Source organism: Rhizomicrobium sp. (assembly GCA_037200045.1).
In the GTDB taxonomy this organism is placed as follows: domain Bacteria; phylum Pseudomonadota; class Alphaproteobacteria; order Micropepsales; family Micropepsaceae; genus Rhizomicrobium.
In genome coordinates, this window is record JBBCHM010000001.1 from 3,035,353 (window position 1) to 3,090,778 (window position 55,426).

The window sequence follows — 55,426 nt, forward strand, 5'->3', positions numbered from 1 at the left end:
GCGGCCGCCAGGAGACCCGCAACGTCCCGATCATCATGCTGACCGCGCGCGGCGAGGAGAGCGACCGCATCCGCGGCCTCGACACCGGCGCCGACGACTATCTGACCAAGCCGTTCTCGATGACCGAGCTTCTGGCCCGCCTGCGCGCCGTGATGCGCCGCATCCGCCCGTCGCTCGCGCCCGACACCGTCGCCATCGGCGACATCGAGATGGACCGCGCCGCCCACCGCGTGCGCCGCGCCGGCAAGGAAGTCCATCTGGGGCCGACCGAATACAAGCTGCTCGATCATCTGATCCAGCATCCCGGCCGCGTCTTTTCCCGCGAGCAATTGCTCGACGCGGTCTGGGGCTCGGACGTCTATGTCGAGGCGCGCACCGTCGACGTCCATGTCGGCCGCCTGCGCAAGGCGCTGAACATCGAGGGCGTGAAGGACCCGATCCGCACCGTCCGCTCCGCCGGCTACTCCCTCGACGACGCCATCGCCGCGAATTGACGCACCGCTTCAGATAACCTTCGCGATCGCCTGCTCGATGTCTTCCGGCTTGGTCGTGGGCGCGAAGCGGCCGACCACCTTGCCGGCGCGGTCGACCAGGAACTTGGTGAAATTCCACTTGATGCCGCGCGTCCCCAGGATGCCGGCTTTCTCGCCCTTGAGGAATTCGTAGAGCGGATGCGTCCTGGGCCCATTGACGTCGATCTTGGCGAACATCGGAAAGCTCACGCCGTAATTGATCTGGCAGAAGGCGCCGATCTCCGCCTCGCTGCCCGGCTCCTGCGCGCCGAACTGGTTGCAGGGAAAGCCGAGCACCACGAGCCCGTCGGCCTGGTGTTCGCGATAGAGCTTTTCCAGGCCCTCGTATTGCGGCGTGAATCCGCATTTGCTGGCGGTGTTGACGATCAGCATCGGCTTGCCGCGATAGTCGGCCAGCGACACATCCTTGCCCTGCAGCGTCTTCGCCGAGAACTCGTAAATCGTCGTCATGCGCGCGGATGCCCCCCAAAGCATTCGCCTGCATAACAAGAATTGCCAGCCCCGGCGAGCACTGCCCGACCCGGGGCGACAATTGGGCCTTGACCGGCCATCTGCCGGCGTCAGCCGACCATCCGGCCTCTGTCCCGCCGCTGCTGTTGCGGCTGGTAGGCCTTGCGGGCATGCGCCTCGCAATAGGGCGAGCCGCTCTTGGGATTGCGGCCGCAGAAGTGGAATTCGTCTGCCGACGGATCGCCGATCGGCCAGCGGCACATCCGGTCGTTGATCGTCAGCACGGTGGCGTGGCTGCCGTCGCTGAAGGTCAGCGGATCCTCCTCGACCACCGGGGCGGGCGGGGTGTGGCTGCGCAGCGAGACCTTGGGCGCCATCGGCAGGCGCGGCCGCTCGGTCCGCGACGGGCTGGCGCGGCCGGCCAGGCCCAGCCGGTGCACCTTTCCGATCACGGCATTGCGGGTGACGCCGCCCAGCGCGCGGGCGATCTGGCTCGCCGAGAGCCCCTCGGTCCAGAGATTCTTGAGCTGTTCGACCCGGTCGTCCGACCAGTTCATCAATTGGGTGTTCACGGGTTCCTCATGGCTTGAGCCACAAGATATCGTATCGTTCATGTGACAACGTACAAGCGGCACGGAGGTATCCCAACCCCTTGTCCACAAGAAGCCGCGGAAGTGTGCTGTTGGCAAACCCAAAGCTAGGACAGGTGGGGTGCGACATTCGCCGCAGGCGAAAGTCTTGATAAGGTTGCGAAATCACACATCGCAACTATTTGTGAGCGCCGCAGGCCGCCTACGAGCGTTGACACAAAGCGCGAACGGTCCCACTTGCTGCTGCCGACGTGAACCTAGCGGAGGGGTGCAGGGCCTTAACGGGCACTGGCGCAAGGTGGTCGAAATGGCAAGCGTACACGACGTAGCAAAGTACTTTCTAATGCTTGCCGCCAGCGGCGCGGAAGACGCTGGCGAGGCAATGACGCATCTCAAGCTGCAAAAGCTGCTGTACTACGCGCAGGGATTCAGTCTTGCCCTCAGTGGCGGTAAGCAGCCCATGTTCGGCGATACTATTGAGGCATGGAAACATGGTCCAATCGTGCCTGCCGTTTGGAAGGCCTACAAAGACTACGGTGGGGCGCCCCTTCCTCTCCCCGATGGCTTCGATCCGTCAAAGGGATTGAAGGATGGTGAGCAGGCATTGCTCAACGATGTTTGGAACGCCTATGGCCAATTCTCCGCGTGGAAACTCCGGAATATGACTCACGAGGAGTCTCCGTGGCGGAATGCATACGAGCCCGATGCCAACGAGACGATTTCGCAGCAAAGCATGCGAGAATATTTCGAGACGCAAATCGAGCCTTGACACCGTGGGAAAGCTTAAGCCGCCGAAAGCTCAAGGTGCTGGCAAGATATCTGCGCCGCCCCAAGGCGGGATTGATCAAAACACCGTCAAGGCTGTCTTCGGATTTCAGCATATCGCGCATGGATACACTCTAAATGGTTGTGCTGCGCCGGATGCAGCGGCGTTCATAGACGCCCTGCGGCTGCGCTCAAATTTGACATGGGCACAAATCATAAGCTCTCCACGACAGAAACTTGGTGCCGAAAAAATCTCTCCGTCACTGAGAGTAAAGGCTCCGGGGTCTGTGCCGCCAGAACTCCATGACGAAATGCTATGCTTTCGATTTGGCGGAGACTTGCAGCGGTTTATCGGATTTCGAAACGGGGCAACTTTTGAAGTGGTTTGGATCGACCATTCCGGAGACTGCTACAAACACTAGGCGTGCTTGTGGATTGGGTCTTTGTACATCAGCCGCTTGCCTTCGATCAGCTTGAGCGCCTTGGCCGTGCGGTCCGCATCCGAAACCTTGCGCTCATTCCAGCGGAACGAGAATTCATCGCAATAGCGGTGCAGGTGCTGCTTCGAAACGCTATGGAATGAGCCGGTGATACCGCGCTTCAGCAATGCGAAATAGCTTTCAACCTCGTTGGTCGAGACGCTGCCGCGCGCATATTCGAACTTCGAATGATTGACCGACTCATGGCCGCCTTCGAACCACTTGCCGACGCCCTTATAAGACGGCAGTTGATCGGTCTGGATCGAGGCGGACGGGTCAACGTTGTCGCGGATCGCGCCCTGAAGTGTGGCAGCAGTGATATTTGCAATCGGCCATGACCGAACGCGACCACCGCGCTCGACCAGCGCAACAACCGGCTGCTTATCCGTGCCGCGACCGGTTTTGCCTTCGCCGCGCTTGTGCTGATTGCGCGGGTTGCCGCCGACATACGTCTCATCGACCATCACGACGCCCTCAAGCAAACCCTTCAATGGATTTTGCGACATGGCGTAGCGAATGCGATGGCAGAGGTGCCACGCGGTGCGATACGAACCGAGGCCAAGCTGACGCTGCAACTGAAGCGCGCTAACGCCCTTCTTTGCGCTGCACAGTATGCTGAATGCCATCAACCAAGTGCGGATCGGCAGGTGCGAGCCTTCCATGACCGTGCCGACTGTCACGCTGAATTGTTGCGCGCAACCATCGTTGCACTTCCACACGCCTTTGCGGTGCTTCTTGCCCTGCAATTTCGTGTGACCGTCAACGCGACCGCAATGCGGGCAGACAACGCCCTTGGCCCAACGGATACGCTCAAGCGTTGCGCGGGCTTCGTCTTCGCTCAGCTTGGAAATTTCAGAGAGGATCATGGCGGTCACGTCTTGAATGTGTATGCAGTATGTAATACATTCCGCTCCGTTGTCAAGCGGAGTGCATACAAAATGGCAATCGTTGCTTCATTGGCTTTTCGAGCGGCGACCGATGAGTTGCTAGCCTGCATAACTCACGATCAACTTGCCGACGCGCTAGGTGTGTCGGTCTCGACGGTCCGGCAAGCCCGACTGGACGAGGGTGCCAAAGCCCGACGTAAGCCCCCGGAGGGGTGGCAAGGCGTCGTGGCTGATTTGGCGGAAATGCATGCGGACCGCCTTCTCAGGCTTTCCAAGGCGCTCAACAAGGCCGCTGCTAAGTCCTTGAAAGAGTCTGCTTTTCCTAAAAAGTGATCCGCTTCAAAGGTTTAGGTTGACTTTGACGTGCCCGTGGTGAGACTTGAACTCACAATCCCCTGCCAGGGAAGCGGTCCCCAAGACCGCCGCGTCTACCGATTTCGCCACACGGGCGGATCGTCAAAGAGAAGGCCCCTCCCACGCATCCTCACCTTGAGGCACGGGGAGGGGGTAAGCTGCGTCCTTGTACTTCGGACGACTAGCGCCGTCAGCGACCACCGCTGACGGCGTTTTCAGTCGGGGACTTCCACCCCCTTTGTCCACCAAGCGCGCTTCCCACGCCAACGGACAGAAACTAAATCACCTCGCTTCGACAGGATCGAAGTCAGATTGCGCTCGGCGTTCGGGCCACTGATATCAGCGCCAAATCGCGGCATGTGCCCGACAAGCTCGCCGGTTTGCAGAGGGTGCCCCATATTAATGACCGCCAGTCTTGCGGCCTCATGCTGTGCGACCCGTCCCTTGGGCTGTTTGCCCTTTCTGCTAAGGGGCAATGGGACATCCGAGACGAGTTGAAAGCCCTGTAGGACTTTCGCGTTTTTTGGGGGAGCGGTGTTGATCGCCAGAAGCTTGCGCTCCGTCTCTTTCCAGACAGCCAATTCCTGCAGGCGCGTATCCGCCGCCAATTCCGCTTCCAACTCGCGGATGTGGGACTGTACAGCATCGATTGACTTAACGGCGGTCATAATCAGAATCGCGTTTCGTTCCTTTGCATAATTAAGGAGGTTGCCAGTAAATGGCAATAGCAAAATGGCTAAGGGCAAGGTTGTCAGTAAACAGATAACGCGTCATCCAGATGATCAGCCGATTTCGCTGGCGGGGCTGGACTTTGAGACTGCATTGCACGCCGCCATGGCGACCGGCAAAGCGCCGCCCCCGAAGCCTAAGAAAGCCAAGCGGAAGGCCAAGAAATGAGCGTCGCCGCCACTGCGGTCATAGTCGGGCTGTTTCTTTGCGCGCTCGCCGCGAAATTCATCTCCGACGCGGCGCAAAACCAACGGCAAAAGCTGCTGTGGCTACGTGGGATGCAGGTCGCCTATCTGGCGCTTCTCATTGTTTTGGGGATCAAGATCGGACCGCTGGCATGGCCTTACATCGAGAAAATGCTATCAGCACAATAGCTTGTGTCAGGTTTGCCAAAGGCATAGTCCCCAGAAGCCGGCCCCCACGCATGGGGGCCATTCGCTTGCCCGATTCGGGGTTTGAGTAGATAAACCGGGCGGCGCGCGCGGATTTGCCGGCGCGCCAACCCATGGAGAGTCCAGTGTTTCCCTCGGTTTTGCCGACCTATAACCGGGCCGATGTCGCGTTCGTGCGGGGCGAAGGGCCTTACCTCTACGCCGAGGACGGCAAGCGCTACCTGGATTTCGGCGCCGGCATCGCGGTCAACGCCTTCGGCCACGCCCATCCGCGCCTGGTCGCGGCGCTGACGGTGCAGGCGGGCAAGCTCTGGCACACCTCCAACCTCTACCGCGTGCCCGGCCAGGAGGCCCTCTCGAAAAAGCTGGTCGAGAACACCTTCGCCGACACCGCCTTCTTCACGAACTCCGGCGCCGAGGCCTGCGAATGCGCCTTCAAGATGGCGCGGCGCTACCACTTCGTGAGCGGCCATCCCGAGCGCTTCCGCATTATTACGTTCACCGGCGCCTTCCACGGCCGCACCCTGGCCGGCATCGCCGCCGGCGGCCAGGAGAAATATCTCGAAGGCTTCGGCCCCAAGGTCGAAGGCTTCGACCAAGTGCCGCCGAACGACCTCAAGGCGCTCGAAGCCGCGATCACCGACGAGACCGCCGCCCTGATGATCGAGCCGATCCAGGGCGAGGGCGGGCTGCATCCCATGCCGCCGGAATTCCTGCGCGCCCTGCGCAAGATCTGCGACGACCGCGGCTTGCTGCTGATCTTCGACGAGATCCAGTGCGGCGTCGGCCGCACCGGCAAGTTCTTCGCCTATGAGTGGGTCGGCGTGCGCCCCGACATCATGTGCGTGGCGAAAGGCATCGGCGGCGGCTTCCCGCTCGGCGCGTGCCTGGCCACCGCCGAAGCGGCCAAGGGCATGACGGCGGGCACCCATGGCTCGACCTATGGCGGCAACCCGCTTGGCATGGCGGTCGGCAGCGAAGCCATCGACATGGTGCTGGAACCCGGCTTCCTCGAGCATGTGCAGAAGATCGGCGGCTTCCTGCGCCAGCAGCTCGCCGGCCTGATCGCCGAGCATCCCGGCGTGTTCGAGGAATTGCGCGGCCAGGGCCTGATGCTGGGCCTGAAGCTGCGCGTGCCCAACACCGAATTCGTGACCGCGGCGCGCGGCCACGGCCTCCTGATCGTCGGCGCCGGCGAGAACGTGGTGCGCCTCCTCCCGCCGCTGATCATCGACGAGGATCAGGTGCGCGAGGGCGTGGCGCTGCTGTCACGGACCGCGGCCGATTTCGAAGCCAAGGCCAAGCAGACGGTGGCGGCATGAACGCGCCCGCGGGCCGCGCCACGACCTTCAAGGCGCACACGGTGAAGCACTTCCTCGACCTCGCCGATTTCGACGCCGGCACGCTGAACGGCCTGATCGCCGCCGCGCGCGCCCGCAAGGCGGCGCGCGCCGGCCTGGCGCATGGCGTCGAGGATGCCGACCGCCCGCTGGCCGGCAAGATGCTGGCGCTGATCTTCGACAAGCCGTCGACGCGCACGCGCATCTCCTTCGACGTCGGCATGCAGCAGCTCGGCGGCAAGACGATCATGCTGACGGGTGCGGAGATGCAGCTCGGCCGGGGCGAGACCATGGCCGACACGGCGCGGGTTCTGTCGCGCTATGTCGACGCCATCATGATCCGCACGCTGGACCAGGACATGCTGCACGAGCTGGCGGACAACGCCTCGGTGCCGGTGATCAACGGGATGACCAAGCTGACCCATCCCTGCCAGGTGCTGGCCGACGTGATGACGTTCGAGGAGAAGAAGGGCGCGATCGCGGGCCGCGTCGTGGCCTGGACCGGCGACAGCAACAACGTGCAGGCAAGCTGGGTGCAGGCGGCGGCGAAATTCGGCTTCATGCTGCGCATCGCGACGCCGAAGGAACTGGCGCCGCGCGAGACGCTGCGCCAATGGGCCGAGGCGGCGGGCGCCAAGGTGCAATTCCTGGAAGACCCCGAAGCCGCGGTGGCGGGCGCCGATTGCGTGGTGGCCGACACCTGGGTGTCGATGGGCGACGAAGACACGACGCGCCAGCGGCACAATCTCCTGAAGCCCTACCAGGTGAACGAGCGCCTGATGGCGCGCGCGGCCAAGGACGCGATCTTCATGCATTGCCTGCCGGCGCATCGCGGCGAGGAAGTGACCGACGAAGTCCTGGACGGCCCCCACAGCGTGGTCTTCGACGAAGCGGAGAACCGCCTGCACGCGCAAAAGGCGGTGCTGGTTTGGGCGTTGGGCGAACAGCTCTAATCTTTGATCGGTTCACCAAAGCGGCATTTTGCTAAACGTCAATCGAATATGCGCTTGCATTCCGCTATCAGTTCTCGCGACTAAGTTTGCTAAGAATTTGAAGGCATCGCTTACGTTGTCGTAGGTGAGCCTTAGAGCCGATCCGGAAAGAACTGAATCATTTTGAGGGATTTGCGGCAAGTCGCCTGAGCATGATGCGGATCATGGCGAGGCGGATGAAGGCCGCGACGGTTGTGGCGTAGCGCTCGAAGTCGCGCGCCAGGCGTCGGTTGCGGCTGATCCAGGCCAGGGTGCGTTCGACGATCCAGCGTTTTGGCATGACCACGAAGCGGTGGGCATCGCTGCGCTTGACGATCTCGATGACCCAGGTTCCGGTGGCGGCGACGGCATCGGCGGTCTTTTTGGCGTTGTAACCGCCGTCGGCGAAGATACGTTCGATGAAGGGAAACGATCGCCGCGTCCGCTTGTCGAGGACCAGCGCTGCGCCGTCGCGATCCTGGATGTCGGCGCTGTGGACGGCGACGCTCAGCAACAGGCCGAGCGTATCGACGAGGATGTGCCTCTTGCGGCCCTTGACCTTCTTGCCCGCGTCGTAGCCTGAAGGATCGAGCAGAGCCCCCCTTTGAGCGCTCCCTTGGCGCTCTGGCTGTCGATGATGGCGGCGGTGGGGCTGGCCTCGCGGCCTTGGCTCTCGCGCACTGCCACATAGAGCGCGTGATGGATGCGCTCCAACGTCCCGTCCCAGTTCCACAGTTCGAGATAGTCGTGAACCGTGCTCTTGGGCGGAAAATCCTTCGGCAGCGCCTGCCATTGGCAGCCCGTCCAAAGCACATAGAAAATGGCGTTCAAGACTTCACGCACATCCGTCGTGCGCTTGCGCCCGCCGCGCTTGGCCGGGGGTATCAACGGCGCCGCAAGTGACCATTCCTCATCCGTCATGTCGCTGGAATAGCGAAGACCATTGCGTCTCGCCGACAGCCGGTGCTCCGGCTTCCACATCGGGTGCTCCTGTTGCGAATCAGCACCCACAACGGAATCACAACCGATTCACCCGACTCAACTTCTTTCCGGATCGGCTCTTACTCTTCCAGACGGCGACGTGTTCCACTGAAACGCGGGCATTGCAAAGCCATGAGCGAAGCTATGCCTGACTTTGAGGATTTCGTTCAAGCGGACTCGAACTGCAATGCTGTTCATTCTGCGTAATGGCCAAACCCAGTCGTTGATCGGTTCATATCCGGTATAGGCTCGAATGAGCTCGCGAGAATTCTCCCAGTTCGGGGTGTTGAATCTCTCCAACGCTGCCACAAGTCTAGCGTCGAGCAACGAATGAATTGCGAGAAAATGAGGCTGGTTGGCGTCGACAATCTCCGCCAAAAAATTCTGCGGCAGTTTCTTTACGTAGGTATCCCAAGCGGCAACGCAACCAGCCAGTGCCGCATGATGACATGTCTGTGAACTCTCGTATGAAAGCGCTCGCAATCTACTGTCTCGGCCAAATTCGCTTAGCGCTAAGGACCGTTTCGCCAATGCCGTAAATTGAATTGCTGCCGGAGATGGCATGTGAACCATCTACAGTCGGTCTACAAATTCCGAAAGCGCATCTCGATATCGATTCAGTGGGCCGGCGTTTATTTGAACGCGCTCACCTGCGATATCCTTGGGGCCGGCAGTTAGCTTATGAATCGGAGTGCCAGTCATTGAAGCTACGATGCACGCCGAGTGATAATCTGGGACTTCTACAAAGCACTTACTCGGCAACTGCTTCGGATCGGAGAATACGCTTCTGTGCCTTAGAGCCGATCCACGAAGTTTGGATTCATGTTGAGGGATTTGGCTTTGTGAGGCGCCGGAGCATGATGCGGACCATGGCGAGACGGATGAAGGCCGCGACGGTGTTTGCATAGCGTTCGAAGTCGCGGCAAAGGCGTCGATTGCGGCTGATCCAGGCGAAGGTTCTCTCGACCACCCATCGTTTGGGCAAGACAACGAAGCCCTTTGCGATGTCGGATCGTTTGACGATCTCGATCTTCCACGTGCCGGTTCTTGCGGCAGCGGCGCGAACGCGTGGCCCCCGATAACCGCCATCGGCGTAGATGCGCTCGATGAAGGGAAACAGCGCCCGCGTCCGTTTGTCGAGCACCAGCGCCGCGCCGTCGCGGTCCTGGATGCCGGCGGAATGAACGGCAACGCTCAGCAACAGACCGAGCGTGTCGACAAGGATGTGGCGCTTGCGGCCCGTAACCTTCTTGCCCGCATCGAAGCCCTGCGGATCGAGGCTTTTGCCCCTTTTTGAGCCGCCTTGGCGCTCTGGCTGTCGATGATGGCCGCGGTCGGGCTGGCCTCGCGGCCTTCCTTCTCGCGCACCGCCACATAGAGCGCATGGTGGATGCGCTCCAGCGTGCCGTCCCAATCCCACAGCATGAAATAGAAATGCGCCGTGCTCTTCGGCGGCAGGTCTTTGGGCAGCGCCTTCCACTGGCAACCGGTCGAGAGCACATAGAAGATCGCGTTCAGAACTTCACGAACATCGATCTCGCGCCGACGGCCGCCGCGCTTGGCGGGCGGAATCAGCGGCGCGATCAACGCCCACTCCGCATCCGTCAAATCGTTGGGATACCGCAATCCAACCAGCGCCGCCGCCCGGCGATGCTCCGGCTTCCACATCTGGTGCCTCCTTCCGAATCAGGCACCGTCACAGAATCACAACCGATTCCCTCGATTCAATAACTTCCTGGATTGGCTCTTAGATGTATTCCGTCCATCGTAGCGCTAATTGTCTTGCTGGCCGCAGCAAAGGCTTTGCTCGCCTTACCTTCATAAAGCGTCACTCTGTTGCTGACGAAAGTATGAAGTTTTGGAAGAGCTAATCCGTCTTCTTTCGCTCGGCGAGCGAAACTAATGCGCGCATAGGCGGCTGTATGGGCATCTCCGATCCCATACAGCAGAGCAACGACGTTCTCGATAGCGCGACGGGAGCTGTCATCTGCAGTAAATGGTACAACAACGTTTGTTGCCGCGACGACTGCCAGTTGGGTGTAAATTGCAAAGCTTGGGTTACAGTCGATTATGAACACTGCATCACGATCGCCACTTCGAAAACGAAGCGCGGCCACCAGTTCTGCAATCCAACGTTCAACTTGGCTCCAAGCATCTATCGGTATTGTGAGCTGTGAAGTTTGGCGAATTGGTTCTGCCAGAAGCTCCAACAAGTTGTCGCCACAAATCAGATAAAGGTTCTTCGGTACATCGCGATTGGTGGAATTGGGTCGAGTTACGTAAGGCTCTATGTCTTCAAGCATTCTAAAGGGAGAATTGAGGCGTGCTTCGAGATAGCCTGCTACTGTCGCCCTTGGCGAAGCTTCAATTTTTTGGCGGAGAAGTTTCGGTCGCTCTTCATAGTCTCCGAGTAGAGTCTCGGAGACGTTCGCCTGAGGGCATAGATCAATTACATAGACGTCGGCCTCAGGGTGACGATGCGCGTAATCCGTCGCCGCGACAAAACAAAGAAAGCTTTTGCCCACGCCGCCCTTGTTGTTCCAAAACGCGTATGAGGTCATTCTTTCCTCGATAATTATCTATAGGCACCCAAACTGCATGCAGTTCTACAGCGGGCAGTCTAAATATTGAAAGTACTATCTTGCGAGACTCAGGTGGTCCAAGCAGGTCCGACATGCCTATGCCGCATCCCGCAACCCAATCGTCAACTCTTTCCCCAACACCGCCGCCGCCCGCCCCATCGTCTGCAACGTCACCGACGTATTCTCCGCATCCAGCAGCCGGTCCACCGCCGCGCGGCTCGTCTTCATCCGCTTCGCCATCTGCGCTTTCGTGATGCGCTGCTTCTTCATCATTTCGGAAATGCGCCACGCCAGCACGCTCTTGATCGCCTTCAGCGTCGCCTGCTCCAGGATGCCCTCCTCTTCGAGGAAGGAATCGAGGGTTGAACCGCGATGCGGATTTCTCTTTTGCATCTTCTTTCTCCACCCCCTCGATGTCATGGCCCGCGAATGCGGGCCACCCAGGTGACGTCTGCACCTTCTCACAATTATGGGAGCCATAAACTTCCGAGCTTCTGGCCGCTTTCAACTGGGTGGCCCGCATTCGCGGGCCATGACAACCGTTTTTGTTTCCCCGTCGCGGATCAATTCAGCGTCTCGAACAGATCCTTCCATTCGACATTGCTCTCTTGGATCAAGTTGATCTTCCACTCGCGCTTATACTTCTTCAGCCGCGTCTCACGCGCGATGGCCAGCCCGATGTCGCCGAATATTTCGAAGTAGACCAACATTTTCACGCCGTGTTTCTTCGTGAACCCCTCGATCAAGCCCTCTCTATGATCCCCAACGCGCCGCACGAGATCGTTGGTGACGCCGATGTAGAGCGTGCCGTTGCGCTCACTCGCGAGGATGTAGACGTAATAGGTCTTCGACACGGTGCGGATGTCACCTGGGTGGCTCGCGGCCGCGGGCCATGACAGATGGGGAAGGCGTGCACATAGCTGCCCTTCCCAAAAATATAGTTCCGCTCACCCCTTGAACTCAAGGTTGCGCCACCCCAAGTCAAAATCTCATCGAAAAGGGAAGCCTCTCTATCCCGTCCGGCATTCGTGCTGGCCGGGCGCCGGGCCGGCGTGGGCCGTCGATCCTCGCGAGACATACAGGGCAAGGCGGCGCGCTCGTGCGCCGCCGCGCGGTGGACGAACCGACCTCGCTTCGCGGGCGACGCCGGCAAACCCGCCGCTCCAACCGAGGGGGTGACGCGAAGGTGCCGATTGTCGCCGCGCAAGCGGTGCCGGCCGGCCAGCCTGTCGAGCGACGCACCAAGGCGGGGCGTATCCGCGCTGTAGGGAACCAGGCGTTCCGCCGGCGGAAGCGGTCCCGCCTTTTTTTCATCGGCCCGCGGCACGGCCAGCACCGTTTGTATTCCGTCACCGCGATCCCATATAGAGGACCCATGTCCCGACAATCCTACACCCACGCGCCGCCCGCGGACTTCGTTCTGCCGTTCGACCTGCCCGATGTCGGCCTGCGCGGCCGCGTCGTGCGGCTCGAATCCACCGCCACCCGCGCGCTCGAGGCGCACAAGCTGCCCGAGCCCGCCGCGCGCGCCGTCGGCGAGACGCTGGCGCTGGCCGCGATCCTCGGCACGTCCCTGAAGCTCGACGGCCGTCTCACGGTGCAGACCAAGTCCGACGGCGCGATGGATCTCGTCACCGCCGATTATTTCGGCGCGACGGCGGACGCGCCCATCGGCCTGCGCGGCTTCGGCCGCGTCGATGCCGCGCGGTTCGCCGACCTCGCCGAGCCCATCGCGTTCGACGCGCTGGCCGGCGACGGCTCGATGGCGATCACCATCGAGCCCCGGCGCGGCGGCAAGTCCTATCAGGGCATCGTCGAGCTCAACCCGGCGGGCATCGCCGCCTCGGCCGAGACCTATTTCGCGCAGTCCGAGCAATTGCCGACCGTGCTGCGCCTCGCCGCGGCGCCGCTCTATGTGCCGGGCGCGGCCGCGCCCACCTGGCGCGCCGGCGGCATCATGCTGCAGGCGACGCCGGAGGGCCAAGGCGCCGACGACGATTGGGAACGCCTCGCCGCCTTCCTCGCCACCGTCGAGGACATCGAGCTGCTCGACACGCAATTGGGCGCCGAGCAATTGCTGTGGCGCCTGTTCCACGAGGACGAGACGCGGGTGCAGCCTTTCCTCGCCACCGAGTTCCGCTGCGGCTGCAAGCCGGACCGCATCGCGGCGGTGCTGAAGAGCTATGCGCCGAAGGAGCGCGCCGGCCTCGCCGATCCCGACGGCCTGATCCGCGCCCGCTGCGAGTTCTGCGGCACGGTGCACGCGATCGATCCGAAGGCGCTGGAGCAGGCGGAGTAGCTATCGTCAGGGCGCGTCCAGGAACTTCTCCACGATCGCCCGATAAACTCCCGGCATCTGCAGCGGCCCGAAATGGTTCGCGCCCGGCACGATGGTCTCCGCCGCGCCGGGGATCGCGCGGGCCAGCGCGTCGGTATGCTTGCGCAGGACGATGTCGTGTTCGCCGGCGACGATCAGCACCTTGGCGCGGATGCGGCCGAGCTGCTCCGTCGTGTAGTGCGGCTCTGTCGTGACCAGCGTCTCGATCTTCTTCATCAGCACGGCAAAGTGCGACGGGTCGGGCGCGATGGCCTCGTAGAACGGCTTTACCTCCTGCGCCTCTTGCGCGAGGAAGTCCGGGTTCATCTGCTTTGCGTCGAGGCCGTTCGCATCGTAATTCGCGCCGATCGCGACCAGGCGGCGCACGCGCCCTGGATGCGTCATCGCCATGTCGAGGCCGATGATGCCGCCGTCGCTCCAGCCGACCACGTCGGTTTGCTTGATATGCAGCGCATCCAGCAGCGCGATCATGTCCGCGCCCATCTGGGCATAGGTGATCGGCCCGGGCCCGTCGGTGGAGCGGCCCTGGCCGCGACTGTCCACCGCGATCACCGTGTGCGTGGCGCTAAGGCCGCTGATGAAATAATGCATCGTCTCCAGGAAGCCGCCGGCGCCGTGCAGCACCAGCACCGGCGGCCCGCTGCCATAGGTCTCGGTGTAGAGGACGATGCCGTCGACGGCGACGCGGCGGCTGCCGTGGAACTCGCCGCCGAGGCTGCGCCAGACATAGAAGCGCGGCATGCCGAAATTCGTCCGGTCGATCTGCACGAAGCCGAAGATCGCGCCCGCGACGGCGACGATCACGATCGAGACGATCAGCAAGGCTCGGCGCGGCATGGGCGAACTCCTTGGCGGCGAGACTATTCGATCGTCGCTTTGGCGATCACCTTGCGCAGGAAGTCCTCGCATTTGACGAGATCGGACAGCGCCACGAACTCGTCGGCCTTGTGCGCCTGCTCGATGGAGCCGGGGCCGCAGATCACGGCCGGGATGCCGGCGCGCTGGAAATGCCCGGCCTCGGTGCCATAGGCGACGGCATCGACGCTGTTCGCGCCGGTCAGCTCGCGCGCCAGCGCCACGGCGGGCGAGGCCTCGTCCATGACAAGACCCGGATAGCTCGCATGCAGCGTGGTTTCGAGTTTGGCCTCCGCCGCCCGCGCGCGATATTTGGGAAGGATCGTCGCCTCGGCGCGGGCGCGCACCGTGTCGACGACCTTGCCGGCGTCGCGGTCGGGCAGGGCGCGATACTCCCAGGTCACCAGCGCGTCGCGCGCCAGGATGTTCACCGCCGAGCCGCCCTCGATCATGTTCGCCTGCACCGTGGTGTGCGGCGGATCGAAACGCGGATCGGCGTCGGCGCGCAGCTCGTTCCACACGTCGTCCAGCATCTTGATGAATTCGCCGGCCATCATCACGGCGTTGGCGCCCTTCTCCGGCGCGCTCGAATGGCCTTCGCGGCCGCGGCAATGGGTGTGCAGCACGGCGCCGGATTTGTGCGCCCCCACCACGCGCATCAGCGTCGGTTCGCCGACGATGGCGAGCGCGGGGCGGATGCCGGCGGTCTTGAGGTCGTCCAGCAACCCCGACACGCCGACGCAGCCGACTTCCTCGTCATAGGACAGCGCGAAATGGATCGGGCGCGTCAGCCTGGCGGCCGCGATCTGCGGCAGAAGCGACAGCGCGACGGCGATGAAGCCCTTCATGTCGCAGGCGCCGCGGCCGTAAAGCTTGTCGCCCCTGATCTCGGCCTGGAACGGATCGGACGACCATTCCTGGCCGTCGACCGGCACGACATCGGTGTGGCCGGAAAAGACGTAACCGCCCGGCGCGTCCGGCCCGAAGCTCGCGAACAGGTTGGCCTTCGTGCCCGCGGCATCCAACGTGCGGCGGCAACGGCCTCCCGCTGTCTCCAGCATCTCCTGCACGAAATCGATCAGGGCGAGGTTCGAACCACGGCTCGTGGTATCGAAGCCGATGAGGCGGCGCGCCAGCGCGACGGAATCGAGCGACGTGGTCACGGGCCGTCAACTCATATGCGATTGCGGATTGCCGATCACGGCGAGGAACTCGCGCCGCGTGATCTCGTTGGTGCGGAAATCGCCCAGCATGGTGGAGGTCACCATGGAGACGCCGGTCTTGTGCACGCCGCGCGTCGTCATGCATTGGTGCGTCGCCTCGATCACCACCGCGACGCCCTTGGGTTCGAGCACTTTCTGGATGGTGTTGGCGATCTGCGCGTTCATCTTCTCCTGCACCTGCAGCCGCCGCGCATAGGCTTCCACCACGCGCGCCAGCTTGGAGATGCCGACGACTTTGCTGTTGGGCAGATAGCCGACATGCGCCCTGCCGATGATCGGCGCCAGATGATGCTCGCAATGCGACTCGAAGCGGATGTCGCGGAGCACGATCATGTTGTCGTAGCCTTCGACCTCCTCGAAGGTGCGGCGCATATATTCTTCGGGATCCTCCTTGTAGCCGGAGAACCAGTCTTCGAAGGCGCGCGCGACGCGGGCCGGCGTGTCCTTCAGCCCCTCGCGCGCCGGATCGTCGCCGGCCCAGCGCAGCAGCGTGGAGATGGCGTCCTCGGCCTCGGCGCGGCTGGGACGCTTGACGCCGCCGGCGGCGACGGCGCGAAGAGAAGTCTTGGAAGAAGCGGGCATCACGGGTCTTTCTAGGGAAGTGACGTAATTACGCCTGCCCGGCGTGTCCAGATCAACCCATGCTTTTGCAACGCCCGGATGCGGGCTAGTGAATCTGCCGCTGTTCGTGGGGGCTTTCGAGCAGAAAGGCCGGGATTTCGGCCTCGAACGCCTCGCCGCTGGAGGCGCGCATCTTGTACTTGCCGCTCATATAACCCGAAGCGGTGGGGAGCGGGCAACCGCTGGTGTACTGAAATTTCTGTCCGGGCGCGATCACGGGCTGGGCGCCGACCACGCCTTCGCCGGACACTTCCTTCACTTGGCCGCGCCCATCGGTGATGTGCCAGTAGCGCGAGAGAAGTTGCACCGCCTCCGCGCCCTTGTTCTCGATGGTCACAGTGTAGGACCACAGGAAGCGCTGCTCGTCAGGATCGGATTGATCGTCGAGGAAGGCCGGCTGAACGGCGACGCGGATGTTTCGAGTCGAGCTTTCATACATGTTGAAATTATCGGTAGCGGCCGGGGCGCGCGCAAGACCGTGGCGGGGGCGTCGTTAACGAGCGCTCAGGACTGTGGCGCAACCGACACGTCGGTCTTTACCGAGTTGACGATGAAGCATTCTTCGCGGCTTAGGTGGTGAATCTCCGCCAATTGCGCGGCGTTCACCGAAGTTCCCGGCGCGAAACCTATCCGCGGATGTAATGTGACGCGGGAAACCCACAGCTTTCCGTTGGCGCCTTTTTCCATCACGCCGACCGCATCGTCCTCATAGGAATCCACCGTCAGCCGCTTGCGTGCGCAGATCGCAAGGAAGCTGAGCATGTGGCAGGCGCTGAGCGCGGCGACAAAGGCCTCCTCCGGATCGACGCGATCCGCGTCGCCGCGAAACGCCGGCGCCGCGGAACCCGGCAGCACGACGGCGCCGGATTTGAAACTTATGTCGTGCGCCCGGTTGTAGTGCTCATAATTGAAGTCGGGCGATGCGCGAGTCCAGCGGACGGAGGCGCGGTGTTCGGACATGGTGCTGCTTTCGGATTTGCTGCCATGGCAAGGATACAGTCGTTGCGCAGCGCGGTCGACGGAGCCGCTATGCCTTGCGCAACCAGCTCAGCATGTGCGGATAGGGCTTGACGCCACGCTCCGCCGCCCACTTCGGCTCGCAGGCCATGCCGGTATAATCGAGCATCGGAACGGCGAACCCGCCCCGGGTCGTGAACGCATCGAGGATGGCTTCGCTGCCGCCCCGATAGCCGCCTTCGTGGAACACGATCGCCGGATCGATCCGCAGATGCCGGGCGGCCGCATAGGACCAGGCGATCGCCATCATCTCTTCGGCCGCATCGTTGCCGACGTCGTGATGGAACGCGGCGCGGCGGTCCGGCGCGGCGACGGCGAGATGGCCGGCCTCGTGCAGCAAATCGCCGGGCCAGGCCAGCCTTTCCTCGTCAACGACGAGGCAACCTTGTTCGATGTCGATTCCCGGCAGCGCGGTCTTGCCCGCGACGTCGCCGGCGCGGACCTTGAGCCCGATCTCGTTCAGGAACGTCACGATTTTCGCGGTCAGCGGATCGCGGAACGCAGGGCTCACGCCACCTTCAACGCTTGTTCGAGGTCCTCGCACAGATCGGCGGGATCTTCGAGGCCGACGGAGAGGCGCAGCAATCCGGAGGTGACGCCCAATTCGGCGCGCGCGGCCGGCGTCAGCTTCTGGTGCGTCGTCGTTTCGGGATGGGTGATGAGGCTCTTGGCGTCGCCGAGATTGTTCGAGATGTCGATGATCTTGAGCGCATTGCCGAGCTTGAACGCGGCCTTCTTGTCGCCCTCGACTTCGAACGCCACCACGCCGCCGCCGCTCTCCATCTGGGCGCGGGCGAGGTTGTGCTGCGGGTGATCGGGCCGGAAGGGATAGAGCACGCGTGTCACGTTCTTCTGCGTCGCCAAGAAATCGGCGACGGTTGCGGCGCCCTCGGAATGCGCTCGCATGCGAAGGTCGAGCGTCTCCAGGCTCTTCAGATGCACCCAGGCATTGAACGGGCTGATCGACGGGCCGGTGTTGCGGATGAAGGTCTGCAGATGATCCTTGAGGAAATCCTCCTTGCACAGGATCACGCCGCCGAGCGCTCGGCCCTGGCCGTCGATATATTTGGTCGAGGAGTGCACCACGATGTCGGCGCCGAATTCGAACGGCCGCTGCAGGCAGGGCGAGGCGAACGCGTTGTCGACCACGAGCCGCGCGCCGCCCTTGTGCGCGACGGCGGCCACGGCCTTCAGGTCCACGATGGAGAGCGTCGGGTTGGACGGCGTCTCCAGGAACAGCATCTTGGTCTCCGGCCGCATCGCCTGGACCCATTGATCGACGTCGCCGCCATCGACCAGCGTGCTCGCAATGCCGAAGCGCGGCAGGATTTCTTCGATGACGTGGCGACAGGAGCCGAACATCGCCTTGGCGGCGACCACATGGTCGCCGACGCGCAGGCCGGACAGGAACGTCGCCGTCACCGCCGCCATGCCGGTCGCCGTCGCGCGCGCCACCGGCGCGCCCTCCAGGGCGGCCATCCGCTGCTCGAACATCGTCACGGTGGGATTGCCGAAACGGCTGTATTGGTAGCCGTCGATCTCGCCCTTGAACCGGGCTTCCGCCTCTTCCGGCGACTCGTAGGCATAGCCCGAGGTCAGGAAAAGCGCCTCGGAGGTCTCCTGGAACTGGGTGCGCATCGTCCCGGCCCGCACGGCCAGCGTGCGGGCGCGCCACTTTCCGGGCTTTTTGTTCGTCGCCATGCGGTTTTGTTGCGCGCTTGGCATTACGGGTCAAGTTTCTTATGGTCGCGCCGCTTCGAGGACAGCCATGAGCGACATGAAGGCCATCAGTCACCACACCGCACTCATCTACGTGATGGTGATCGTTTCCGCCGCCGACGGTTCCATGAGCGAGAAGGAGCTCAAGATCATCGGCGAGCTGACCAAGGTCCTGCCCGCGTTCGGGGGCTTCGATCACAGCCGCCTGCTGAGCGTTTGCCAGGAATGCGCCCAGATCCTGCAGGAGCCGGACGGCGCCGATGCGATCCTGGGCCTGATCGACGAGGGCCTGCCCGACGTTCTGCACGAGACCGCCTATTGGGTGGCGCTGGAAGTGGCGCTGGCCGACCGGCGCATCGCGCTGGAGGAACTGCGCGTCCTGGAGGCGCTGCGCCGGCGCCTGGAGATCGACAAGCTGACCGCGGCCGCCATCGAGCGGGGCGCGCGCGCGAAGTATCAAGTCGCGTGAAGCGGCTTCTGCTGCTGCGCCACGCCAAGGCGGTTCCCGCGGAATCCGGAATCGAGGATCACGAGCGCGCGCTGCTCAAGCGCGGCCGCGAGGACGCGCCCAGGCTGGGACGCTACATCGAACAAAGCGGCTATGCGCCGGATTTCATCGTGTCTTCCACGTCTAGGCGCACGGTCGAGACGGTGGAGCTGGTGACCGATGCGCTCACCGGCACGCGGCGGATCGATTATCTCGAAGCGCTCTATCTCGCCGAGCCGGAGCTGATCCTCTCCGTCGTGCGCCTCGCGCCCGACGCGATGAAGAGCCTGATGGTGGTCGGCCACAATCCCGGGCTGGAACAGCTCGCGGCGCTCCTGGCGCGCGAGTCGGTCAAGCGCAAGGAACGCGACCGCTTCGACCTGATCGAGGAGAAATTCCCCACCTGCGCGCTGGCGGTGCTGGACTTCGAGGTGGTGCGCTGGCGCGACGTCGCGCCCGGCCACGGCGCGCTCAAGGATTTCGTACGGCCCCGTGACCTCTGACGAGATGGCGCTGCAAGAGTTCGTAAGCCGTGTCCGCGACACGTTCCCGCGTCTTGTCTTCGCGAAGGCCGAGTTCAACGACTATGGCGAGGACAATGTCGTCCTCGTGCTCGATCGCGAATGGATCGTGCGGGCGCCGCGCACGCCCGAATATCTGTGGCGCTTCGCGGCCGAGCTGGCGCTGCTCGAAGCATTGCGGCCGGTTTCGCCCGTCGCCGTCCCGAGCTACGAATTCGTGGCGCCGGATCGCGGCATGGGCGCCTATCGCATGATCGCGGGCACCGAATTGACGCCGCCGGTGTTCGCGTTGCTGGAGCCGCAAGCGCAAAGGTCGGCTCTGATCGCGCTCGGCCATTTCCTGAGCGTGCTGCACGGACTTCCCGAGGAGACGATCCGCCAGCCCGACGGCCTGATCCAGCGGCGCTGGAGCGGCGAGCAATATGCGGCGCGCTATCGCGGTATGCGCCGTCCGAAGATCGCCCGGGTGACGCCGCAGGCCATGCTGCAGCGCTTCGACGCTTTTCACGCCGCCCTGGAGACGGAGGAGGCGTCGGTATCGCGCCTGGTGCATGACGATCTCACCGAGGATCACATCCTGGTCCGCGTGGACGGCGCTTTGGGCGGCATCATCGACTTCAGCGACGCCGCCATCGGCGATCCGGCGGCGGATTTCGCATGGTTCTGGCGCTTGGGCGAGGCGAACCTCGATCTGGCGCTCGCGCATTACCGCTGGGCCGACCCGGGGCTCAAGACACGGTCGCAATGGAATTACGCGCGGTTCCTGATCAACCAGATTGCCTATGGCGACAAGGCCAAGTGGAATTTGTCGCCCGACCGGGCGCTCGTGGAGCTGGACGGGCACTTGAAGCAGCTCGGCTTTTGAACCATCCGCTTTTCAGCGGTGGAGGTCAGGCCAAGCCTAGCCTCACGAACTGTTCTTCCGGCGCGTCGACGCTTTTCATCGCCTCGCGCAGCATCGCGGCCATGTCCTTTTCCAGTCCGCTCCCGGCGAGGTTGTTCTCTTCGCCAGGATCCTCGCGCAGATCGTAGAGATGGTTGCCCGAGAACCGGGCCGCGGCCCAGAACGGCACCGCGTCGCTCTCGTCCCAGGTCTGGCGGATCACCGGCACCTTGCTGCCCGGCATGCGGTCGAGCCGAGCGCGCTCGTCGGGCAGGGGCATCTCCTGCTCGCGGTTGAGGAAATGGGTCGGCATGGTCGACCAGCGGTTCGACCAGGCGCCCAGCGGCCGGTTGGCGCCGGCCGGCGCGCGGGCATATTTCCGCTTGCGGTCGATCAGATGCACCTCGCGGCCCCACACGCCGGCGAGCAGCCAGTCGCGTATCGTATTCGTCTCGCCGGACAGCAGCGGCAGCAGCGAGCGGCCATGCGTTCGCTGCCGCACCGACGGCGTGACGCCGAACAGCTCCGCCAGGGTCGCAAAGATGTCCACGCTCGTCGTCAGCGCATCGCAGGTCGCGGGCGCGACGCCCGGCGCCGCAACGAGGAAGGGGATGTGCCCCAGCGTCTCGTAGATCGGCACGCCCGGCTTGCCCCACACATCCTTCTCGCCGAGATAATGGCCGTGATCGGTGCAGAGGATGACCACCGTGTCGTCCCACAGATTCTTCCGGTCGATCTCGTCGAGCACCTTGCCGAGCCAATGATCGATCATGGTCAGCTTGGCGCCGTAGCGGTTGCGGATCTGGGCGCCCTCGCGCGCGCTCATCACCCCGCGCCCGACCAGACCCACGCCATAGGGCGGCCAGATCAGGGGCGGGCCGTCCCAATCGGGATCGTAGCGCTTGATGTAGTCGTCCGGCGTGTCGAAGGGCTCGTGCGGATCGAACTCGTCGACGAACAGGAAGAAGCGGTCATGCGCGCCGGCATTGTCGCCGAGCCAGTTCGCCGCCGCCTGCATGGTGCGCGGCCCGGGAAAATCCGCCTCGCCGCGAAAATAGCCGCGCGACTTGTCGTAGGGCATATGGCGCTGAAAACCGATATGCGGCGCGCCGGCCCAGGAGGGGTCGGCCTTGGTCTTCCAGGCATCGCCCTCATGGCCGCGCTGATAGTCCCAGGCGGTGAAATCGACGTGGTAGTTCTCGCCGCCCGTCTCGAACAGGTGCGGGTGGTCGCTGATGAGCTGGCTGACCACGCCCGCCTTCCTCAGCGGATAGGTGATCGCGTCCTCCCAGATCTCCACCGAACCCCAGGGCCGCCAGAGAAAGTCCCACGCGCCGCACAGGATATCGTGGCGCGCCGGCATGCAGGGCAGCGACGCCGCGTAGTGATTGGCGAAGCGCACCGAACGCTTGGCCAGCCGGTCGATATTCGGCGTCGCGAATTCGCGTCCGCCATAGGCTCCGACCATGTGGCGATTGAGGCTGTCGAGGAGAAGGACGATCGCGTTTTTGGCGATCATCTGGCATGGCTGCGCTCGGCGAGCGCCAGGGTGCGCCAGCCGAAGGCGGTTTCGGGCACCATGTCGCCCATCATGCGCGCGGTGCGCTCCGCCACGACGCGTCCGCCCATGCTCTCATAGAAGAAACGCGCATTGTTCTTGGCGTGCGCCCAGATCTGGCAAGAGGTAAAGCCGCGTGCCCGCAGGATCGCGAAGGCGCCGTTCAGAAGCGTACGCCCGGCGCCACGGCCGAAATAATTCGGGTCCACATATAATGTGTAGACCTCGCCGTCATAGCCGAGGCTCTTGTCGCGCGCCGCGCCCAGGCTCGCCATGGCGACGACGCCGGCCTTCGCGTCCTCGGCGACCAGCACGGTCTCGCGCTTCTGCGAGCGGATCGCGGCCTGCCAGCGCGCGGTCTGGCCCGCCGGCGTCATCGCGCACAGCATCGCGCGCGATAACACGGCGGGATAGGTGTCGTGCCAGGATTCGATATAGATGCGCGCAACGTCAGCGGCGTCTTTCGGCCGCGCCACTCTGATGGTCAGCGCGAGTTCGTCCATGCACGAAGCTTCGCGCAAGCGCGCGCGCGGAGCAAGGGCGAAATCGCGAATGTGAGGCCGGCCGCGCGTGCCCGTCTCGGCGAGGCTGCGCGTCTTCGGCGTCGAGGTCTCCGCGCGGCAAGCGCCCAGTGCTTCGCGCGAAAGACCGCCGAGTCGCGGCGCGGCGGATCGGTCGGCTGCTGCCGCGATATCGAATGAACGACTACGCTCCGCCACCCTCCGTTCATCATTGTGGCAAAGGGCGGGCAGTCCAAATCCGCCGCCGCATATGATGAATACGAAGATGAACGGCCAGGCGGCGCTCGTTCATCTTCGGCACGAGCGGGCGTGGCGTCGCGACCACACGGCCTCATATTTTTTCCGGGGCGCGGATCCGTGCGGCAAGCTGCCACCGGCGGCGGGCTTGTGAGCGTAGACATTTGCCGTGGTCGGCGTATGCTCGAATCAAATCAGCCATTCCGCTATTGGGCTTAGGCGTATGGGCTGCGAGAAAAAACGAAAGAGGAATCGCAAAGGGGAGGCAGCCGCATCGAACGGTGCGGGTGAAGGCATGACGCTTGGGCGCGCGGGCTGTAATGGAACTTTTGTTGCCAAAGTTTGGTTTACAGGATTGGGCTCGAGTAGGTTTGGTTGCTGCCGTGAGTGTTGAATGAAATGTACTGCCGCCGTTCACGATCGGAATCGGCGGCCAATAAGGAGTCAGAGTCATGAGCTCGCTCGACGTCTTTGACATCTTTTCCCGCGATTACGCGCGGGAGCGCTTCGAGACCATGTCCTTGCGGGACTGGCTGCTCGCCGCGCGCGACGACAAGATGCTCTACGCGACTCCGCCCGAACGCATGGTCGCCGCCATCGGCGAAGCCGCGCTGGTCGATACCGCGCAGGACCCCCGCCTCGCCCGCCTGTTCTCCAACCGCACCATCAAGGTCTATCCGGCCTTCAGCGGCTTCTTCGGGATGGAAGACACGATCGAGCGCATCGTGGGCTACTTCAAGCATGCCGCGCAGGGCCTCGAGGAGAAGCGGCAGATTCTCTATCTGCTGGGTCCGGTGGGCGGTGGCAAGTCCTCGCTCGCCGAGCGCCTCAAGGACATGATGGAGAAGTATCCGATCTATGTACTGAAGGCCGGCGACGTCATCAGCCCGGTGTTCGAATCGCCGCTCGGTCTCTTCCGTTCCGTCGAACTCGGCAATCTTCTGGCCGAACGCTACGGCATCGAGCGCCACCGGGTCGGCGGCGTGATGAGTCCCTGGGCGGTCAAGCGGCTCGACGAATTCGGCGGCGATATCTCGAAATTCGAGGTCGCGAAGATTTTTCCGTCGAAGCTGCGTCAATACGCCATCGCCAAGACCGAGCCGGGCGACGAGAACAACCAGGACATCTCCGCCCTCGTCGGCAAGGTCGATATCAGGAAGCTCGAACACTTCAGCCAGAACGATCCTGACGCCTACTCGTTCTCGGGCGGGCTGTGCCGGTCCAACCAGGGGCTTCTCGAATTCGTCGAGATGTTCAAGGCGCCGATCAAGGTCCTGCATCCCCTGCTGACCGCGACGCAGGAAGGCAATTACATCGGCACCGAGACGCTCGGGCCCATCCCGTTCAACGGCACCATCCTCGCCCATTCCAACGAAGCGGAATGGACCGTCTTCAAGAACAACCGCAACAACGAAGCGTTCCTCGACCGCATCTGCGTCGTCACCGTGCCCTATTGCCTGCGGGTGACGGAGGAAACGGCGATCTACAAGAAGCTGCTGGAAGCCTCCAATCTCGGCCAGGCGTCGACGGCGCCCGAGACGCTGGAGATGCTCGCCAAGTTCTGCGTCGCCACGCGGCTGAAGGAGCACGAGAACTCCAACATCATCTCCAAGATGCGCGTCTATGACGGCGAGAAGCTGAAGGACACCGATCCGAAGGCCAAGACCCTGCAGGAATACAAGGACATGGCCGGCGTCGACGAGGGCATGACGGGCATCTCGACCCGCTTCGCCTACAAGACGCTGTCGGAGACCTTCAACTACGATCATTCCGAAGTCGCGGCCGATCCGGTGCATCTGATGTACGTGCTCGAACAGGCGATCAAGCGCGAGCAGATGCCCGACGAGACCGAGAAGAAATATCTCGAATTCATCAAGGCGGAGCTGGCGCCGCGCTATGCCGAGTTCATCGGCAAGGAGATCCAGAAGGCCTATCTGGAATCCTACGGCGAGTACGGCCAGAACCTGTTCGACCGCTACATCGCCTACGCCGATGCCTGGATCGAGGACCAGGACTACAAGGACGCCGATACCGGGCAGCTCCTGGATCGCGCCGCGCTCGACAACGAACTCTCCAAGATCGAGAAGCCGGCGGGCATCGCCAATCCGAAGGACTTCCGCAACGAGGTCGTGAAATTCGCGCTGCGCTACCGGGCCCAGAACGACGGCAAGAACCCGGCCTGGACGGCCTATGAGAAAATCCGCTCGGTGATCGAGAAGCGCATGTTCACCCAGGTGGAAGACCTGCTACCGGTGATCAGCTTCGAGTCCAAGAAGGACAACGACACGGCGAACAAGCACAACGAGTTCATCAAGCGCATGCTGGCGCGCGGCTACACCCCGCGCCAGGTCCGCCGCCTGGTCGAGTGGTACATGCGCGTGAACAAGGCGGGGTGATCGCTTCCATGCTGTCATCCCCGGCGAGCCGCGAAGCGGCGAGGGAAGGGGACCCAGGCGGTGAGATCGGGCTCGGTCTATCCACCTGGGTTCCCTTCCCCTCGCGCCGCTTGCGCGCCGCTCGGCCGGGAATGACAGTGGTGCGGCCATGACCCACTTCGTCGACCGCCGCCTTAATCCCAAGGGCAAAAGCCTCGGCAACCGGCAACGCTTCCTGCGCCGGGCGCGCAACCAGATCCGCGAGGCGGTGCAGAAGTCGCTGAAGGATTCGGCGGTCGCCGACCTCGGCAAGGACCGCAAGATCAAGATCTCGACCAAGGGCACCAAGGAGCCGCGCTTCCGGCTCGATCCGCGCGCCTCGGGCGAGCGCGATTTCGTTCTGCCGGGCAACAAGGAATTCTCGCCGGGCGATGCCATCGACAAGCCGAAATCCGGCGGCAGCGGCGGCGCCGGCAAGGAGGCGTCCGATTCCGGCGATGGCGAGGACGATTTCGAGTTCACCATGACTCAGGACGAGGTGCTCGACATCTTCTTCGAGGATCTCGAACTGCCGAACCTTGTCCGCACCACGCTGAAGGAAACGCCGAACAAGCAGTGGAAGCGCGCCGGCATCACCACGGCGGGCTCGCCGACCCAGATCAATCTCGTGCGCACCATGCGCAATTCCTATGGCCGCCGCCTCGCACTCAAGCGGCCGACCATGGCCGATGTGGCGGCGCTGGAGGTCCAGCTTGCCGCCGCCGAAGAGGACGATCCGGTCGATCCCGCGAAGATATCGGCGCTCAAGGAGCAGCTCGCCAAGGCCATCGCCAAGCGCAAATGGGTCGGCTTCATCGATCCGATCGACGTGCGGTTCAATTCCTTCACCGAACAGCCGACGCCCACGAGCCAGGCGGTGATGTTCTGCCTGATGGACGTTTCCGGCTCGATGGGCGAGCGCGAGAAGGACCTCGCCAAGCGCTTCTACATGCTGCTGCACCTGTTCCTGAAGCGGCGCTACAAGAAGGTCGACGTCGTCTTCATCCGCCACACCCATGACGCGCAGGAGGTGAACGAGCAGGAGTTCTTCTATTCGCGCCAGTCGGGTGGCACGATCGTCTCGACCGCGCTCGACAAGATGCTGGAGATCCAGAAGGAGCGCTACGCGACGGCGGACTGGAACATCTACGCGGCGCAGGCCTCGGACGGCTACACGCAGTCGGGCGACGCGCGCCACTGCGTGGAGATGCTTAACCAGCTGATCATGCCGCTCTGCCAGTACTACGCCTATATAGAGATCCTGGACGAGCGCGAGATGGAGGTGTTCGCTTCCGAAGACAGCGGTGCCGAACTATGGCGCGCCTACCGCACCGTGGCGGAGGAATGGTCCAACTTCGCGACCAAGCGCATCGCCAAGCCGGCCGACATCTTCCCGGTGTTCCACGAGCTGTTCAAGAAGACGGAGGCGGCGTGAGCGCGAACAAACTCCTCTTCACCGATTCCGAATGGGATTTCGCAACCGTCGAGCGGACCTACAAGGCCATCGAGGACATCGCGCTGAACGACCTCGGCCTCGACGTCTATCCCAACCAGATCGAGATCATTTCGTCCGAGCAGATGCTCGACGCCTATTCCTCCATCGCCATGCCGCTGATGTACAATCACTGGTCGTTCGGCAAGATGTTCGCGCGCGAGGAGACGCTCTATCGCGCCGGCTATTCCGCGCTCGCCTACGAGGTCGTGATCAATTCCAGCCCGTGCATCTCCTACCTTCTGGAGGAGAACACGATGACGATGCAGGCCTTGGTCATGGCGCATGCCGCGTTCGGCCACAATCACTTCTTCAAGAACAACTACCTGTTCCGGCAGTGGACCAATGCCGAAGGCATCATGGATTATCTCGCCTTCGCCAAGAAATACATCGCCGCCTGCGAGGAGCGCTATGGCCGCGACGAGGTCGAGGCGGTGCTCGATTCCGCCCATGCGCTGATGGAGCAGGGCGTGTTCCGCTACCGCCGCCCGCCGCGCCCCTCGAAGGAGCGTGTGCTGGGAAAAGCGCCGGCGCCGCGCCGAATACGAGGAGGAGGCCTATAGCGAGCTTTGGCGCACGCTGCCCGCCGGCATCGAGCCGCCGGCCGCCCCGCCGACGCCCGATCACGACGACGATTACGGCGGGGACACCAAGCTGCCGGAAGAGAACCTGCTCTATTTCCTGGAGAAGAACTCACCGGTGCTGAAGGCTTGGCAGCGCGAGACGCTGCGCATCGTGCGCAACCTGTCGCAATATTTCTATCCGCAGCGCCAGCTCAAGGTGATGAACGAGGGCTGCGCCACCTTCGTGCACTACACGATCATGAACCTGCTCTACGAGCGCGGCCAGATCAGCGAAGGCTCCTGGCTCGAATTCATGCACAGCCACACCTCGGTCGTGTTCCAGCCGGAGTTCAGCGACCGGCGCTATTCCGGCTTCAATCCCTATGCGCTGGGCTACGGGATGATGGCCGACATCCGGCGCATCTGCGAGAAGCCGACGCCGGAGGATCGCGACTGGTTTCCCGCCTTCGCCGGCAAGGGCGACTGGATGGGGACGCTCAAGGACGCCTGGGCGAATTATCGCGACGAGAGCTTCATCGAGCAGTTCCTGTCGCCGAAGCTGATGCGCGATTTCCGCCTGTTCGCGCTCTACGACAAGGCGGATGCGTCCGCCTTCAAGGTGTCAGCGATCCACAACGAGAATGGCTATCGCCAGGTGCGCGCCATGCTGGCGCGGCAGTATGACGTCGGCGCCGCCGACCCGAACATCCAGGTCACCGGCGCCGACCTCAAAGGCAACCGAACGCTGTTCCTGTCGCATGCCATGCATCGCGGCATTCCCCTGCACAATCAGACCAAGGAGCTTGTCCTCGCCCACGTCGAGCGCCTGTGGGGCCACGACGTGAAGCTGGAAGAGCGCGCCGCCTAGCTGCGTGCAACGCCTTCCGGCTGCATCGTGACGGTCTGCGCCACGGGATGATGCGCCGGCTGGAAGGTCGGCGACCAGGTGACCTCGAGGAACAGCAGAGCCGCACCCGCGATTAGGGCGACCATCAGCGCCTTCGCGCCCATGCCGTCGCCAGTCTCTTGTTCATTCATGATCCACTCCATTTGTTGAGGCCCCGAGCACCGTCTCGTTCGCCTGTGAGCCGGAAATGGGGTCTGGTGGGCAGTTCGCAATAGTCCGATGCTGCGCTGCACTGAATGCGAGCCATGCGGAAAACGAATGCATCCGCTCCTTGCGGTCGGCCTGCCGCATACCCACGCCGCCAGCGGGGCCAGGCCTTCTACGGCGGTGCGAGGCGTGCCACGTTAACCTGCGGAAAAATCGGAGGAAGCCATGGCGAAACGCACGCTGGAAACCGGGACGACCGACCTGCTGGCCACGGTGGAGGACGGCGTCGCCGTGATCGTCATGAACCGGCCGGAGCGGCGCAACGCGCTGTCGCGCGACATGCTCACGGCAATGTCATCGGTGCTGGCGGCCTGCGAGACCGATCCGTCGGTCGCCTGCGTCGTGCTGACCGGCGCGGGCGGCGCGTTCTGCGCCGGCGGCGACGTGAAGGGCATGGCGGAGGGAACCGGCGGCGGCTCGACAGCCCCGGCCGGCGCCGATCTCGACAGCCGCATCCACGCCCAGCGCATCAGCCAGCGCGCGACCGCCGGCCGGCTCTACAAGATGCCCAAGCCGACCATCGCGGCGATTCCGGGTCCCGCGGCCGGGGCCGGCCTGTCGCTGGCGCTTGCCTGCGACCTGCGCATCGCGGCGGAGGGCGTGGTGATGACCACCGCCTTCGCCAAGGTCGGTTTCTCGGGCGACTATGGCGGCACCTATTTCCTCAGCCACCTCGTCGGCAGCGCCAAGGCCCGCGAGCTCTATTATCTCTCCGACCGCATCGACATGAAGGAAGCGCTCAGGCTCGGCCTGGTGAACTGGGTCGTGCCGGCGGACCAACTCGACGCCAGGACGCGCGAGATCGCGCATCGCCTCGCAAAGGGCCCGCGCGTCGCCTACCGCTATATGAAAGAGAACATCAACCGCGCGGTGACCGGCGCCGATATCGACGACTGCCTCGACCTGGAGGCAACGCATCACAATCACACGGGCCTGACCGAAGATCACCGCGAGGCCGCCAAGGCCTTCGTCGAAAAGCGCGAGCCGGTGTTCAAGGGCCGCTAGGAACCGCAAAGAGGGGGAATGACATGTTGCGTTTGATCCTGGGCGCCGTGCTGGGCGTCGTTGCTTGGTTCGTTGTCGTGTTTGCCGTGAGTCTGGTGCTTCGCGAGATCGCGCCGGCGCTGTCGGCGGCAATGGCCGTTCACACGACGGCGGTCGCGCTTTGCGAAAGGCTGGCCGTCAGCTTCCTGGGCTCGCTCGTCGGCGGTCTGGTCGCGGCGCTCGTGTCGCGCGAGCGCCTGCGCGCCCCGCTCGCGACCGGCATCCTCATGCTGATCGTCTTCGTGCCCTATCACACGACGATCTGGACGCAATTCCCGCTCTGGTATCACCTGACCTTCTTCGCCTCCCTGCTGCTGCTCAGCCTCGTGGGCGGGCGCTTCAAATCGGCATAGAGGCTCGCGGCGCGCTCGCGCTTGTGTGATCGGCCGCCGCCAAAGCGCCCCAATCGCGCCCTGTCGCGGTCCCGATTGGGGTCGAGGCTCTCCTGTATTGGTTCAGGCAGGGGAAACCGATGACACGCCATCCCAATCTCTGGCTTCGCGCCGGCGCCATGATCTTCGGCGCCGGATTGACCGTCGCGCTGGCCGCGTGCGTCGCGCACACGGACAAGACGTCGGGCAATCCGTCCAACGAACTCGTGGTCGCAATCGATCAAAGCGCGCCGCCGGCGCCCCCACCGCCACCTGCCTTGGCTCCGGCACCGGACATCGCGATGGTGGCCAATATGGCGGCACCGATGGCCGTGCTGAGGTCGCCGGCTCAGATGCCGTCCTATTGGCAGCCGGCGAACACCTCGAAATTCCCCGATGCCAAGCCTAACGCCGTGATCGTCGCGGCGGAGCAGCCGGTCTCGACCTTCTCGATCGACGTCGACACGGCGTCCTATGGCGTGGTGCGCGACGCCTTGAACGCCGGCGCGCTGCCGCCGGCCGACGCGGTGCGCATCGAGGAGATGGTGAACTATTTCGACTACGCCTATCCGCTCCCGCAAGACCGCAAGACGCCGTTCCGCGCCAGCGTGCGGGTCTATCCGACGCCGTGGAACAGGGACACGCAGATCCTGCACATCGGCATCAAGGGCTTCGACATCCCGAAGAAGGAACGGCCGGCCGCCAATCTCGTCTTCCTGATCGACAGTTCCGGCTCGATGAACGAGCCGAACAAGCTGCCGCTTCTGAAACGCGCCTTTCATCTGCTGGTCGACCAGTTGGGCGCGAAGGACCGCATCGCCATCGTCACCTATGCCGGCCAGGTCGGCGTGGTGCTGGAGCCGACGCCGGGCACCGACAAGGCGAAGATCCTCGCCGCGCTGGACCGCCTCGAAGCCGGCGGCTCGACCGCGGGCGGCGAGGGCATCCGCGTCGCCTATCGGCTCGCCGAGGCGAACTTCATGAAGGGCGCGGTCAACCGCGTGCTGCTGGCGACCGATGGTGACTTCAACGTCGGCATCACCGATCCCAAGGCGCTGGAGGACTTCGTCACCCGCGAGCGCGCCAGCGGCGTCTATCTGACCTGCCTCGGCTTCGGCGACGACAACTATCAGGACGCGACGATGCAGAAGCTGGCCCAGGCCGGCAACGGCAACGCCGCCTTCATCGACACCCTGAACGAGGCGCACAAAGTGTTCGTCGACCAGATCGCCGGCACGCTCTTCACCATCGCCAACGACGTGAAGATCCAGGTCGAGTTCAATCCGGCGCGCGTCGCGGAATACCGCCTGATCGGCTACGAGACCCGGATGCTCAACCGCACCGACTTCAACAACGACAAGGTCGACGCCGGCGACATCGGTTCGGGCGCCACCGTGACCGCGCTCTACGAGATCACGCTGGTCGGCTCGAAGGCCGCGATGGCCGATCCGCTGCGTTATGCCAAGCCGGCCAAGGGCGATTCGAACGGCGAGCTCGCTTTTCTCAAGATCCGCTACAAGCTGCCGGGCGAGACGACGTCAAAGCTGATCGAACGGCCGATCGGCAATGCCGACATGGCGAAGGATTTCGCGAGCGTGTCGCCCGACATGCGCTTTGCCGCGTCCGTCGTCGGCGCGGCGCAACTTATGCGCCATGATCCCTATATTCGCGATTTCGACTACGACCGTGCCAAGGCGATTGCCCAAGGCGCACGCGGCGACGACGCTTTCGGCTATCGCGCCGAGTTCATCCGCATGCTCGACCTCGCCAAGAGCGCGGCGTCGCAGCAGGCGCTGAACACGGGAAAGCCCGAGGAGTGACGAGGATCGATCCCCGCGGAAACGGCTCTAACGGCGGATGAAGTCGTTGAGCAGCGCGGCGATTTCGGCGGGTTTGTCTTCCTGCAGGAAGTGGCCGCCGCCGGCGATGGTGACGTGTTTCTGTCCCTTGGCGCCCGGCACGCGCGCCTGGAAGACGCGCTCCCCGCCCTTGGTGATCGGATCGGAGTCGCTGAACGCGGTCAGGAACGGCTTCTCGAACGTCTCCAGCACCGTCCAGGCGTGCTTGTTCTCCGCCACCGAGCCGTGCTCTGGCGTGACAGGCACCAGCGCCGGAAAGCGGCGCGCGCCGGCCTTATAGGTCTCGTCGGGATAGGGCGCGTCATAGGCGGCGATTTCCGCCGCGCTCAGGGCACGCTTCGTGCCGCCCTGCAGGATCTGGCCGACCGGCAGCACCGGCGCGCTTTGGCTGAAATTGCGCCAGGCTTCGAAGGCCGGCGTGAGGCCGGTGCCGATGGGAAGGCCCGTATTCGCCACCACGACGCGGGCGAAGCGCTCCGGGAAGGCGGCGACGAGGCGAAGCCCGATCAGCCCGCCCCAGTCCTGGCAGAACAGCGTGATGTCCGTAAGCTCGTTGGCGAGCAGCCAATCGCTCATCCATTTGACATGGCGTTCATAGGTGTAGTCGTCCTGCTCCGACGGCTTGTCGGAGCGGCCGAAGCCGACCAGATCCGGCGCCACCGCGCGATGCCCCTTGGCCGCCAGCGCGGGGACGATGGCGCGATAGAGATAGCTCCACGACGGCTCGCCATGCAGGAGCAGCACGGGCGCCGCGCCGCGCGGGCCTTGCTCGATATGGTGGATACGCAGCGTCTGGCCGTCGCCGCTGTCGATCTCGGTGTAATGCGGCGCGAAGTCATAGTCGGCAAGGCCCTCGAACCGTGCGTCGGGCGTACGCAGGATTTTCATGGCTTGATTCCCCTCGGCCGCCGCCGAACTGCGTGGCAACGGCCGTACAACAGCCACCAGTCCTGCGGCGCGTCAAGTGAAAAGCGGAATCTCGGTTCCCTTTTTCGCACGCCGAGATGGGATGCCGCCGATCGACTAGCCGTTGCCCGACAGCATCAGCGTCGGCACGCCGCCGGTGCCGCTGCGCACGGTGAAGACCTGTGTGCCGGGCTTGCGGCCCTGGCGCACCTCGGAAACATCGAGCCCCGCCGCCGCGACGCGCGCGCGGGCCGCTTCCGGATCGCGCACGCGCCAGGCAAGCCCGCCGAACGTGTCTTTCGCGTCGGAGGCGGGCGCCTCAAGGCTCGCGACGATCTCGACCACGGCATGGCCGCAGCGGAAGAACAATTGCCGCGCGCCCCATTGCGCGTTAACGCGATCCAGCCGGAGATCGAGACCCAGCCGCCCGCCATAAAGCGCCACCGCGCGCTCCGCGTCGGCGGTGCGGATCACGATATGATCGAGTTCGCCGACGGCGGCGTCGTCGGGCCCATCGGCCGGCAGCATCGGCCAGGGCGACGCGCCGGGCGCGGTCTCGACCAGGAACAGTGCGACGCCGTTGGCGCTCTTGCGCTTCATGGTGGCGAGTTCCCAGCTTCGCTCGACACCGTCCGCGTTCCGCGTGCGCGTCGTGTGCCGTGGCAGGAAAACCAAACCGCGCCTTTCGTAGAGCCGCAGCGCCTCGGCGAGGTCCGGCACCGAAAATCCCAGTCCCCAGATCGCATCGCCGAATTTATCGACCTTCGCGCGCGACGCCTCGGCCTCGGGACCGGCGCCGTCCGCGCCGACGATGTCGAGCGCCGCGTTGCCGAACTGGAACCACGCATGTCGCCCGCCCGGCATGAAGCCGAGCCAGTTGGGCGCGCGGCCGAAGATGGCCGTATAGCCCGCGACCGTCGCGTCGAAATCGCGAACCAGGACGGCGATGTGATCGATGCCGGTGATCATGCCGAACTGTAGCGGCCATCGGCGGGCCCGCCAATCGGCGCTGGCATTGACGTCGCGGCCGGCTAATCTCGCCGCCATGCACGCCATCGCGACCGCCAACACCGTCTTGCTGCTGGGTTCGGCGCTGATCCTGGCCGGTATCCTTTCCAGCCTGATCGCCACGCGGTTCGGCGCGCCCATGCTGCTGCTCTTTCTGGGCATCGGCATGCTGGCGGGCGAGGACGGCCCGGGCGGCCTGGCCTTCTCCAATTACAGCCTGTCCAACCTGATCGGCTCGCTGGCGCTGACCGTGATCCTGTTCGACGGCGGCCTGCGCACCCGGCTGGCGGCGTATCGCGGATTGTTCGCGCCGGCGCTGCTCCTGGCCACGGTCGGCGTCGTCATCACCGCGGCGCTGTCCGGCGTCGTCGCCTATTACACGCTCGGCCTCGACGCGGCGCAGAGCTTCCTGCTGGGCGCGGTGATCGCCTCGACCGACGCCGCGGCGGTGTTCTTCCTGCTGCGCACCGGCAATGTGCAGCTACGCCGCCGCTCCGGCGCGATCCTGGAACTGGAATCCGGCACCAACGATCCGGTCGCGGTCTTCCTCACCATGGCGACTGTCGCCTTCCTGGCCGCCCATGGCGGCATGAGCGCGGTCGCGGTCGCCGGATCGCTGCTCGCCCAGGCCGGGATCGGCGCCGTGATCGGCCTCGGCGGCGGATTTGCCCTCGTGGCGCTGCTCAATCGGCTGAACCTGCCGACCGGATTGCACCCTCTGCTCGCCATCGGCGGCGCCGTCTTGATCTACGCGTCGGCCGCGAGCCTGGAAGGCTCGGGCTTCTTCGCGGCCTATCTCGCCGGCCTCGTCGTCGGCAATCGTCCGGTGCGCGCCTATGCCAGCATCCTGAGCCTCAACGATGCCGTGACCTGGCTGGCGCAGATCGTGATGTTCGTCGTGCTCGGCCTCTTGGTGTCGCCGCACCGCATGCTCGCCGTGGCGCTGCCATCGCTCGCCATCTCGCTGTTCCTGATCCTCGTCGCCCGGCCGGTGGCGGTGTGGGCGTGCCTGCAGTGGTTCGGCTTCACCTGGCGCGAGAAGACCTTCGTGAGCTGGGTGGGCCTTCGGGGCGCGGTCAGCATCTTCCTTGCCGTTGTGCCGACGCTGGCGGGCCTGCGCCATGCCGAGCTCTATTTCGACGTCGCCTTCTTCGTGGTGCTGGTGTCGCTGGTGCTGCAGGGCTGGACGACGAAATGGGCGGCCCAGCGCCTCGGCCAGGTCCTGCCGCGCCAGTCCGCGCCGGTGCAGCGGGTCGAGATCGACCTGCCGGGGCAGACCGACGTCGAGATGGTCGGCTATCCCGTGCTGCCCGACAGCCGCGTCCTGAATGTCACCGCCATGCCCTATTGGAGCCGCGCCGCGCTGGTGGTGCGCGACCGCGAAATCCTGGAGCCGGCCGCCGCCGGCAAGCTGAAGAGCGGCGACTACGCCTATTTCCTGGCGCCGGCCCTGCGGGTGGCGCGGCTCGACGGTCTGTTCGCGCCGCTGGCCGAGGCGGCCGGCATCGACGACAGCGACGTCGAGTTCGAGAGTCCACGGCGACACGCCGCTGCGCGTGCTCGCGGCGATGTACGATATCGGCCCTTACCGGCGTGAATATCGAACAGACGATCGCGCAGCTTTTCGCGGAGCGTTTCGACCAGGCGCCCGAGGTCGGCGACCGTCTGCCGCTCGGCAATTGCGTCTTGACCGTGCGCGCTTTGGAGGGCGACAGCGTCGCCGAAGCCGGCCTGCGCTTCAATGAAGAGGTAAAGGCGCGGCCCGCCTCGCGGGCCCGCGCCTTCCTGCGGCGATTGCTTCGGCGCGGCTAGCCGACCAGCGGCTTGTCCTGGACGGCGGGCGAAGAACTTCGCGCTCTGCTCGCCGCCCTGGTTGTAGTGCTTGGCGGTCGACCAATCGGCGATCTTGCCGATATAGGCGGCGACGTCGTCGGCGGTCGCCTTGTGGCCGAGATTGACGCCGTCGGTCTCCACGATCTGGGCGGCCGCGAACACGCCGGCGCCCGCGGTGATGATCATGCCGGTCGGGGCATCCTCGCTCACCAGATAGACCACGCGGGGGTGACGTTTTCCGGCTGCAGCATGGCCAGGATGTTCGGCGGCATCAGTTCTCGGTCATGCGCGTCGCCGCGATCGGGCCGATGGCGTTGACCTTGATGTTGTCCTTGGCGCCTTCCAGCTTCAGCGTGTTCATGAAGCCGACGAGGCTGAGCTTCGCCGCGCCGTAATTGGTCTGGCCGAAATTGCCGTACAGGCCGGTGGACGACGTCGTCACGACGATGCGTCCGTATTGCTGCTTCTTGAAGATCTCCCACAACGCCTTGGTCGGCTTGACCGTGCCCATCAGGTGCACGGCCATGACGGCGTCGAAGTCCTTCAGCTCCATCTTGGCGAAGCTCTTGTCGCGCAGGATGCCGGCATTGGCGACCAGGATGTCGACCCGGCCCCCATTTGTCCATCGTCTGGCTGACGAGGTGGGCGACGCCCGCGTCGTCGCTGACCGAGGCGCCGTTGGCGATCGCCGCGCCGCCCGCGTCGGTGATCTCCTTGACCACGGCTTCGGCGGCGGCCGAATTGCCGCCGGTGCCGTCGAGCGAGCCGCCCAGGTCGTTGACCACGACCTTGGCGCCGCGCCTGGCGAGTTCCAGCGCGTGGGGCGCGGCCGAGGCCGCCGCCGGCGCCGGTGACGATGGCAACCTTGCCGTTGAACTCGATGGTCATGGCGGATGTCCTTTCGGTGTGGCTGCCGGAGTGATGGCGCAGCGCCCGGGGCCGGTCAAGCGGCGGACGCTACCGCGCGAAAAACCGCCGCAGCGCGCGGCTGGCGGGAATTTCGATGGCGGTGCACAGGAACCAGCCCCAGGCGATGCAGACGGCCAGCAGCGCGAAAGGCTCCGGCCACCAGATCAGCGCGCCGAAGTGGACGCCGAACACCACGGCATCCCAGGGATAATAGCGCTCGAAGAAGCGGATGAGCTGCAGCCAGACGGTCTGGCCCATATAGATGGCATAGGGACCATTCGCCCAGCCGCAGCAGCACGGGCAAGCGGAAGAAGCGCGCTAGGAAGCCGCGGTCGAAGCTGAGGGCGTAGACCAGCGCGAACATCGGCGCGACGGTGTAGATGTTCGCGCGCCGTATGCGACCAGCCATTGTCGAAGGTGCCGTAGACCCACCAGGGCGAGGACCGCGAGCTGAAAGGCGGAGATCGCGGCCTCCGGCAGCCGCTCGGCGAAGGGCCTGGTCTTGCCGTAGAGCCCGCACAACCCGACGCCCACGGCGAAGGCGCCCATGCCGCGGAAGATGCCGTTGTGGAAGGTGATGTCGAGCCCATGCTTGCCGGTGAAGAAAGATAGGCGAGGCCCGCCATGCCCGCCGCGATCAGGCCGACGGCGCTCGCCCAGCCGCCGCGCGACAGCACGATATAGACCGGGAACAGCAGGCAGAGCAGGAACTCGACGCTGACGAACCAGCTCGCGCCGTTCCAGGGTCAGATAGGGCAGGATGTTCCACGCCTGGACCAGGAACAGGTTGGCGACGAAGCTCGGCCAGGTGACGATCGGGTGATATTTCTCCTGGTAGATGGAGGACGGTGTGGGGTCGCGTCCGCGATCCCGTTCAGCACCAGCATCAGGACGAGGATGAACAGCAGCATCGTCAGATGCAGCGGATAGAGCCGCGACAGCCGCGCGATCAGGGAAATCCCTGTAGGTCCGGCCGTGCCAGAACGCGGGCGGCGCGCGCGCCATAGACATAGGTCAGGATGAACCCCGACAGCGCGAAGAAGAACTCGACCCACAGATAGCCGTGCCCGACCAGAAGGTCGAACGGCTTGAAGTTGCGGTAATGGTGGCCCTCGCAGAATGATAGAGCACCAGGATCAGCGGCGGGATGGCCCGCGCGCCGGCCAACGCCTTGATCTCGCCGGGCCGTTCCGCCGTCATGGCGCGGCCAGTTCCGGAAAGCGCGACGTGATCGCATCGACCGCCGTCCTGAGCCGCACGAAGCGCGAGCCGGTGATGGTGACGAAGGGCAGGCCGCGCTGCTCGAGCTCGCGGCGGGGTCTGCGCGAACATCCTCGCCCGCGTCGCCTGATCGGGGAAATAGCGGGACGCCGTCGGCCACGAGGGCACGTCGATATCGCACAGCAGAAAGAGGTCGGCCGGATCGTCGATGCGGTCGAGATCGGCCGGCCGCTGGCCGAGCAGGACGTCGGCCCACACCGCGGTCATCACCGCATCGGTATCGAACACGATCAGCTTGCGCGCCTTGCGCCGGGCGGCGGCGGCGAGCAGCTCGTGCCCCCTGCGGATCGCGCGCAGGTCCTCCATGTCGCATTCATTGCCGAAGATCTCGCAATAGAGCCGGCCGTATTCCGGCACCGCCACCGCGCCGAAATGCTCCGCGAGCTGCTGGCCAGCGTCGTCTTGCCGGTCGATTCCGGCCCCATGCAGGCAGACGGTTCTCATGCGCCTCGGCGATCTGGCGATGCCATTCGCGCAGGCCCAGCACCGACAGCACCAGGAACACGGCATAGAGCGCCGTGGTCGGATAGAGGCCCTTCCAGAAATACAGTCCGATCTGCACGACTGTCGGTGACGATCCACAGCACCCAGTTCTCGACCTTGCGTACCGAGAGCAGGTACTGCGCCACGACGCTCAGCGCGGTGGTGTTGGCGTCCATCAGGGGGCCGCGTCCGCGGTGTGGGCGCGCGAGATACCAGCCCTCCGCGAGCGTGGCCGCGGCGATGACCGCAAGCCAGGTCCAGCGGCCCCGATGGGTCAGGATCTCGACACGGGCGAGACCTTGCGCGTCGCGCGCGCGCAGCCAATCCACCAGCCATAGATCTGGACGACGAAGAAGAAGCCCTGCAACGCCGCGTCGGAATAGAGCCGGGCATCGAAGAATACCCAGGCATAGAGCGCGACATGGCCAGCCCGAACGGATAGTTCCAGATGCTCCGCCGGATCAGCAGCGCGACATTTGCGACGCCCAACAAGGCGGCAATGATTTCGATGGTCGACATGAGGCCCCTGGTGCCGCCATTGCGGCCATGCGGCGTTCTAGCATGCGCCCGCGGCGACGCGCATCCCCCGGCTTCCCCCATCGCGGAATTCCGTAAGCTGGCTGTGCGCATCGGGGGTGAAGGCATGCCGTTTATCGAGTCGCTTCAGCCTTTCGGCTTTCACCTGCAATCGGCCCTGGGCATCCTCGTCATCCTGCTCCTCGCCTGGCTGTTCTCCGAGAACCGCCGCGCCTTTCCCTGGCGGATCGCCATCGTCGGCATCGCGCTGCAGGCCGGCATCGCGCTGCTGCTGCTGAAGGTCGAGGTGGCGCGCGACGCCCTGTTCGGCCTCAACGGCGTGGTCGGCGTGCTGACCGACGCGACGCGGGCCGGCACCGGCTTCGTCTACGGCTTCGTCGGCGGCGGGCCCTCGCCTTTCCCGCCCAGTGTGGTCGATCCGGCCCGCCTGACCAATTTCGCCTTCGCCATCCTGCCGCTGGTGATCATCATCTCGGCTCTGTCGGCGATCCTGTGGTACTGGCGCATCCTGCCGCTCATCGTCGGCGCCATGGCCTTCGTGCTTCGGCGCACGCTCGGCATCGGCGGCGCGGTCGGCCTCGGTGCGGCGGCGACCGTCTTCCTCGGAAACATCGAAGGCTCGCTGGTGGTGCGGCCCTACCTCGCCAGGATCACGCGGACCGAACTGTTCATCCTGATGACGACCGGCCTCGCCGTCGTCGCCGGCACGGTGTTCGTGGTCTATGCCAATATGCTGGCGCATGTGCTGCCGGGCGCTCTCGGCCACATCCTCGTCGCCTCGATGATGTCGCTGCCGGCGGCCATCGTCGTCGCCTGCATCATGGTGCCGGGCGATGCGGTGACCGACATGAGCCAGACCGATCCCAGCCACAAATACCATTCGACGATGGACGCGATGGCGCGGGGCACCGAGGACGGGCTCAAGATCTATCTGCAGATCATCGCGATGCTGATCGTCACCGTCGCCATTGTCGCCATCGTCAATGCGATCCTCGGCCATTTTCCGGCGGTCTACGGCGCGCCGCTGACGCTCCAGCGCGTCCTCGGCTGGCTGTTCGCGCCGGTGGTGTGGCTCTATGGCGTGCCCTGGCACGAGGCGGTGCAGGCCGGCAGTCTGCTCGGCGTCAAGACGATCCTCAACGAGTTCATCGCCTATTCGAACCTGGCCGCGTTGCCGGCCGGCACCTTCGATCCGCGCACCACGCAGATCATGGTCTATTGCCTGTGCGGCTTCGCCAATTTCGCCAGCGTCGGCATCCTGATCGCCGGCTTCGGCACGCTGATCCCCGAGCGCCGCGACGAGATCGTGCCGCTCGCGATGCGCGCCATCGTGTCGGGCACGATGGCGAGCGGGCTCACCGGCGCGATGATCGGCTTGCTGCCGGTGACGTGACCCGTCAGGCCGGGACCGCGAGTTCGAACGCCTCGGCCAGCAATTCATACGACCGAAGCCGCGAGGCGAAATCGTAGGTGATCGTCACCACGACCAGTTCCTCGGCGCCATGCGCCGTGGCCAGCGCCGTCAGCTTCTCGCGCACCTGATCCTTGGTGCCGACGACGGACCGCTTGGCGACGCTCTCCAGCAATTTCTCTTCCTGCGGTGTCAAAGGCTGCGCCAGCGCCTCCTCCGGCGAGGGGAACGGGATCGGCCGCCCGCTCAAAAGCCGCACCACCCACAGATTGCGCGACGCCGAAAGCCGCGTTGCATCTTCCTCCGTCTCGGCGACCAGCGCGGCCACGCCCAGCGACACGCGCGGGCTCGGGCAGGCGGGGCTCGGCTTGAAGCGCGCGCGATATTCGTTGACCGCGTCCTCGCTGCCCTCGGACGAAATGAAATGGGCATGGCTGAAGGGCAGGCCGAGCTCCGCGGCATAGACCGCGCCATGGATGCCCGAGCCCAGCATCCACAATTCCGGCCCCGGCGTCGGCGCCTGCGGCATGGCGTGGATGCCCCGATAGGGATGATCCGCCGGCAGCGGCGCGCGGCCCGCCGCATCGTCGAGGAATTGGCGCAGCAGGAACACCTGGCTCGGGAAGGCGTCGATGGGAAAGGGCTGCGGCCCCGATTGCAGCGCGCGCGCCGTCATCTGGTCGGTGCCCGGGGCGCGGCCGAGACCGAGGTCGATGCGCCCGGGCGTCAGCACGTCGAGCATGCGGAACTGCTCGGCGACCTTCAGCGGGCTGTAATGGGTGAGCATCACGCCGCCCGAGCCGACCCGCAGGCGCCGCGTCTCCTGCGCGACGCGGGCGATGAGGATCTCGGGACAGGAGCCGGCGAAGGAATTGCTGTTGTGGTGCTCCGCCAGCCAGTAGCGGTGATAGCCGAGCCGATCGCAGGCACGCGCCAGCGCGATGGTCTCGGCGACCGCGTCCACCGCCGTGCCGTCCTTGCGGATGGGCGACTGATCCAGGACCGACAGAAGCATCGCATACCGACCATTTTCGCTCGGCCGTTCGCACTCCGTTAACCGGAAGAGCGCAGCCTAGACCTACACTATTCAAGAAATCCGCCGTGTCGAGTTCACCGAACATCGCGACGAGTTCCCCGGGCGCCTCCGGCGTCATATCGCTGGACGCGATCGAAAGCCCCATCGTCCGCCAGGGGCTCGACTATTGGTGCGCGCTCAAGGGCGCGCGGTCCTACCCGACGCGAACCGACATCAAGCCGCGCGATCTGGCGCCGCTCCTGCGCAACGTCGTGCTGATCAAGGTGATCGACGCCGGCCAGGACTACGAATACCGCATCGTCGGCGACGCCCATGTCATCAGCCACGGTTTCTCCATGCAGGGCCGCCGCGTCAGCGACATCGATCAGTTCTTGCCGGGCTATGGCGCGGTGTTGAAAAGGCTCTACGACCGGGCGCTGCGCAAGCGCGACGTCTATGCCTTCCGCGGCTGGATGGAGCGCGGCGTCCGCGACAAGCACTTCATCTACAGCGAGAGCGTGTTCATGCCGATGGGGCCGGACGAGGCGACCGTCGACCATGTGCTCAATTTCTCCGTCTATTCACCGCATGACGGTTTCGACGGCTGACGGCGATGCAAAACGCCCAGCCGGACGATTTCGCGACGCATACGGTGCAACCGGAACGATCAATGTACCATGTCGTTTCGCTCGACGAGATCGAGAACGCGGTGACGCGCACCGCGCTGAACTACTGGCGCATGCTGCGCGGCGGACGAAAGATGCCGGCCAGGTCCGAGCTGTCGCCGCGCGACATGCGCGCGATTCTGCACAATGTCGTGCTGATCCGCGTGATCGACGGCGGCCGCGACTATGAATATCGCATCGTCGGCGGCGTGTTCGCCTGGGCCTATGACCTCAACTTCCAGGGCATGTACCTGACCCAGATCGAGGAGGCCGCGCCCGAGCATGGCGCGCGCATGCGCAAGCTGTACGAGCATGTGCGCGCCGGCGCCGAGCCGCTCGGCCTGCATGGCTGGGTCGGCCGCGACGTGAAGGATTCGCCCTTCGTCTATTACGAAAGCGTCGTGCTGCCGTTCGGCGACGACGGCGCCACGGTCGACCACCTGCTGGTGGCGAGCTTTCACGTTCCCAGGGCGCCGGACTGAACACAACCAGGGCGCGACGACCGCTTGTCCGTGTACGTTGTATCGCAGTCGACAAGCCCCCTCCATGAATTATTAGGGGTTTGCGGCGAGGCTGGCCGCTTACGGGGGATGTATGCGTAGCGCCCAATCGACCGAGCCGCAGGCTGCGTCGGACAAATCATCCGTTTACGTCGTTTCGCTGGACGAACTGGACAACGCGGTCGTGCGGACCGGCGCGAATTACTGGCGGGGGCTGAAGGGCGGCCGCAAGCTTCCCGCCCGCTCCCAGCTCAAGCCGCGCGACATGTCGGCCATCCTGCGCAACGTCGTGCTGGTGAAGGTGATCGACGGCGGCAAGGACTATGAGTATCGCATCACCGGCGACGCGCATGTCCAGGCCTATGGCCTGACGTTCAAGGACCTGCGCGTCAGCCAGGTCAAGGCCGCGGCGCCGGAGTTCGGCCGCATGATGCACAGCCTTTACGAACATGTGCGGTCGACCGCCGATCCCTTCGCGGTGCGCGGCTGGGTCGGGCGCGAGCTGCCGGACGCCCACTTCGTCTACTACGAAAGCGCCTTCCTGCCGCTGGCCGAGGACGGCGAGACCGTGGACCATATCCTGGTCGTCAGCATCTACGTGCCCAAGGCGGCGGACTGACGGTTTCAAACCCGGCGAAAGCTGATCTAGTCTCGCTTTGCCAGGGAGACCGACCATGCCGCTCGACATCGATACCCGCGAACAATTGCTCGACACGGTGCGCCGTTTCGTGCGCGAGACCTGCGTCCCGATCGAGGCCAAGGTCGCCGAGGAAGACCGCGTGCCGGACGGCGTCATCGCCCAGATGCGCGAACTCGGTCTGTTCGGGCTCTCCATCCCGGTCGAATATGGCGGCCTCGGTCTGACCATGGAGGAGGAGGTGCTCGTCGCCATGGAACTGGGGCACACCTCGCCCGCCTTCCGCTCCGTCATCGGCACCAATGTCGGTATCGGCAGCCAGGGCGTCGTGATGTTCGGCAACGAGGCGCAGAAGAACGAATGGCTCCCCAAGCTCGCCAGCGGCGAGGTGGTGGCGAGCTTCGCGCTGACCGAGCCGGGGGCCGGCTCCGACGCCGCCTCGCTGCGCACCACCGCGATCCGCGACGGCGACCATTATGTCGTCAACGGCACCAAGCGCTTCATCACCAACGCCAACCGCGCCGGCATGTTCACGCTCCTGGCGCGCAGCGATCCGGAGCGCAGGGGCGCCGGCGGCATCTCGGCCTTCATCGTGCCGGCGAACACGCCGGGCGTTTCCGTCGGCAAGCCGGAAAAGAAGATGGGCCAGCAGGGCGCCCATATCTGCGACGTGAATTTCGACAATGCGCGCGTGCCGGCCTCGCTCAGGCTCGGCGCGGAGGGCGAGGGCTTCAAGGTCGCGATGCAGGTGCTCGACCGTGGCCGGCTGCACATCTCCGGCGTCTGCGTCGGCGTCGCCGAGCGGCTGATCGCGGAGAGCGTGCGCTACGCCCGCGAGCGCGAGCAGTTCGGCCAGCGGATCGCCGAGTTCCAGCTCATCCAGGGCATGCTCGCCGACTGCAAGACCGAAACCTATGCCGCGAAGTGCATGGTGATGGACGCCGCGCGCAAGCGCGACAGCGGCCAGAGCATCACGATGGAAGCGGCGTGTACCAAGTATTTCGCCTCCGAGATGGTCGGCCGCGTCGCCGACAAGGCGGTGCAGATCTTCGGCGGCGCCGGCTATGTCGCCGATTACGGCATCGAGCGCTTCTACCGCGATGTGCGCATCTTCCGCCTCTACGAGGGCACCAGCCAGATCCAGCAGATCGTGATCGCGCGCGGGATGCTCAAGTGGGACTGATGACTGCGTCGCCGCGCGAACTGGCGCGCCTCGTCGCCGACATCCGCGCCTGCCGCATCTGCGCCGATATCCTCGATCCGCATCCGGTCCTCCATGTCGGCCACACCGCGCGGCTGCTGATCGCCAGCCAGGCGCCCGGGATGCGCGTGCACAAGACGGGCCTGTCGTTCAACGACGCCTCGGGCGACCGGCTGCGCGACTGGATGGGCGTCGACCGCGCCGCCTTCTATGACGAAAAGCGCGTCGCCATCGCCGCGATGGCGTTCTGCTTTCCCGGCTATGACGACAAGGGCGGCGACCGTCCGCCGCCCCGCATCTGCGCCCAGCACTGGCGCCGCCGCCTCCTGGCCGCGCTGCCGAAGATGAAGCTGACCCTGCTGGTCGGAAGCTATGCCCAATCCTGGCATTTGGGGGACGCGGCGAAATCCAATATGACGGAGACGGTCAAGGCATGGCGGGACTACGCCCCGCGGCACATCCCGCTGCCGCATCCGTCGTGGCGCAACAATGGCTGGCTGAAGAAGAACCCATGGTTCGAGCGCGAACTCGTTCCCTATTTGCGAAGGCGTGTGCGGCAGGTGCTGTCCTCCTGATCGCGGCCTGCGCGCCCGTCCTGGCGCCGCGCGGGATCGAGAACGACACCCCCATGCTGGCCGACGGCCATCTCCTCGCGCATGATGGCGAGAAACTGCCCTTGCGCGTCTGGGGGCCGGAGCATCCCTCCGCGGTGATCGTGGCGCTCCACGGCATGGGCGACTATTCGAACTTCATCGCGCTGCCCGCCGCCTTCTGGGCCGCCAAGGGCATCGCGACCGTTGCTTACGACCAGCGCGGCTTCGGCGCCTCGGACCATCCGGGCCTGTGGGCGGGAAGCGACACGATGCGCGCCGATTTCGAGGACGCGCTCGCGGCGGCACGCGCGAAATATCCCCGCGTCCCGGTCTTCGCGCTGGGCGAAAGCATGGGCGGCGCCGTCGTGCTGTCGGATCTCGCCGCGCCCGCTCCGCCCAAGCTCGATGGCGTGATCCTGGTCGCGCCGGCGGTGTGGTCGCGTTCCGACATGCCGCTCTCCTATCGCGTCGTGCTGTGGCTGACGGCGCATACGATGCCGAGCCTGACGGTTTCGGGCCGCGGTGTCGTGCATATCTGGCCGTCGGACAACATCCCCATGCTGCGCGCCTATTCGCGCGACCCGCTGGTGCAGAAGGTGACGCGCGCCGATGCCGTCTGGGGTCTCGCGACGCTGATGGACGAGGGCCGCCACGCGCCGGAGCATCTGGGCGCGACGCCGCCGATCGTCTTTCTCTACGGCAAGAACGATCAGGTCATCCCGGCCGCGCCAACCGAGGCGGTGTTGAAGGCGCTGGGACCGCGTGCCGAGGTCCACCGCTACGACCACGGCTATCACATGCTTCTGCGCGATCTCGAAGGCCCGGCGATCTGGCAGGACGTTCTGGACTGGATCGGCCGGCGGACGAAGGGCCAAGCGCCGCTCTAAGTCTTCACCGCGTGGTGGGCGAAGGCGGCGCATATGGACAGCCAATCAATACTGTGAGTACAAATACATTGTCGCAAAAGCGACAGCATTGACCGATTTGGGCCATGAATTCGGTGTCGTTCGACGAAAGACACGGGCTTCGTCGAAGAGGGGGAACGCGATGCGGGGCGGGAGTCTTGCCGGCAGGCTGCGCGCCGCGGGCGCGAAAGGTTGCGCGGCCGCGCTCATCCTCGCGGCGCCGGGCTGTGTTTCCTACTCCTATGTCGATGCGCAGCAGGTTCAGCACGTCGTGGGCTTCGTCGACGTCGCCATGCCCCTGCCGCAAGGGGCTCGGAGCGAGCCTGCCGCGACCGCGATAGCGACCACGACGCTGGGCATCGCGATCTCCCGCCGCTCCGACGGCAGCGACGGATTCGCGGTCGGCTACACCAAGGACATGACGATCGCGCTTCCGAACGGCGCATGCCTCGACCTTGAGACCGACGGCGTGTGCAAGGCGCTTGGCAACAAGCCGCATTCGACTCAATCGGGGAGCATCGCGCAATGAGTTTCGGCCGGATAATCCTGCTCGCTTCGGCCTGCATCGGCGCGGCGGCCTGCGCCTCGCCGCAGAACACCGTATATTTCGCGACCAGCACGTCCTTCGGCATCAACGTCGAGAAGACGCCGCCATCGGCCGCCGTCGCCTACGACCGCACCGAAGCCTATGTGGCGCCGCGCACGTCGAATGGCGCGCTGCCGCCGGTTGTCGGCTCGTTCCAGAGCGGCGGCAATTTCTTCAACCCGCAAGTGCGGCAGGTCTACGCGACCGGCGCGGCGTCCGTCCTTGTGGGCGGCGGCAGCGATCACGGTCCGCCGGCGATGACGGGCGACGAGAGGGACGACAAGGTTGCGTTCTTCGGCACCACGACGACCATCGGGCTCAAGGTGGGCTTCGACGCGGACGGTCCCAACACGCTGGTGTTCGGCTTCAAACGCAAGGAGCTTTCGATCATTCCGCTCGGGACCGGCGACAGGAACGAACGGGTGTATCCTTCGGTTCTGGCCTCCATCGATACGACGCTCGCCACGAAGGACTTCCAGGACTCCGGCCTGTCGATCAACCAGTATTTCGCGACCGGCGCCGCCGCCGAAACGCTCGCCGCCAGCGGGCCGATCCGGAAGATCTTCGGCGTGGCGGCCGTCAACGCCGCCTCCGCGACCCTGACGCCGGATCAGAAGGCCGCGGCGCAAGCGACGGCAACGGCGGTCTTGGGACAGCAGGCGACGGACCTCGACAAGGTGATGAACGACGTGGCGCCGGGCGGCGTCTTGAACAAGTCCGAACTGGCGGCCGTGATCGCCAAGGCGAACGCGCTCAGTCCGGCGTCCGTGAACACCAATCTCAACGACGCGACATCCGCCGACGAACTCAGAAGCTGGATTGCCGGCAACCCGGCCGTTACCGCCAAGCTTGCGGCGGCGATCGGGAATTAACGGACCGAACGGAGGCAAGCCATGGTGAACGAAATCACGGTCCTCGTCTGCGCCGACGCGACACAGGCCGACGCGGCGCAAATCTACCTGCAATCGGCGCCGCACAACTATCCGCCGGCGGGCATCACGATCGAGCAGGCCGCGGTCTTCAACTACGACGCCACGACCTTCGGCGGCGGCGGGACCGAGGACGGCGCGCATGGCAAATTCGTCGTCATTGGCCGGAAATAGCCACGCATAGCCGGCAGGCGCATTTGGCGGATGTCGCGGTTTCGGCGCCGGCGGTCTGCCGGTTTCAGCGCTTGGGCGCTATCGCCGCGGCCTGCCCGCTGAGCGCAACGTTCACGCCGCGCCGCCGTTATCTCCTTGGAACCAACATGAGGTACGCCATGGCCAAGGACAAACAGAAGCCGCACGATTTGCGCGACGACACCTACGCGCCGCGCACCACCGTCACGAACACTGACGAGCGTTTGGCCGGCGCGGAACCGCCGAGCGTCAACCCCGAGGCCGGTGATTTCGTGCTCGTGACGCCGGAACCCGGCAAGGGCATTGCCGAGGGCCAGACGACGAAGGGCTGAACCTAGGTCTTGGCGGCCTCCGCCGCGGCGACGATGCGATAGGTGGCGAGCAGGCTCGACGGATTGACGCTGATCGAGTCGATGCCCCACTGCACCAAATGCTGCGCGACCTCGGGATAGTTCGCCGGCGCCTCGCCGCAGATGCCGGCGTGGCGATGGTTGCGATGGGCACCCTCGACCGCCAGGCGCAGGATTTCCGTCATGCCCGGATCGCGCTCGTCGAAATCGAACGCCACGGTCTCCGAATCGCGGTCGACGCCGAGCGTGAGCTGGGTCAGGTCGTTGGAGCCGATGGAGAAGCCGTCGAACAGCGCCGCGAAGGCATCGATGCGGATCACGTTGTTCGGGATTTCGCACATCACGAAGACTTCCAGCCCGTTCTCGCCGCGCGCCAGCCCGTTGGCGGCCATCGCGGCGAGCACGCGTTTGGCCTCTTCCTCGCGGCGGCAGAACGGCACCATCACCTTGAGGTTGGTCAGTCCCATCTCCTCGCGCACGCGCTTGAGCGCCGCGCATTCCAGCGCGAAGCCCGCGGCATAGGCCGGATGGGCATAGCGCGACGCGCCGCGGAAGCCGAGCATCGGATTGGCCTCGACCGGCTCGAACTGCTCGCCGCCGAGCAGCTTGGCGTATTCGTTGGTCTTGAAGTCCGACAGCCGCACGATCACCGGCTTGGGATAGAACGCCGCCGCGATGGTGCCGATGCCCTCCGACAGCCGCTGCACGAAGAAATCCTGCGGCCGCTTGTAGCGGCGCACGAGCTGGCGGATGGCGCGCCGCTCGCGCGAGCTCGAAAGCGTGTCGAGATTGACGAGGGCCATCGGATGCACGCCGATATACTCGTCGACGATGAATTCCATGCGCGCCAGTCCGACCCCGTCATTGGGCAGCAGCGCGGTCTTGAAGGCCAGATCCGGATCGCCGAGATTGACCATGACCTCGGTGCGGGTGCGCGGCACCTCGTCGAGCGCGACCTCGTGCGTCTCGAACGGCACGGCGCCCAGATAGACATGCCCGATGTCGCCCTCGGCGCAACTCACGGTCACCGTGGCGCCGGTCTTGAGCAGGCGGGTCGCCGCCTCGGTCCCGACGAGCGCGGGCACGCCCATCTCGCGCGCCACGATGGCGGCATGGCAGGTGCGGCCGCCGCGATCGGTCACGATGCCGGCCGCCTTCTTCATCACCGGCTGCCAGTCGGGCGTGGTGGTCTCCGCCACCAGGATCTCGCCCTGCTGGAAGGCGCGCAGATCCTTCTCGTCCTTCACCACGCGAACCTTGCCGCTGGCGATGCGGTCGCCCACGGCGCGGCCGGAGACGATCGGCTGTCCCTTGGCCGACAGCGTGAAGGTCTGGATATGGCCGAGCGCGCGCCGCGACGCCACGGTCTCGGGCCGGGCCTGCACGATGTAGAGCTTGCCGTCGCCGCCATCCTTGGCCCATTCGATGTCCATCGGCGTCGGCCGGCCGTTCAGCGCGGAGTAGTGGTCCTCGATCACCATGGCGTTGCCGGCGAGTTCCAGCACCTCGGCATCGCTCAGGCAGGCGCTCTCGCGCTCCTCGCGGCGCACGAAGACGTTGCGGGTCGTCGAACGGTTGCGCTTGCCGGCCAGCACCATGCGGACCTGCTTGGCGCCGATCGTCCGGCGCAGCACCGCGCGGTGCCCGGCGCGATAGGTCGGCTTGTGGACGTAGAACTCGTCGGGATCGACGACGCCCTGGACGATGTTCTCGCCCAGGCCATAGCTGCCGGTCACGAAGACCACGTCGCGGAACCCCGTCTCGGTGTCGAGCGTGAAGATCACGCCGCTGGCGCCGAGATCGGCGCGCACCAGCTTCATCACCGCGACCGACAGCGCGACCTTGAAATGGTCGAAGCCATTGTTGTTGCGATAGACGATGGCGCGGTCGGTGAACAGCGAGGCGAAGCATTTGCGGCACGCCTCGAACACCGCCTCGGCGCCGCTCACATTGATGAAGCTGTCGTGCTGGCCGGCGAAACTGGCGTTCGGCAGGTCCTCGGCGGTGGCCGAGCTGCGGACGGCGACCGCGACGTCGGGTTCGAACTCCGCTTCCAGCGTGCGATAGGCCTCGGTGATCTGCTCGCGCAATTGCGCCGTTCCGGTCGCGGCGTGGACGATGGCGCGCGCCTCTTTCGCCTTGCTCGCGAGCGTCGCGACGTCGCCTTGCGGGATCGCGGCCAACAGGGCGCGCAGCTTGTCCCACGCGCCGGCCTCGGTCAGCGCGGCGCGATAGGCCTCGGCGGTCACGCCGAAGCCGTTCGGAACGTTGATGCCCTTCGGTTTCAGCGCGCAATAAAGCTCGCCCAGCGACGCCGTCTTGCCGCCGACCAGCGGAACGTCCTTCATCCCGAGCTCGCCGAACCAGCGGATATAATTCCGAATCGCCACGTCAGCCATGATGGGTTGCGTCGTGGCGCTCGTCGCGATGCCGCCGCCAATCCGGATCGTGCCAGCGGCCGGAGCAATAATGGTAATAGCAATAGTCGTAGCGGTGACGCGGTCTTGCACCGGCCTCGCTCGCGGTGCCGGCCGCGAGCAGCGCACCGAGCGCGACGCAGGCAAGGATCGATTTTGCGGACAACGCGCGTTCCTTCGAAAACAACGTCGAAAGGATCGCGTCATCGCGCCCGGCGCGCCTTGATCCAACGCAACCTCCAACGGTGCGGCGCGCGCCGGGATCTACGAAACCGTGCGGATATCGCCGCGGAACTCGCGGCTGGCATTGGCCACACCGAGAAACGCGGTGTCTTCGCTCAGGATAAGCCGCGTCGGGATCGCCGTCACATAGCCGGAAAGCCGGCCCTTGCGCTCGAACCGGGCGCGGAAGGAACTCGCCTGGAGCACGGGCTCGATCTTCTGCGCGATGCCGCCGGCGAGGAAAACGCCGCCGCGCGCGCCATGCGCGAGCGCGAAGTCGCCCGCCACCGTGCCGTAGATCGCGCAGAACATGTCGACCGTCTCGCGGCACAGCGGGTCGCTCTCGTGCCGCGCCACGATCTCGGCGGCGCTCAGCGGCGATGGCGGCCGCCCGTCCAGCGCGGCCAGGGCGGAATGCAGGTTCTCCATCCCCGGCCCGGACAGCACGCGCTCGACCGAGACGTGGCCGAAGCGGCGCGCCAGCACCTTGAGCACGTCCGCCTCGCGGTCGTCGCCCGGCGCGAAGCCGACATGGCCGCCCTCGGTGGCCACGGGAACGGCGCGGCCGTGAAAGCGCGCGAGACAGGCCGCGCCGAACCCGGTGCCGGCGCCGAGCACCGAGATCGGCTCGCCCACAAGCCCCGCAAGGTCGGGCCCGATGACGTGGAAGCTGCCGGCGGGCAGGGCGCCGACCGCGAAGGCCAGCGCCGCGAAATCGTTGACCAGAAGCGCGTCCGCGAAGCCGAAGGCGCGCAGATCGTCCTCCGATATCTTCCAGTTCCGGTTGGTCAGGACGACGCTGCCCGCCGTGACCGGCCCCGCGACGGCGATCGCCACCGCTTTGGGCAGCGACGCCAAGCCGGCGCGGTCGAGATAGGCGCGCAGCGACGCCACGAAGTCGGAAAAATCCGTGTCCAGATCGACGCGGTTATCGATCCGCCAGGGCGCGGCGGCGGTATCGACCACGGCGAACCGGGCATGGGTGCCGCCGACATCTCCGACCAGGACGCGCGGGTCTTCGCTCATGGCTTGATCGTACCGCCGTCGATGCTGACGAAGGTGCTCGCCTTGATGTCCGTCGCCGAGGTGCGGATGCTCACGCCATAGGGTCCCGTCGGTATGCGCCAAACATGGACCTGCGCGTCGTAGCGCGCCAGCAGGCGCGGCTCGGCCGCGATGTTCACGGTCTGGGTTTCGCCCGGCTTGAGCTGGATCTTGCTCCAGCCCGCCAGCCGCGCCACCGCGCCGGGCGGCGTGACGTAAAGCTGCACGACCTGGAATCCGGGGCGCGAGCCGGTGTTGGTCACGTCCACCCTGGCCGTCACATTGCGCCCGCCTAGCGCCGTGAAGCCGGCGAGATTGAAGCTTGTATAGGAAAGGCCGAAGCCGAATGGGAACAGCGGTGTCAGCTTGTGCGAATCGTACCAGCGATAGCCGACATCGGAGCCTTCGGTGTAGTTCACGTAGAAATAGCCGGCCGGCGGAGCGGCCAGCACCGGCCGGGGCAGTTGCGCTTCGCTTTGCGGAAACGTCACCGGCAGCCGGCCCGACGGATCGATCTCGCCGAACAGGATGCGCGCCAGCGCCGCCGCTCCGCCACTGCCCGCGTACCAGGCCTCCAGCACCGCCGGCACCTTGCCCAGCCAGGGCATCAGCACGGGTCCGCCCGTCTCCAGCACGACGATGGTGTGCGGATTGGCGGCGGCGACGGTGGCGATCAGTCCGTCCTGCACGCCGGGCAGCGAGAGGTTGTCGACATCGTCGCCCTCGGTCATCCATTGCTGCGCGAAGACGATCGCGACGTCCGAACCGGCGGCGAGCGCGGCCGCCGCCTTCTGATCGACACCGTCGGCATAGGCGACGCGCGCCGTGGGCGCCAGCGCGGCGATGGCCGCGAGCGGCGAGGGCGGATCGAATATCTCGCGGCTGAGCGGCATGACCTTCGTGCCGTTCGCCGTCACGATCACCGGTCCGCCGATCATGACCTGCTTGTCGTTGTCGAAGCCGACCGGCAGGACCTGGGACGAACCGCCGCCCGACAGCATGCCGAGATCGGCATGCGCCCCGATCACCGCGATGCTGCGCGCGGTCTTGGCGAGCGGCAGGATGCCGCCGTCGTTCTTGAGCAGGACGATGCCTTCCTCGGCGCCGCGCTGCGCGATATCGGCATGGGTCAGCGGCTTCTGCTGCACCGGCGGATCGTCGATCAGCCCGTTGGCGAAAATGGTCCGCAGGATGCGATGGACCATGTCGTGCAGCCGGGCGGCCGGAACGGTGCCGGCGGCGACCGCCTGCTTGAGTGCGTCGCCGAAATATTCCTCGCGGTCGCTGCCCGACGACGATTCCTGGTCGAGGCCGGCATTGGCCGAAGCGACCGTGCTGTGCACCGCACCCCAGTCCGACAGCACCCAGCCCGGATAGCTCCAATCGTCCTTCAGCACCTTGTTCAGCAGGAAATCGTTCTCGCAGGCATAGATCGTGTTGACCTTGTTGTAGGCGCACATCACCGCGCCGGGACTGCCGCGCTCGATCGCGATCTCGAAGGCGAGCAGGTCGGATTCGCGCGCGGACGCCTCGTCGATATTGGCGGTGATCAGGGTGCGGCCGGTCTCCTGGTCGTTCAGCGCATAGTGCTTGACGGTGGAGATCACATGCAGGCTCTGGATGCCGCGGATCTGGGCGCCGGCGATGAGGCCGGCGAGCAGCGGATCCTCGCCGCCATATTCGAAGATGCGGCCGTTGCGCGGCTCGCGCGCCAGGTTGACGCCGCCGTCGAGCATCACGTTGAAGCCGCGGTCGCGCGCCTCCATGCCGATGCCGGCGCCGGCGTCGAACGCGACCTGCGGATTCCACGTCGCGGCGTTCGACAGGCCCGACGGATAGGCGGTCGCCGTATCGCCGGGGCGCAGCCAGAAATTGTTCGCGACCCCGACGCCGGCGTCGCTCTCCTTCAGGGCGGGAATGCCGAGCCGCGGAATGCCCGGCACATAGCCGGCGGTGCCCGGCAGCAGCAGGACGAACTCGGCCGGCACGGCTCTCATCCAGGACTGCCTGGCGTTGGCGCCGGCATAGCCCTTGACCAGCAGGAGGTCCTCGTCGGTCGTCATCTGCGCCTGCACCAGGTCGGCGCGGGCGTCCGGCGACAGCGTGGTGTCCATCCAGGGCTGAAGCGCCGTCGGCTGGGCGACCGCCGGGCTGGTCAACACCGCCATCGCCAGCAGGATCGACGCTCGACCTATCATGCACTCCCCCCACGGACCGCCGCCCTATTCTAATCAATCGCGGCGGCGGTCGTCTTGGCCTGCTCCGTTGACGCCGGTCAAGGCGGATCGCGCCGCCGTTCTTATGTTTCTCGCATCAATTTCGAGACATCCACGCGCATGGCCAAGGTCGTCACCTTCACGCCCAATCCGGCGGTCGATATCGCCACCGGCGTCGAAGAGTTGATACCGGCGCACAAGCTGCGCTGCGGCCCGGTGCGGCGCGATCCCGGCGGCGGCGGCATCAATGTCGCGCGGGTCGTCCATCGCCTGGGCGGCGACGCGGTCGCGGTCTACGCCGCCGGCGGCGGCGCGGGCGACGAGCTTGCGGCGCTGCTCGACCGCGAGGCCATCCGCCATCGCCCGGTCCGCGTCGCGGCACACACCCGCGAGAGCTTCAACGTCACCGAGGAACGCAGCGCGCGGCAATTCCGCTTCGTGCTGCCGGGCGAGCCCCTGAGCGAGGGCGAGTGCAATGCCTGCATCGGGGCGGCGCTCGGCCTGCTTGCGGCGAGAGACTATTTCGTCGCCAGCGGCAGCCTGCCGCCCGGCGTGCCGGACGATTTCTATGCCCGCGCCATCCGTGCCGCCAAGGCGGCCGGCGCCAGGACCGTCATCGACACCCAGGGGCCGCCGCTCGGCCAGGTGCTTGGCGAGGGCGTCGGCATCCTGAAGGGCAGCGCGCGCGAGCTTAGCGCCTATCTGGGCGCCATGCCGGCGGATTTGCGCGGCTGGCAGGCGGCGCTGGCCGGCCTGATCCACTCCAAGAAAGTTTCAACCGTCATCGTGACCCTGGGCGAGGGTGGCGCGCTGCTGGTGAGCGCAAAAGTCTCGTGGCACGCGGCGGTGCCGCGCGTCGACAGTTCGACCACGGTCGGGGCCGGCGACAGCTTCCTCGGTGGCCTGCTGGTCAAGCTGGCCGCAGGCGCGCCGGACGATATCGCCTTGGGCTACGCCGCCGCCGCCGGAACCGCGGCGCTGCTGACATCCGGAACCGGCCTGTGCGCCCCGGCCGACGTCGAGCGGCTCTGCGCGCGGGTGGAACTCACCGCGCTCTGAAAGCGCTTCCTTTCTTTGATAGGCTGTTCGCCATGCGCGCCATGATCCTGGACAAGGCCCATTCTCCGTTGCGGTCGAGCCGCGATGCGGTGCCGCGCGAGCCCGGCCCGGGCGAGGTGCTGATCCGCGTCCATGCCTGCGGCGTCTGCCGCACCGACCTGCACGTCGTCGACGGCGAACTGACCGAACCCAAGCACAACGTCATTCCCGGCCACGAAATCGTCGGGACCATCGAAAAGGTCGGCAGCGACGTGGCGCAATTGGCGGTGGGCGATCGCGTCGGCGTGCCCTGGCTCGGCTGGACCTGCGGCGAATGCGTCTATTGCCGCAGCGGACGCGAGAACCTGTGCGACCGCGCCCGCTTCACCGGCTACACGATCGACGGCGGGTACGCCGAATACACCACCGCCGACGCGCGCTACTGCTTCAAGCTGCCGGACTTCTACTCCGACATCGAAGCGGCGCCGCTGCTCTGCGCCGGCCTGATCGGCTATCGCGCGCTTAGGATGGCGGGCGAGGGCAAGCGCCTCGGCCTCTACGGCTTCGGCGCCGCCGCCCATATCGCGATCCAGGTCGCACGCCATCGCGGCCAGGAGGTCTACGCCTTCACCAAATCCGGCGACGCGGAAGGCCAGGC

At 65.3% G+C, this 55,426-nt stretch carries 63 protein-coding genes and 1 tRNA gene (2 of these 64 running past the window's edge); 32 read left to right on the top strand and 32 right to left on the bottom strand.

Translation table 11 applies throughout. The annotated features are described in order from the left end of the window. On the top strand, positions 1-494 hold the 3' portion of the coding sequence (gene phoB, locus WDM86_14960) for a phosphate regulon transcriptional regulator PhoB (GenBank protein ID MEI9991331.1). It extends 211 nt beyond the left edge of the window; 494 of the gene's 705 nt are visible here — the last part of the coding sequence; the start codon falls outside the window, past its left edge; its stop codon occupies positions 492-494. Positions 495-503: 9 nt separating this feature from the next. On the opposite strand, the gene WDM86_14965 is transcribed toward phoB, so the two are convergent. Together WDM86_14965 and WDM86_14970 are read right to left on the bottom strand one after the other, a co-directional pair. Then, positions 504-983: a glutathione peroxidase gene (locus WDM86_14965; GenBank protein ID MEI9991332.1), complete on the bottom strand. Its 480-nt coding sequence runs from the start codon at positions 981-983 to the stop codon at positions 504-506. A 110-nt stretch (positions 984-1,093) separates the two neighbouring features. Further along, the gene (locus WDM86_14970; GenBank protein MEI9991333.1) at positions 1,094-1,555 is read right to left on the bottom strand and encodes a GcrA family cell cycle regulator; all 462 of its coding nucleotides are present in this window, start codon (positions 1,553-1,555) and stop codon (positions 1,094-1,096) included. Between the two features lie 325 nt (positions 1,556-1,880). Between WDM86_14970 and WDM86_14975 the strand changes: the two genes are divergently transcribed. After that, positions 1,881-2,342, top strand: a complete 462-nt coding sequence (locus WDM86_14975; GenBank protein MEI9991334.1) for a type II toxin-antitoxin system antitoxin SocA domain-containing protein — start codon at positions 1,881-1,883, stop codon at positions 2,340-2,342. A gap of 414 nt (positions 2,343-2,756) precedes the next feature. Here WDM86_14975 and WDM86_14980 read toward each other — a convergent pair whose 3' ends face one another. After that, positions 2,757-3,683, bottom strand: a complete 927-nt coding sequence (locus tag WDM86_14980) for an IS1595 family transposase (protein MEI9991335.1) — start codon at positions 3,681-3,683, stop codon at positions 2,757-2,759. A gap of 72 nt (positions 3,684-3,755) precedes the next feature. On the opposite strand from WDM86_14980, the gene WDM86_14985 reads away from it, so the two are divergent. Beyond that, the gene (locus WDM86_14985; GenBank protein MEI9991336.1) at positions 3,756-4,037 is read left to right on the top strand and encodes a hypothetical protein; all 282 of its coding nucleotides are present in this window, start codon (positions 3,756-3,758) and stop codon (positions 4,035-4,037) included. A 31-nt stretch (positions 4,038-4,068) separates the two neighbouring features. Here the strand turns inward: WDM86_14985 and WDM86_14990 are convergent. Both WDM86_14990 and WDM86_14995 read right to left on the bottom strand, forming a co-directional pair. Continuing rightward, positions 4,069-4,154 (bottom strand) — tRNA-Pro (locus tag WDM86_14990). Positions 4,155-4,273: 119 nt separating this feature from the next. Continuing rightward, entirely contained in the window at positions 4,274-4,726 is a 453-nt protein-coding gene (locus WDM86_14995) for a hypothetical protein (GenBank protein MEI9991337.1), read from the bottom strand. Positions 4,727-4,790: 64 nt separating this feature from the next. Here WDM86_14995 and WDM86_15000 point away from each other — a divergent pair, with 64 nt between their 5' ends. The 4 genes from WDM86_15000 (at position 4,791) to argF (ending at position 7,472) form a co-directional block, all read left to right on the top strand. Beyond that, the gene (locus tag WDM86_15000) at positions 4,791-4,955 is read left to right on the top strand and encodes a hypothetical protein (GenBank protein MEI9991338.1); all 165 of its coding nucleotides are present in this window, start codon (positions 4,791-4,793) and stop codon (positions 4,953-4,955) included. Continuing rightward, positions 4,952-5,161, top strand: coding sequence for a hypothetical protein (locus WDM86_15005; protein MEI9991339.1), 210 nt, complete (start codon positions 4,952-4,954; stop codon positions 5,159-5,161). Before WDM86_15000 ends, WDM86_15005 begins: the two co-directional genes overlap by 4 nt. Positions 5,162-5,304: 143 nt before the next feature. Continuing rightward, positions 5,305-6,501 carry an aspartate aminotransferase family protein gene (locus WDM86_15010; GenBank protein MEI9991340.1) on the top strand — a complete coding sequence of 399 codons (1,197 nt, stop codon included), beginning with the start codon at positions 5,305-5,307 and terminating at the stop codon, positions 6,499-6,501. After that, on the top strand, positions 6,498-7,472 hold the full coding sequence (gene argF / locus WDM86_15015) for an ornithine carbamoyltransferase (protein ID MEI9991341.1): 975 nt from the start codon (positions 6,498-6,500) through the stop codon (positions 7,470-7,472). The genes WDM86_15010 and argF overlap by 4 nt, the downstream gene beginning before the upstream one ends. 157 nt (positions 7,473-7,629) lie before the next feature. Here argF and WDM86_15020 read toward each other — a convergent pair. From WDM86_15020 to WDM86_15040, 5 genes are all read right to left on the bottom strand, one after another. Further along, positions 7,630-8,471, bottom strand: a protein-coding gene (locus WDM86_15020; protein MEI9991342.1) for an IS5 family transposase whose coding sequence is annotated in 2 segments (ribosomal slippage) — positions 7,630-8,084 and positions 8,084-8,471 — 843 coding nt in all. Because the reading frame shifts where the segments join, the coding sequence is not laid out codon by codon here. Between the two features lie 820 nt (positions 8,472-9,291). Next, a protein-coding gene (locus tag WDM86_15025; GenBank protein ID MEI9991343.1) for an IS5 family transposase occupies positions 9,292-10,139 on the bottom strand; the annotation gives its coding sequence in 2 pieces (ribosomal slippage) (positions 9,292-9,755 and positions 9,755-10,139; 849 coding nt in all). Positions 10,140-10,195: 56 nt separating this feature from the next. Next, complete coding sequence (locus WDM86_15030; protein MEI9991344.1) at positions 10,196-11,032, bottom strand: AAA family ATPase; 837 nt, start codon at positions 11,030-11,032, stop codon at positions 10,196-10,198. A gap of 117 nt (positions 11,033-11,149) precedes the next feature. Next, on the bottom strand, positions 11,150-11,446 hold the full coding sequence (locus WDM86_15035) for a helix-turn-helix transcriptional regulator (protein ID MEI9991345.1): 297 nt from the start codon (positions 11,444-11,446) through the stop codon (positions 11,150-11,152). Positions 11,447-11,616: 170 nt separating this feature from the next. Then, positions 11,617-11,907, bottom strand: coding sequence for a GIY-YIG nuclease family protein (locus WDM86_15040; protein MEI9991346.1), 291 nt, complete (start codon positions 11,905-11,907; stop codon positions 11,617-11,619). 521 nt (positions 11,908-12,428) lie between these two features. Here WDM86_15040 and WDM86_15045 point away from each other — a divergent pair. Next, entirely contained in the window at positions 12,429-13,352 is a 924-nt protein-coding gene (locus tag WDM86_15045; GenBank protein MEI9991347.1) for an Hsp33 family molecular chaperone HslO, read from the top strand. A 6-nt stretch (positions 13,353-13,358) separates the two neighbouring features. Here WDM86_15045 and WDM86_15050 read toward each other — a convergent pair whose 3' ends face one another. The 7 genes from WDM86_15050 to metZ all read right to left on the bottom strand — a co-directional run bounded on the left by WDM86_15050 (position 13,359) and on the right by metZ (position 18,808). Continuing rightward, entirely contained in the window at positions 13,359-14,228 is an 870-nt protein-coding gene (locus WDM86_15050) for an alpha/beta hydrolase (GenBank protein MEI9991348.1), read from the bottom strand. Between the two features lie 23 nt (positions 14,229-14,251). Beyond that, positions 14,252-15,409 (bottom strand): acetylornithine deacetylase, encoded by a 1,158-nt coding sequence (gene argE / locus WDM86_15055; protein ID MEI9991349.1) that lies wholly within the window; start codon positions 15,407-15,409, stop codon positions 14,252-14,254. Between the two features lie 6 nt (positions 15,410-15,415). Then, on the bottom strand, positions 15,416-16,051 hold the full coding sequence (gene folE, locus WDM86_15060; GenBank protein MEI9991350.1) for a GTP cyclohydrolase I FolE: 636 nt from the start codon (positions 16,049-16,051) through the stop codon (positions 15,416-15,418). 85 nt (positions 16,052-16,136) lie between these two features. After that, positions 16,137-16,529 (bottom strand): Co2+/Mg2+ efflux protein ApaG, encoded by a 393-nt coding sequence (gene apaG, locus WDM86_15065; protein MEI9991351.1) that lies wholly within the window; start codon positions 16,527-16,529, stop codon positions 16,137-16,139. Positions 16,530-16,594: 65 nt separating this feature from the next. Beyond that, the gene (locus tag WDM86_15070; GenBank protein ID MEI9991352.1) at positions 16,595-17,050 is read right to left on the bottom strand and encodes an OsmC family protein; all 456 of its coding nucleotides are present in this window, start codon (positions 17,048-17,050) and stop codon (positions 16,595-16,597) included. A 67-nt stretch (positions 17,051-17,117) separates the two neighbouring features. Then, positions 17,118-17,618, bottom strand: a complete 501-nt coding sequence (locus tag WDM86_15075; protein ID MEI9991353.1) for a hypothetical protein — start codon at positions 17,616-17,618, stop codon at positions 17,118-17,120. Further along, positions 17,615-18,808: an O-succinylhomoserine sulfhydrylase gene (gene metZ / locus WDM86_15080; protein MEI9991354.1), complete on the bottom strand. Its 1,194-nt coding sequence runs from the start codon at positions 18,806-18,808 to the stop codon at positions 17,615-17,617. Before metZ ends, WDM86_15075 begins: the two co-directional genes overlap by 4 nt. 67 nt (positions 18,809-18,875) lie before the next feature. Here metZ and WDM86_15085 point away from each other — a divergent pair, with 67 nt between their 5' ends. From WDM86_15085 to WDM86_15095, 3 genes are read left to right on the top strand one after another with little or no spacing between them, the layout of a single operon-like run. Continuing rightward, positions 18,876-19,295 (top strand): tellurite resistance TerB family protein, encoded by a 420-nt coding sequence (locus tag WDM86_15085; GenBank protein ID MEI9991355.1) that lies wholly within the window; start codon positions 18,876-18,878, stop codon positions 19,293-19,295. Then, positions 19,292-19,816, top strand: coding sequence for a histidine phosphatase family protein (locus WDM86_15090; protein ID MEI9991356.1), 525 nt, complete (start codon positions 19,292-19,294; stop codon positions 19,814-19,816). The genes WDM86_15085 and WDM86_15090 overlap by 4 nt, the downstream gene beginning before the upstream one ends. Further along, positions 19,806-20,699, top strand: coding sequence for a phosphotransferase (locus tag WDM86_15095; GenBank protein MEI9991357.1), 894 nt, complete (start codon positions 19,806-19,808; stop codon positions 20,697-20,699). The genes WDM86_15090 and WDM86_15095 overlap by 11 nt, the downstream gene beginning before the upstream one ends. A gap of 25 nt (positions 20,700-20,724) precedes the next feature. On the opposite strand, the gene WDM86_15100 is transcribed toward WDM86_15095, so the two are convergent. Both WDM86_15100 and WDM86_15105 read right to left on the bottom strand, forming a co-directional pair. Then, a complete protein-coding gene (locus WDM86_15100; protein ID MEI9991358.1) occupies positions 20,725-22,236 on the bottom strand; it encodes a sulfatase in 1,512 nt (503 codons plus the stop codon). Continuing rightward, entirely contained in the window at positions 22,233-22,778 is a 546-nt protein-coding gene (locus WDM86_15105) for a GNAT family N-acetyltransferase (GenBank protein ID MEI9991359.1), read from the bottom strand. The genes WDM86_15100 and WDM86_15105 overlap by 4 nt, the downstream gene beginning before the upstream one ends. Positions 22,779-23,485: 707 nt before the next feature. On the opposite strand from WDM86_15105, the gene WDM86_15110 reads away from it, so the two are divergent. The 4 genes from WDM86_15110 (at position 23,486) to WDM86_15125 (ending at position 28,370) form a co-directional block, all read left to right on the top strand. Next, positions 23,486-25,429: a PrkA family serine protein kinase gene (locus WDM86_15110; protein ID MEI9991360.1), complete on the top strand. Its 1,944-nt coding sequence runs from the start codon at positions 23,486-23,488 to the stop codon at positions 25,427-25,429. 148 nt (positions 25,430-25,577) lie between these two features. After that, on the top strand, positions 25,578-26,882 hold the full coding sequence (locus WDM86_15115) for a YeaH/YhbH family protein (GenBank protein ID MEI9991361.1): 1,305 nt from the start codon (positions 25,578-25,580) through the stop codon (positions 26,880-26,882). Continuing rightward, complete coding sequence (locus tag WDM86_15120) at positions 26,879-27,502, top strand: SpoVR family protein (protein MEI9991362.1); 624 nt, start codon at positions 26,879-26,881, stop codon at positions 27,500-27,502. The genes WDM86_15115 and WDM86_15120 overlap by 4 nt, the downstream gene beginning before the upstream one ends. Continuing rightward, complete coding sequence (locus tag WDM86_15125; protein MEI9991363.1) at positions 27,450-28,370, top strand: SpoVR family protein; 921 nt, start codon at positions 27,450-27,452, stop codon at positions 28,368-28,370. The genes WDM86_15120 and WDM86_15125 overlap by 53 nt, the downstream gene beginning before the upstream one ends. Here the strand turns inward: WDM86_15125 and WDM86_15130 are convergent. Further along, a complete protein-coding gene (locus tag WDM86_15130) occupies positions 28,367-28,540 on the bottom strand; it encodes a hypothetical protein (GenBank protein ID MEI9991364.1) in 174 nt (57 codons plus the stop codon). The two genes, WDM86_15125 and WDM86_15130, sit on opposite strands and share 4 nt — an antisense overlap. Before the next feature lie 241 nt (positions 28,541-28,781). On the opposite strand from WDM86_15130, the gene WDM86_15135 reads away from it, so the two are divergent. The 3 genes from WDM86_15135 to WDM86_15145 all read left to right on the top strand — a co-directional run bounded on the left by WDM86_15135 (position 28,782) and on the right by WDM86_15145 (position 31,851). Beyond that, positions 28,782-29,621, top strand: coding sequence for an enoyl-CoA hydratase-related protein (locus WDM86_15135; GenBank protein ID MEI9991365.1), 840 nt, complete (start codon positions 28,782-28,784; stop codon positions 29,619-29,621). A gap of 23 nt (positions 29,622-29,644) precedes the next feature. Further along, positions 29,645-30,013, top strand: coding sequence for a hypothetical protein (locus tag WDM86_15140; protein ID MEI9991366.1), 369 nt, complete (start codon positions 29,645-29,647; stop codon positions 30,011-30,013). 119 nt (positions 30,014-30,132) lie between these two features. Next, a complete protein-coding gene (locus tag WDM86_15145; GenBank protein MEI9991367.1) occupies positions 30,133-31,851 on the top strand; it encodes a VWA domain-containing protein in 1,719 nt (572 codons plus the stop codon). 27 nt (positions 31,852-31,878) lie between these two features. Here the strand turns inward: WDM86_15145 and WDM86_15150 are convergent, their stop codons facing one another. Both WDM86_15150 and WDM86_15155 read right to left on the bottom strand, forming a co-directional pair. Beyond that, positions 31,879-32,778, bottom strand: coding sequence for a haloalkane dehalogenase (locus WDM86_15150; protein ID MEI9991368.1), 900 nt, complete (start codon positions 32,776-32,778; stop codon positions 31,879-31,881). 135 nt (positions 32,779-32,913) lie between these two features. Further along, positions 32,914-33,843, bottom strand: coding sequence for a VOC family protein (locus tag WDM86_15155; GenBank protein MEI9991369.1), 930 nt, complete (start codon positions 33,841-33,843; stop codon positions 32,914-32,916). On the opposite strand from WDM86_15155, the gene WDM86_15160 reads away from it, so the two are divergent. After that, positions 33,842-35,401, top strand: a complete 1,560-nt coding sequence (locus WDM86_15160) for a potassium/proton antiporter (GenBank protein MEI9991370.1) — start codon at positions 33,842-33,844, stop codon at positions 35,399-35,401. The two genes, WDM86_15155 and WDM86_15160, sit on opposite strands and share 2 nt — an antisense overlap. A 507-nt stretch (positions 35,402-35,908) precedes the next feature. Here WDM86_15160 and WDM86_15165 read toward each other — a convergent pair. The 5 genes from WDM86_15165 to WDM86_15185 form a co-directional block, all read right to left on the bottom strand. Beyond that, complete coding sequence (locus WDM86_15165; GenBank protein MEI9991371.1) at positions 35,909-36,532, bottom strand: SDR family NAD(P)-dependent oxidoreductase; 624 nt, start codon at positions 36,530-36,532, stop codon at positions 35,909-35,911. 62 nt (positions 36,533-36,594) lie between these two features. Continuing rightward, positions 36,595-36,804 (bottom strand): hypothetical protein, encoded by a 210-nt coding sequence (locus WDM86_15170; GenBank protein ID MEI9991372.1) that lies wholly within the window; start codon positions 36,802-36,804, stop codon positions 36,595-36,597. Positions 36,805-36,864: 60 nt separating this feature from the next. Then, positions 36,865-37,551: a hypothetical protein gene (locus tag WDM86_15175; GenBank protein MEI9991373.1), complete on the bottom strand. Its 687-nt coding sequence runs from the start codon at positions 37,549-37,551 to the stop codon at positions 36,865-36,867. 9 nt (positions 37,552-37,560) lie between these two features. Beyond that, complete coding sequence (locus WDM86_15180) at positions 37,561-38,337, bottom strand: ATP-binding protein (protein MEI9991374.1); 777 nt, start codon at positions 38,335-38,337, stop codon at positions 37,561-37,563. Beyond that, positions 38,268-38,639 (bottom strand): nicotinamide mononucleotide transporter family protein, encoded by a 372-nt coding sequence (locus WDM86_15185; GenBank protein MEI9991375.1) that lies wholly within the window; start codon positions 38,637-38,639, stop codon positions 38,268-38,270. The genes WDM86_15180 and WDM86_15185 overlap by 70 nt, the downstream gene beginning before the upstream one ends. A 314-nt stretch (positions 38,640-38,953) precedes the next feature. On the opposite strand from WDM86_15185, the gene WDM86_15190 reads away from it, so the two are divergent. Beyond that, positions 38,954-40,240, top strand: a complete 1,287-nt coding sequence (locus WDM86_15190; protein MEI9991376.1) for a nucleoside transporter C-terminal domain-containing protein — start codon at positions 38,954-38,956, stop codon at positions 40,238-40,240. A 4-nt stretch (positions 40,241-40,244) separates the two neighbouring features. On the opposite strand, the gene WDM86_15195 is transcribed toward WDM86_15190, so the two are convergent. Continuing rightward, positions 40,245-41,273, bottom strand: coding sequence for an LLM class flavin-dependent oxidoreductase (locus WDM86_15195; GenBank protein ID MEI9991377.1), 1,029 nt, complete (start codon positions 41,271-41,273; stop codon positions 40,245-40,247). An 86-nt stretch (positions 41,274-41,359) separates the two neighbouring features. Between WDM86_15195 and WDM86_15200 the strand changes: the two genes are divergently transcribed. From WDM86_15200 to WDM86_15245, 10 genes are all read left to right on the top strand, one after another. Then, complete coding sequence (locus WDM86_15200) at positions 41,360-41,881, top strand: PAS domain-containing protein (protein ID MEI9991378.1); 522 nt, start codon at positions 41,360-41,362, stop codon at positions 41,879-41,881. Between the two features lie 5 nt (positions 41,882-41,886). Then, on the top strand, positions 41,887-42,420 hold the full coding sequence (locus tag WDM86_15205; GenBank protein MEI9991379.1) for a PAS domain-containing protein: 534 nt from the start codon (positions 41,887-41,889) through the stop codon (positions 42,418-42,420). A 112-nt stretch (positions 42,421-42,532) separates the two neighbouring features. Further along, positions 42,533-43,057, top strand: coding sequence for a PAS domain-containing protein (locus tag WDM86_15210; protein ID MEI9991380.1), 525 nt, complete (start codon positions 42,533-42,535; stop codon positions 43,055-43,057). Between the two features lie 55 nt (positions 43,058-43,112). Then, positions 43,113-44,258 carry an acyl-CoA dehydrogenase family protein gene (locus WDM86_15215; protein MEI9991381.1) on the top strand — a complete coding sequence of 382 codons (1,146 nt, stop codon included), beginning with the start codon at positions 43,113-43,115 and terminating at the stop codon, positions 44,256-44,258. Next, entirely contained in the window at positions 44,258-44,851 is a 594-nt protein-coding gene (locus WDM86_15220) for a uracil-DNA glycosylase family protein (GenBank protein ID MEI9991382.1), read from the top strand. Before WDM86_15215 ends, WDM86_15220 begins: the two co-directional genes overlap by 1 nt. A 53-nt stretch (positions 44,852-44,904) precedes the next feature. Beyond that, positions 44,905-45,756, top strand: coding sequence for a lysophospholipase (locus WDM86_15225; protein MEI9991383.1), 852 nt, complete (start codon positions 44,905-44,907; stop codon positions 45,754-45,756). Between the two features lie 160 nt (positions 45,757-45,916). Beyond that, the gene (locus tag WDM86_15230) at positions 45,917-46,303 is read left to right on the top strand and encodes a hypothetical protein (protein ID MEI9991384.1); all 387 of its coding nucleotides are present in this window, start codon (positions 45,917-45,919) and stop codon (positions 46,301-46,303) included. Then, on the top strand, positions 46,300-47,232 hold the full coding sequence (locus WDM86_15235) for a hypothetical protein (GenBank protein ID MEI9991385.1): 933 nt from the start codon (positions 46,300-46,302) through the stop codon (positions 47,230-47,232). Before WDM86_15230 ends, WDM86_15235 begins: the two co-directional genes overlap by 4 nt. Before the next feature lie 21 nt (positions 47,233-47,253). Then, a complete protein-coding gene (locus WDM86_15240; protein MEI9991386.1) occupies positions 47,254-47,463 on the top strand; it encodes a hypothetical protein in 210 nt (69 codons plus the stop codon). A gap of 158 nt (positions 47,464-47,621) precedes the next feature. After that, on the top strand, positions 47,622-47,813 hold the full coding sequence (locus tag WDM86_15245; GenBank protein ID MEI9991387.1) for a hypothetical protein: 192 nt from the start codon (positions 47,622-47,624) through the stop codon (positions 47,811-47,813). Positions 47,814-47,815: 2 nt separating this feature from the next. Here the strand turns inward: WDM86_15245 and ppsA are convergent, their stop codons facing one another. From ppsA to WDM86_15265, 4 genes are all read right to left on the bottom strand, one after another. After that, positions 47,816-50,230, bottom strand: coding sequence for a phosphoenolpyruvate synthase (gene ppsA, locus WDM86_15250; GenBank protein MEI9991388.1), 2,415 nt, complete (start codon positions 50,228-50,230; stop codon positions 47,816-47,818). Further along, positions 50,223-50,414, bottom strand: coding sequence for a hypothetical protein (locus WDM86_15255; protein ID MEI9991389.1), 192 nt, complete (start codon positions 50,412-50,414; stop codon positions 50,223-50,225). The genes ppsA and WDM86_15255 overlap by 8 nt, the downstream gene beginning before the upstream one ends. Positions 50,415-50,512: 98 nt before the next feature. After that, complete coding sequence (gene glk / locus WDM86_15260) at positions 50,513-51,496, bottom strand: glucokinase (protein MEI9991390.1); 984 nt, start codon at positions 51,494-51,496, stop codon at positions 50,513-50,515. Then, positions 51,493-53,712: a beta-glucosidase gene (locus WDM86_15265; GenBank protein ID MEI9991391.1), complete on the bottom strand. Its 2,220-nt coding sequence runs from the start codon at positions 53,710-53,712 to the stop codon at positions 51,493-51,495. Before WDM86_15265 ends, glk begins: the two co-directional genes overlap by 4 nt. Before the next feature lie 138 nt (positions 53,713-53,850). Between WDM86_15265 and WDM86_15270 the strand changes: the two genes are divergently transcribed. Further along, positions 53,851-54,789: a hexose kinase gene (locus WDM86_15270; GenBank protein MEI9991392.1), complete on the top strand. Its 939-nt coding sequence runs from the start codon at positions 53,851-53,853 to the stop codon at positions 54,787-54,789. Positions 54,790-54,821: 32 nt separating this feature from the next. After that, positions 54,822-55,426, top strand: partial view of a zinc-dependent alcohol dehydrogenase family protein gene (locus WDM86_15275; protein MEI9991393.1) — the 5' portion only. It continues 382 nt past the right edge of the window; only the first 605 of its 987 coding nucleotides appear in the window; it begins with the start codon at positions 54,822-54,824; the stop codon falls past the right edge of the window.

Coding starts and splice junctions, on each gene's coding strand:
- WDM86_14965 (MEI9991332.1), bottom strand. CDS start 983: ATGACGACGATTTACGAGTTCTCGGCGAAGACGCTGCAGGGCAAGGAT.
- WDM86_14975 (MEI9991334.1), top strand. CDS start 1,881: ATGGCAAGCGTACACGACGTAGCAAAGTACTTTCTAATGCTTGCCGCC.
- WDM86_14980 (MEI9991335.1), bottom strand. CDS start 3,683: ATGATCCTCTCTGAAATTTCCAAGCTGAGCGAAGACGAAGCCCGCGCA.
- WDM86_14985 (MEI9991336.1), top strand. CDS start 3,756: ATGGCAATCGTTGCTTCATTGGCTTTTCGAGCGGCGACCGATGAGTTG.
- WDM86_14995 (MEI9991337.1), bottom strand. CDS start 4,726: ATGACCGCCGTTAAGTCAATCGATGCTGTACAGTCCCACATCCGCGAG.
- WDM86_15000 (MEI9991338.1), top strand. CDS start 4,791: ATGGCTAAGGGCAAGGTTGTCAGTAAACAGATAACGCGTCATCCAGAT.
- WDM86_15005 (MEI9991339.1), top strand. CDS start 4,952: ATGAGCGTCGCCGCCACTGCGGTCATAGTCGGGCTGTTTCTTTGCGCG.
- argF (MEI9991341.1), top strand. CDS start 6,498: ATGAACGCGCCCGCGGGCCGCGCCACGACCTTCAAGGCGCACACGGTG.
- WDM86_15030 (MEI9991344.1), bottom strand. CDS start 11,032: ATGACCTCATACGCGTTTTGGAACAACAAGGGCGGCGTGGGCAAAAGC.
- WDM86_15035 (MEI9991345.1), bottom strand. CDS start 11,446: ATGCAAAAGAGAAATCCGCATCGCGGTTCAACCCTCGATTCCTTCCTC.
- WDM86_15045 (MEI9991347.1), top strand. CDS start 12,429: ATGTCCCGACAATCCTACACCCACGCGCCGCCCGCGGACTTCGTTCTG.
- WDM86_15050 (MEI9991348.1), bottom strand. CDS start 14,228: ATGCCGCGCCGAGCCTTGCTGATCGTCTCGATCGTGATCGTCGCCGTC.
- folE (MEI9991350.1), bottom strand. CDS start 16,051: ATGCCCGCTTCTTCCAAGACTTCTCTTCGCGCCGTCGCCGCCGGCGGC.
- apaG (MEI9991351.1), bottom strand. CDS start 16,529: ATGTATGAAAGCTCGACTCGAAACATCCGCGTCGCCGTTCAGCCGGCC.
- WDM86_15070 (MEI9991352.1), bottom strand. CDS start 17,050: ATGTCCGAACACCGCGCCTCCGTCCGCTGGACTCGCGCATCGCCCGAC.
- metZ (MEI9991354.1), bottom strand. CDS start 18,808: ATGGCGACGAACAAAAAGCCCGGAAAGTGGCGCGCCCGCACGCTGGCC.
- WDM86_15085 (MEI9991355.1), top strand. CDS start 18,876: ATGAGCGACATGAAGGCCATCAGTCACCACACCGCACTCATCTACGTG.
- WDM86_15100 (MEI9991358.1), bottom strand. CDS start 22,236: ATGATCGCCAAAAACGCGATCGTCCTTCTCCTCGACAGCCTCAATCGC.
- WDM86_15105 (MEI9991359.1), bottom strand. CDS start 22,778: ATGGACGAACTCGCGCTGACCATCAGAGTGGCGCGGCCGAAAGACGCC.
- WDM86_15110 (MEI9991360.1), top strand. CDS start 23,486: ATGAGCTCGCTCGACGTCTTTGACATCTTTTCCCGCGATTACGCGCGG.
- WDM86_15115 (MEI9991361.1), top strand. CDS start 25,578: ATGACCCACTTCGTCGACCGCCGCCTTAATCCCAAGGGCAAAAGCCTC.
- WDM86_15130 (MEI9991364.1), bottom strand. CDS start 28,540: ATGAATGAACAAGAGACTGGCGACGGCATGGGCGCGAAGGCGCTGATG.
- WDM86_15135 (MEI9991365.1), top strand. CDS start 28,782: ATGGCGAAACGCACGCTGGAAACCGGGACGACCGACCTGCTGGCCACG.
- WDM86_15140 (MEI9991366.1), top strand. CDS start 29,645: ATGTTGCGTTTGATCCTGGGCGCCGTGCTGGGCGTCGTTGCTTGGTTC.
- WDM86_15145 (MEI9991367.1), top strand. CDS start 30,133: ATGACACGCCATCCCAATCTCTGGCTTCGCGCCGGCGCCATGATCTTC.
- WDM86_15150 (MEI9991368.1), bottom strand. CDS start 32,778: ATGAAAATCCTGCGTACGCCCGACGCACGGTTCGAGGGCCTTGCCGAC.
- WDM86_15160 (MEI9991370.1), top strand. CDS start 33,842: ATGCACGCCATCGCGACCGCCAACACCGTCTTGCTGCTGGGTTCGGCG.
- WDM86_15155 (MEI9991369.1), bottom strand. CDS start 33,843: ATGGCGGCGAGATTAGCCGGCCGCGACGTCAATGCCAGCGCCGATTGG.
- WDM86_15170 (MEI9991372.1), bottom strand. CDS start 36,804: ATGGGCCAGACCGTCTGGCTGCAGCTCATCCGCTTCTTCGAGCGCTAT.
- WDM86_15175 (MEI9991373.1), bottom strand. CDS start 37,551: ATGGCGCGCGCGCCGCCCGCGTTCTGGCACGGCCGGACCTACAGGGAT.
- WDM86_15180 (MEI9991374.1), bottom strand. CDS start 38,337: ATGCCGTGTTCCTGGTGCTGTCGGTGCTGGGCCTGCGCGAATGGCATC.
- WDM86_15190 (MEI9991376.1), top strand. CDS start 38,954: ATGCCGTTTATCGAGTCGCTTCAGCCTTTCGGCTTTCACCTGCAATCG.
- WDM86_15195 (MEI9991377.1), bottom strand. CDS start 41,273: ATGCTTCTGTCGGTCCTGGATCAGTCGCCCATCCGCAAGGACGGCACG.
- WDM86_15205 (MEI9991379.1), top strand. CDS start 41,887: ATGCAAAACGCCCAGCCGGACGATTTCGCGACGCATACGGTGCAACCG.
- WDM86_15210 (MEI9991380.1), top strand. CDS start 42,533: ATGCGTAGCGCCCAATCGACCGAGCCGCAGGCTGCGTCGGACAAATCA.
- WDM86_15215 (MEI9991381.1), top strand. CDS start 43,113: ATGCCGCTCGACATCGATACCCGCGAACAATTGCTCGACACGGTGCGC.
- WDM86_15220 (MEI9991382.1), top strand. CDS start 44,258: ATGACTGCGTCGCCGCGCGAACTGGCGCGCCTCGTCGCCGACATCCGC.
- WDM86_15225 (MEI9991383.1), top strand. CDS start 44,905: ATGCTGGCCGACGGCCATCTCCTCGCGCATGATGGCGAGAAACTGCCC.
- WDM86_15230 (MEI9991384.1), top strand. CDS start 45,917: ATGCGGGGCGGGAGTCTTGCCGGCAGGCTGCGCGCCGCGGGCGCGAAA.
- WDM86_15235 (MEI9991385.1), top strand. CDS start 46,300: ATGAGTTTCGGCCGGATAATCCTGCTCGCTTCGGCCTGCATCGGCGCG.
- WDM86_15240 (MEI9991386.1), top strand. CDS start 47,254: ATGGTGAACGAAATCACGGTCCTCGTCTGCGCCGACGCGACACAGGCC.
- WDM86_15245 (MEI9991387.1), top strand. CDS start 47,622: ATGGCCAAGGACAAACAGAAGCCGCACGATTTGCGCGACGACACCTAC.
- ppsA (MEI9991388.1), bottom strand. CDS start 50,230: ATGGCTGACGTGGCGATTCGGAATTATATCCGCTGGTTCGGCGAGCTC.
- glk (MEI9991390.1), bottom strand. CDS start 51,496: ATGAGCGAAGACCCGCGCGTCCTGGTCGGAGATGTCGGCGGCACCCAT.
- WDM86_15265 (MEI9991391.1), bottom strand. CDS start 53,712: ATGATAGGTCGAGCGTCGATCCTGCTGGCGATGGCGGTGTTGACCAGC.
- WDM86_15270 (MEI9991392.1), top strand. CDS start 53,851: ATGGCCAAGGTCGTCACCTTCACGCCCAATCCGGCGGTCGATATCGCC.